This is a genomic window from Streptomyces sp. 7N604, from assembly GCF_052245475.1.
GTDB lineage: Bacteria > Actinomycetota > Actinomycetes > Streptomycetales > Streptomycetaceae > Streptomyces.
Genome location: NZ_JBQQBX010000006.1, coordinates 172,279 through 229,949 on the forward strand (window position 1 = coordinate 172,279; position 57,671 = coordinate 229,949).

General features: G+C 69.1%; 37 protein-coding genes and 7 pseudogenes (2 of these 44 only partly in view). 26 read left to right on the plus strand and 18 right to left on the minus strand.

What is annotated here, in order from left to right:
* Both ACTWP8_RS08845 and ACTWP8_RS08850 read right to left on the minus strand, forming a co-directional pair.
* Positions 1–42: pseudogene (locus ACTWP8_RS08845) on the minus strand (rhodanese-like domain-containing protein) (its annotated part extends 343 nt beyond the left edge of the window); the annotation flags it as partial.
* Positions 39–404, minus strand: a pseudogene (locus tag ACTWP8_RS08850) (cysteine dioxygenase); the annotation flags it as partial. The pseudogenes ACTWP8_RS08845 and ACTWP8_RS08850, both read right to left, overlap by 4 nt.
* 172 nt (positions 405–576) lie before the next feature.
* Here ACTWP8_RS08850 and ACTWP8_RS08855 point away from each other — a divergent pair.
* The 6 genes from ACTWP8_RS08855 (at position 577) to ACTWP8_RS08880 (ending at position 7,421) form a co-directional block, all read left to right on the plus strand.
* The gene (locus ACTWP8_RS08855) at positions 577–1,344 is read left to right on the plus strand and encodes a GntR family transcriptional regulator (protein ID WP_443321589.1); all 768 of its coding nucleotides are present in this window, start codon (positions 577–579) and stop codon (positions 1,342–1,344) included.
* Between the two features lie 63 nt (positions 1,345–1,407).
* Entirely contained in the window at positions 1,408–1,635 is a 228-nt protein-coding gene (locus ACTWP8_RS08860; protein ID WP_125741086.1) for a 4Fe-4S dicluster domain-containing protein, read from the plus strand.
* Positions 1,636–1,648: 13 nt separating this feature from the next.
* The gene (locus ACTWP8_RS08865; protein WP_443321590.1) at positions 1,649–3,010 is read left to right on the plus strand and encodes an ABC transporter substrate-binding protein; all 1,362 of its coding nucleotides are present in this window, start codon (positions 1,649–1,651) and stop codon (positions 3,008–3,010) included.
* A complete protein-coding gene (locus ACTWP8_RS08870; protein WP_443321591.1) occupies positions 3,007–3,897 on the plus strand; it encodes an ABC transporter permease in 891 nt (296 codons plus the stop codon). Before ACTWP8_RS08865 ends, ACTWP8_RS08870 begins: the two co-directional genes overlap by 4 nt.
* Positions 3,894–4,649, plus strand: a complete 756-nt coding sequence (locus tag ACTWP8_RS08875) for an ABC transporter ATP-binding protein (protein ID WP_443321592.1) — start codon at positions 3,894–3,896, stop codon at positions 4,647–4,649. The genes ACTWP8_RS08870 and ACTWP8_RS08875 overlap by 4 nt, the downstream gene beginning before the upstream one ends.
* A gap of 12 nt (positions 4,650–4,661) precedes the next feature.
* Entirely contained in the window at positions 4,662–7,421 is a 2,760-nt protein-coding gene (locus ACTWP8_RS08880; protein WP_443321593.1) for a fumarate reductase/succinate dehydrogenase flavoprotein subunit, read from the plus strand.
* 661 nt (positions 7,422–8,082) lie between these two features.
* On the opposite strand, the pseudogene ACTWP8_RS08885 reads toward ACTWP8_RS08880, so the two are convergent.
* A pseudogene (locus tag ACTWP8_RS08885) lies at positions 8,083–8,451 on the minus strand (NADAR family protein); the annotation flags it as partial.
* Between the two features lie 132 nt (positions 8,452–8,583).
* Positions 8,584–9,105, minus strand: a pseudogene (locus ACTWP8_RS08890) (sugar nucleotide-binding protein); the annotation flags it as partial.
* A gap of 374 nt (positions 9,106–9,479) precedes the next feature.
* Between ACTWP8_RS08890 and ACTWP8_RS08895 the strand changes: the two are divergent.
* The 11 genes from ACTWP8_RS08895 to ACTWP8_RS08945 all read left to right on the plus strand — a co-directional run bounded on the left by ACTWP8_RS08895 (position 9,480) and on the right by ACTWP8_RS08945 (position 20,766).
* The gene (locus ACTWP8_RS08895; RefSeq protein WP_443321594.1) at positions 9,480–10,490 is read left to right on the plus strand and encodes a polyprenyl synthetase family protein; all 1,011 of its coding nucleotides are present in this window, start codon (positions 9,480–9,482) and stop codon (positions 10,488–10,490) included.
* Between the two features lie 20 nt (positions 10,491–10,510).
* Complete coding sequence (locus ACTWP8_RS08900; protein ID WP_443321595.1) at positions 10,511–11,134, plus strand: tryptophan 2,3-dioxygenase family protein; 624 nt, start codon at positions 10,511–10,513, stop codon at positions 11,132–11,134.
* A 17-nt stretch (positions 11,135–11,151) separates the two neighbouring features.
* Complete coding sequence (locus tag ACTWP8_RS08905) at positions 11,152–12,525, plus strand: FAD-dependent oxidoreductase (RefSeq protein WP_443321596.1); 1,374 nt, start codon at positions 11,152–11,154, stop codon at positions 12,523–12,525.
* 127 nt (positions 12,526–12,652) lie between these two features.
* Positions 12,653–13,678 (plus strand): polyprenyl synthetase family protein, encoded by a 1,026-nt coding sequence (locus ACTWP8_RS08910; protein ID WP_443321597.1) that lies wholly within the window; start codon positions 12,653–12,655, stop codon positions 13,676–13,678.
* 174 nt (positions 13,679–13,852) lie between these two features.
* Complete coding sequence (locus ACTWP8_RS08915) at positions 13,853–15,061, plus strand: cytochrome P450 (RefSeq protein ID WP_443321598.1); 1,209 nt, start codon at positions 13,853–13,855, stop codon at positions 15,059–15,061.
* A gap of 25 nt (positions 15,062–15,086) precedes the next feature.
* A complete protein-coding gene (locus ACTWP8_RS08920; RefSeq protein WP_443321660.1) occupies positions 15,087–15,296 on the plus strand; it encodes a ferredoxin in 210 nt (69 codons plus the stop codon).
* The gene (locus tag ACTWP8_RS08925) at positions 15,293–16,447 is read left to right on the plus strand and encodes an NAD(P)/FAD-dependent oxidoreductase (RefSeq protein WP_443321599.1); all 1,155 of its coding nucleotides are present in this window, start codon (positions 15,293–15,295) and stop codon (positions 16,445–16,447) included. The genes ACTWP8_RS08920 and ACTWP8_RS08925 overlap by 4 nt, the downstream gene beginning before the upstream one ends.
* 26 nt (positions 16,448–16,473) lie before the next feature.
* Entirely contained in the window at positions 16,474–18,312 is a 1,839-nt protein-coding gene (locus tag ACTWP8_RS08930) for an FAD-dependent monooxygenase (protein WP_443321600.1), read from the plus strand.
* 2 nt (positions 18,313–18,314) lie between these two features.
* Positions 18,315–18,704: a limonene-1,2-epoxide hydrolase family protein gene (locus ACTWP8_RS08935; RefSeq protein ID WP_443321601.1), complete on the plus strand. Its 390-nt coding sequence runs from the start codon at positions 18,315–18,317 to the stop codon at positions 18,702–18,704.
* A gap of 10 nt (positions 18,705–18,714) precedes the next feature.
* The gene (locus ACTWP8_RS08940; protein WP_443321602.1) at positions 18,715–19,908 is read left to right on the plus strand and encodes a hypothetical protein; all 1,194 of its coding nucleotides are present in this window, start codon (positions 18,715–18,717) and stop codon (positions 19,906–19,908) included.
* A gap of 81 nt (positions 19,909–19,989) precedes the next feature.
* The gene (locus ACTWP8_RS08945; RefSeq protein WP_443321603.1) at positions 19,990–20,766 is read left to right on the plus strand and encodes a transmembrane-type terpene cyclase; all 777 of its coding nucleotides are present in this window, start codon (positions 19,990–19,992) and stop codon (positions 20,764–20,766) included.
* Here ACTWP8_RS08945 and ACTWP8_RS08950 read toward each other — a convergent pair.
* Entirely contained in the window at positions 20,746–21,318 is a 573-nt protein-coding gene (locus ACTWP8_RS08950) for a response regulator transcription factor (protein WP_443321604.1), read from the minus strand. The genes ACTWP8_RS08945 and ACTWP8_RS08950 overlap by 21 nt on opposite strands.
* A 698-nt stretch (positions 21,319–22,016) precedes the next feature.
* On the opposite strand from ACTWP8_RS08950, the gene ACTWP8_RS08955 reads away from it, so the two are divergent.
* Positions 22,017–22,409: a hypothetical protein gene (locus tag ACTWP8_RS08955; protein ID WP_443321605.1), complete on the plus strand. Its 393-nt coding sequence runs from the start codon at positions 22,017–22,019 to the stop codon at positions 22,407–22,409.
* Between the two features lie 489 nt (positions 22,410–22,898).
* On the plus strand, positions 22,899–23,885 hold the full coding sequence (locus ACTWP8_RS08960; RefSeq protein ID WP_443321606.1) for an AraC-like ligand-binding domain-containing protein: 987 nt from the start codon (positions 22,899–22,901) through the stop codon (positions 23,883–23,885).
* Positions 23,886–24,246: 361 nt separating this feature from the next.
* On the opposite strand, the gene ispG is transcribed toward ACTWP8_RS08960, so the two are convergent.
* From ispG to ispH, 3 genes are read right to left on the minus strand one after another with little or no spacing between them, the layout of a single operon-like run.
* A complete protein-coding gene (gene ispG / locus ACTWP8_RS08965; protein WP_443321607.1) occupies positions 24,247–25,398 on the minus strand; it encodes a flavodoxin-dependent (E)-4-hydroxy-3-methylbut-2-enyl-diphosphate synthase in 1,152 nt (383 codons plus the stop codon).
* Positions 25,395–27,203 carry a 1-deoxy-D-xylulose-5-phosphate synthase gene (locus ACTWP8_RS08970; protein ID WP_443321608.1) on the minus strand — a complete coding sequence of 603 codons (1,809 nt, stop codon included), beginning with the start codon at positions 27,201–27,203 and terminating at the stop codon, positions 25,395–25,397. The genes ispG and ACTWP8_RS08970 overlap by 4 nt, the downstream gene beginning before the upstream one ends.
* Before the next feature lie 12 nt (positions 27,204–27,215).
* Complete coding sequence (gene ispH / locus ACTWP8_RS08975; protein ID WP_443321609.1) at positions 27,216–28,217, minus strand: 4-hydroxy-3-methylbut-2-enyl diphosphate reductase; 1,002 nt, start codon at positions 28,215–28,217, stop codon at positions 27,216–27,218.
* A 329-nt stretch (positions 28,218–28,546) separates the two neighbouring features.
* Here ispH and ACTWP8_RS08980 point away from each other — a divergent pair, with 329 nt between their 5' ends.
* Positions 28,547–29,302, plus strand: a complete 756-nt coding sequence (locus ACTWP8_RS08980; protein ID WP_443321661.1) for an IclR family transcriptional regulator — start codon at positions 28,547–28,549, stop codon at positions 29,300–29,302.
* A 439-nt stretch (positions 29,303–29,741) separates the two neighbouring features.
* On the opposite strand, the gene ACTWP8_RS08985 is transcribed toward ACTWP8_RS08980, so the two are convergent.
* From ACTWP8_RS08985 to ACTWP8_RS09000, 4 genes and pseudogenes are all read right to left on the minus strand, one after another.
* A complete protein-coding gene (locus ACTWP8_RS08985) occupies positions 29,742–30,515 on the minus strand; it encodes a methyltransferase domain-containing protein (protein ID WP_443321610.1) in 774 nt (257 codons plus the stop codon).
* 56 nt (positions 30,516–30,571) lie between these two features.
* Positions 30,572–31,356 (minus strand): annotated as a pseudogene (gene istB / locus ACTWP8_RS08990) (IS21-like element helper ATPase IstB).
* The gene (locus ACTWP8_RS08995; protein WP_443321611.1) at positions 31,353–31,604 is read right to left on the minus strand and encodes a hypothetical protein; all 252 of its coding nucleotides are present in this window, start codon (positions 31,602–31,604) and stop codon (positions 31,353–31,355) included. The pseudogene istB and the gene ACTWP8_RS08995 overlap by 4 nt, the downstream one beginning before the upstream one ends.
* Entirely contained in the window at positions 31,567–32,205 is a 639-nt protein-coding gene (locus ACTWP8_RS09000; protein WP_443321612.1) for a Mu transposase domain-containing protein, read from the minus strand. The genes ACTWP8_RS08995 and ACTWP8_RS09000 overlap by 38 nt, the downstream gene beginning before the upstream one ends.
* A gap of 108 nt (positions 32,206–32,313) precedes the next feature.
* Between ACTWP8_RS09000 and ACTWP8_RS09005 the strand changes: the two genes are divergently transcribed.
* Entirely contained in the window at positions 32,314–33,048 is a 735-nt protein-coding gene (locus tag ACTWP8_RS09005; RefSeq protein ID WP_443321613.1) for an ASCH domain-containing protein, read from the plus strand.
* Between the two features lie 127 nt (positions 33,049–33,175).
* Here ACTWP8_RS09005 and ACTWP8_RS09010 read toward each other — a convergent pair whose 3' ends face one another.
* A complete protein-coding gene (locus tag ACTWP8_RS09010) occupies positions 33,176–34,972 on the minus strand; it encodes a tyrosine-type recombinase/integrase (protein WP_443321614.1) in 1,797 nt (598 codons plus the stop codon).
* Complete coding sequence (locus ACTWP8_RS09015; RefSeq protein WP_443321615.1) at positions 34,918–35,817, minus strand: tyrosine-type recombinase/integrase; 900 nt, start codon at positions 35,815–35,817, stop codon at positions 34,918–34,920. The genes ACTWP8_RS09010 and ACTWP8_RS09015 overlap by 55 nt, the downstream gene beginning before the upstream one ends.
* 902 nt (positions 35,818–36,719) lie before the next feature.
* Here ACTWP8_RS09015 and ACTWP8_RS09020 point away from each other — a divergent pair.
* Positions 36,720–36,965, plus strand: a pseudogene (locus ACTWP8_RS09020) (TnsA-like heteromeric transposase endonuclease subunit); the annotation flags it as partial.
* A 241-nt stretch (positions 36,966–37,206) separates the two neighbouring features.
* Entirely contained in the window at positions 37,207–37,932 is a 726-nt protein-coding gene (locus ACTWP8_RS09025; RefSeq protein ID WP_443321616.1) for a hypothetical protein, read from the plus strand.
* Positions 37,933–38,753: 821 nt separating this feature from the next.
* Here ACTWP8_RS09025 and ACTWP8_RS09030 read toward each other — a convergent pair.
* From ACTWP8_RS09030 to ACTWP8_RS09040, 3 genes and pseudogenes are all read right to left on the minus strand, one after another.
* The gene (locus tag ACTWP8_RS09030; protein ID WP_443321617.1) at positions 38,754–40,283 is read right to left on the minus strand and encodes a BTAD domain-containing putative transcriptional regulator; all 1,530 of its coding nucleotides are present in this window, start codon (positions 40,281–40,283) and stop codon (positions 38,754–38,756) included.
* Between the two features lie 919 nt (positions 40,284–41,202).
* The gene (locus tag ACTWP8_RS09035; RefSeq protein WP_443321618.1) at positions 41,203–47,838 is read right to left on the minus strand and encodes a type I polyketide synthase; all 6,636 of its coding nucleotides are present in this window, start codon (positions 47,836–47,838) and stop codon (positions 41,203–41,205) included.
* Positions 47,839–47,974: 136 nt separating this feature from the next.
* Positions 47,975–53,416, minus strand: a pseudogene (locus tag ACTWP8_RS09040) (SDR family NAD(P)-dependent oxidoreductase); the annotation flags it as partial.
* 332 nt (positions 53,417–53,748) lie between these two features.
* Between ACTWP8_RS09040 and ACTWP8_RS09045 the strand changes: the two are divergent.
* From ACTWP8_RS09045 to ACTWP8_RS09055, 3 genes are all read left to right on the plus strand, one after another.
* A complete protein-coding gene (locus ACTWP8_RS09045; RefSeq protein ID WP_443316884.1) occupies positions 53,749–54,129 on the plus strand; it encodes a YybH family protein in 381 nt (126 codons plus the stop codon).
* Between the two features lie 143 nt (positions 54,130–54,272).
* A complete protein-coding gene (locus ACTWP8_RS09050) occupies positions 54,273–55,448 on the plus strand; it encodes an acyl-CoA dehydrogenase family protein (RefSeq protein ID WP_443321619.1) in 1,176 nt (391 codons plus the stop codon).
* A 457-nt stretch (positions 55,449–55,905) separates the two neighbouring features.
* Positions 55,906–57,330, plus strand: a complete 1,425-nt coding sequence (locus ACTWP8_RS09055) for a flavin monoamine oxidase family protein (protein ID WP_443321620.1) — start codon at positions 55,906–55,908, stop codon at positions 57,328–57,330.
* 158 nt (positions 57,331–57,488) lie between these two features.
* On the opposite strand, the gene ACTWP8_RS09060 is transcribed toward ACTWP8_RS09055, so the two are convergent.
* A protein-coding gene (locus ACTWP8_RS09060) for an NAD(P)-dependent oxidoreductase (RefSeq protein WP_443321621.1) crosses the window boundary here: on the minus strand, positions 57,489–57,671 show its final stretch. It continues 690 nt past the right edge of the window; 183 of the gene's 873 nt are visible here — the last part of the coding sequence; its start codon lies beyond the right edge, outside the window — the gene reads right to left on this strand; the stop codon is at positions 57,489–57,491.

A 57,671-nucleotide genomic window follows, 5' to 3' on the forward strand; every position in this document is an offset into this window, starting at 1 on the left:
GACCCGCGCCGGGTGCTCGTCGATGGACAGCCTCCCGCTCACCGCCAGTCCTCCCGCCTCTCGATCTGCTCGAGCCTGAGCACCGCACCGGTACGGCTGAAGCCGCGCAACAGTGGCAGCGGCGGGCCATGGCGAAAGAAGACAGCGTGCTCGGTAACGGACTCGTTCCGTACTTCGTGTACGTGGTGGTGGCCGAAGGCCCTGCCCTCGCCGGTCCGCAACCGCCGTTGGCGGTCGACGCCTTCGACCAGTTCCAGGGACTTCCATCCCTCGGTGGCAAGGCGTACCGCGAACGCGTCCTCCGTAAGTTCGCCTATCGCTGTGCTGAAGGCGCCGATCGACTCACCGTGGTCGTGCCAGCCGGTGCCGCTGCCAGGCGGCCAGCTGATGATCCAGGCCTCGCTGCGGTCACCCGCCGCATCGTGGTCACCCGGTGGTCCACGTTGTGGGCGGCAGGGTGGCGGATCTCGCCACCCTGCCGCTGAAACCGCAGGTCAGAGCAGTGTAGACGGGTCGTCAGGTGGCGCAATACTTCAGCAACACCATCAGAACCGCTCTCCCGGTACGTTCCCTCCCATGCCCGCCGAACCCGTCTCCGCCGCCCTCCCGGTCGCCGCCGCGCGCCGTCGGCGGCTGCGTGCGGACCAGGCCCGGCAGCTCGCCGACCTGCTGCGCCACCAGATCCTGGCGGGCGGCTTCCCCGGCGGGGTCCTTCCCCTGGAGGACGTCATTGCCTCCGACTACCGCGCCAGCCGCAACACCGTCCGGCAGGCCCTGGACCTGCTGCGCGGCGAGCAACTCATCGACCGGCAGCCCGGCGTCGGCACCGTGGTGGTCTGCGAGAAGTACCCGCACGGGCTGGACCGCCTCCAGGGCCTGGCCGAGATCCTGCACGAGCACGGCCGGGTCACCAACGAAGTCCGCACCGTCGGGGCGGTCACCGCCCCCGGCCCGGTGGCCCACCGGCTGGGCCTGCCCGAGCACACCGACGTGCTCTGTATCGAGCGGCTGCGCCGCCTGAACGGACTGCCGCTGTCCCTGGATCTGTCCTACCTGCCCATGGACGTGGGCGGTGAACTGCTCGGCTGCGACCTGGAGAACACGGACGTGTTCCGGCTTCTGGAGTCGCTGACCGGCGGCCCGCTGGGCCATGCCGAGATCACTCTGGAGGCCGTCAACGCCGACGCGCACTCCGCCGCGGTGCTCCAGGCCCCGCGCGGAGCCGCCGTACTGATGCTGGAACGACTGACCCGTCTGCCCGACGGGCGGCCGGTGGACCTGGAGTTCATCCGGTTCCGCGGCGACCGCATCACCATGAGCGGCCTGCTGCGCCGCTCCGTCTGAGCCCCTGAGCCTCCCCTTCCTTCCGTTCCTCCTGTTCTGCCTTCCGGGCCCTTGGAGACAGCCATGCCTCTTGTTCCACAGCGCGCCGACGTGCCCGTGACCATCGACGAGTCCAAGTGCATCGACGGCTGCACGCTCTGCGTCGACATGTGTCCGCTCGACTCGCTCGCCATCCGCGAGGACAACGGCAAGGCGTACATGCACGTGGATGAGTGCTGGTACTGCGGCCCGTGCGCGGCCCGCTGTCCCACCGGCGCGGTCACCGTCAACATGCCCTACCTGCTCCGGTGAAAGGCCGAACTCCATGACCCGCAAGAGAATCCCGCTCCTCCCGCTTCTCCCGCTCGCCCTGCTGATCCCGCTGGCCACCGCCTGCGGCGGCACGGCCGGCGCCGACGGCCACGCCGAGCCGAAGACAGTCACGGTGACCGTCGGCTACCAGTCGAAGACCATCAACACCGTCACCGCCGGCACCCTGCTGCGCTCCCTCGGCTACTTCGAGGAAGAGCTCGCGGCCCGCGGGAAGAAGGACGGCACCACCTACAAGGTCGAGTGGCAGGACTACGCGACCGGCGCCCCGATCACCGCCCAGATGACCGCCGGGAAGATCGACATCGGTTCGATGGGCGACTTCCCGCTGCTGATCAACGCCGCCCGCGGCAAGCAGCTCAAGCAGCCGACCCGGCTGGTCGCGGTCACCGGCTACAACCTGCGCGGCGGCCTGAACACCGTGGTCACCGCCCCCGGATCGCCCCTGCGGTCGCTGGCCGACCTCCGCGGCAAGAGGGTGTCCACCAGCGTCGGCTCGGCCGCCGACGGCACCCTGGTCCGGGCCCTCCAGCGGGCCGGCATCGACCCGGACAAGGGCATCCAGAAGCTCAACCAGCAGCCCAGCGTGGGCGCCTCGGCCCTGGCCGGGGGCAGCGCCGACGCGCTCTCCCAGTTCGTCGCCTGGCCCGGAAAGCTGGCTTTCGAAGGCCGGGCCAAGGCTCTGTACGACGGGGCCGAACTGAACCTGCCGACCTTCCACGGGGTCACGGTCCGGGAGAAGTTCGCCAAGGAACGGGCCGGGGTCCTCGACGACTTCCTCAGGGCGCAGCGGCGGGCCACCGACTACCTCCGCAACCAGCCGGTCGCCGCCGCCGAGTCGGTGGCCAAGGAGACCGGGCTGCCGACCGAAGTGGTCTACCTCTACAACGGCGCCAACGGCATCGCCACCTTCGACCCGGAGCTCCGCCAGGAGCTGATCGCCGCACTGAAGGAGGACGTGCCGGTGCTGAAGGCGGCCGGGCTGGTGGGCGACGTCGACGTGGACGCCTTCGTCGACCCGGCGCCGCTCAAGCGCGCCGTGCGGGCCCCCGCCTACCCGAAGGCGAGCGCCGCCAAGCCCGAACTGTGGCTGAAGAGCCAGACCACCCCCCGCACCTTCGACAGCCCCAAGGAGCTACTGAAGGCCGCCAAGGCCGCCAAGGCCGCCGACGTGCGGGCCGCGTACGTGCCGGACGCCCTGACCGGCACCCTGTGGTTCGCCGACAAGGCGGTGTGGGTCGCGGACGGCGCCGAGCTGCGCGCCTTCCTCACCCCGGCCAATGCGAAGCGATACGTCGACCGTCACTCCGGGGCCCGGATCATCCGCTACGCGGACGCCGTGGATCTGGCGTCATGAGTGTGGGCCGCTGGCTGCTCCGCGCAGCCTCGCTGGCCGCGGCCCTCGGGCTGTGGCAGCTGTTGACCTCCCTGGACGTCAACCTGTGGCTGCGGTTCGAGCAGTTCCCCACGGTCGGCGAGGTGGCCTCCGCCTTCGCCGACCGGCTCGGCACCGGCCCGTACTGGCAGGACCTGGGCCACAGCCTGCGCCGGATCGTGGTGGGCTTTCTGCTGGCCGCGGTACTGGGGGTGGCGGCCGGCACGGCCATCGCCCGGTCCCAGTGGGCCGCCGACCTGCTGGGCCCGCTGGTGGAGGTGGTCCGACCGGTGCCGGCCATCGCCCTGGTTCCAGTCGCCATCCTGCTGCTGCCCACCAACGAGCAGGGCATCGTGTTCATCACCTTCACCGCCGCCTTCTTCCCGGTGGTGGTGTCGACCCGGCACGCGGTCCGGGCGCTCACCCCGGTCTGGGAAGAGGCCGTGCTCACCATGGGCGGCGGCCGGTTGCGGGTGCTGTTCTCAGTGCTGCTTCCGGGCGCCCTGCCGGGCATCTTCGGCGGCCTGTCGGTGGGCATCGGCGTCTCGTGGATCTGCGTGATCTCCGCGGAGATGATCTCCGGCGAGTACGGGGTGGGCTACCGCACCTGGCAGGACTACACGATCGTCGACTACCCGGGAGTGTTCGTCGGCATGACCACCATCGGCGCCCTGGGATGGCTCACCGCGACCGCGGTGGAACTGCTGGGCCGTCGCGCCACCTCCTGGCTGCCCCGCCCGGCCGCGCGGGGAGCTTCCGGCGCATCGCGTCCGGTGTTCCGCACGGCCGACCGCACCCCCGCGGACACCGGCGCCGCCGCGCGCACTGCGGTCCGTACCGACGTTTCCCGGAAGGAGCCGGTCCCATGAGCACCGCTGTCCTGCCCGCCGCGCCCGCGCCACCCGGCGCCGAACTCGCCCTGCACGACGTACGGCTCGGCTACCCGGACGGCGCTACCGTCCTCGGCACCGTCGCGCTGCGGATCGCGCCAGGGGAACTGCTGGCCGTCGTCGGGCCCTCCGGCTGCGGAAAGTCCACCCTGCTGCGCACTCTCGCCGGGCTGCTGCCTCCGCTGAACGGGTGGGTCACCCAGGACGGTGAGCCGATCGGCCGGCCCGACGCCGACCGGGTGCTGGTCTTCCAGCACGACGCCCTGCTGCCCTGGCGGACCGTCCGCGCCAACGTGGAACTGCCGCTGGCGATCCACCGGGTCCCCCGGGCCGAGCGGCGGCGGTCCGCAGCCGACTGGCTGGAGCGGGTCGGCCTGGCCGAGCACGCCCACAAGCTGCCGCACCAGCTGTCCGGCGGGCAGCGACAGCGGGTCCAGCTCGCCCGCGCCCTGGCAGGCCTGCCCCGCGCCGTCCTGATGGACGAACCTTTCGGCGCGCTGGACGCGCACACCCGCGCCGAGATGCAGGACCTGCTGGTGGGCATCCTGCGAGGCACCGGAGCGACCGTCGTCTTCGTCACCCACGACGTGGACGAGGCCCTCTACCTCGGCGACCGGGTCGCCCTGCTGGGCTCCGGGCAGGTGCTGGACGTACCGCACCCGCGTGAGCGCGGTGCGCAGCACGCCCCCGGAACCGCCGCACTGCGCCGCCGCATCCTCGAATCCCTCTGAAAGGCACCTCCCGTGGACACCCAGGCGGACACCCCTCTGGCCATCCCCGCCCTCTCCGACGCGACCGAACTGTCCTGCGACGTCCTCGTCATCGGCGGCGGCACCGCCGGCACCATGGCCGCGCTGACCGCCGCCGGACACGGTGCGCACGTGCTGCTGCTGGAGAAGGCGCATGTCCGGCACTCCGGTGCTCTCGCCATGGGCATGGACGGGGTCAACAACGCGGTCATCCCGGGCCGGGCCGAACCCGACGACTACGTCGCCGAGATCACCCGCGCCAACGACGGCATCGTCGACCAGTCCACCGTCCGGCAGACCGCGACCCGCGGCTTCGCGATGGTCAAGCGCCTGGAGTCGTACGGGGTGAAGTTCGAGAAGGACGAGCACGGCGAGTATGCGGTCCGCCAAGTGCACCGGTCCGGCTCGTACGTGCTGCCGATGCCGGAGGGCAAGGACGTCAAGAAGGTCCTCTACCGGCAGCTGCGGCGTCGCGAGATGCGGGAACGGATCCGCATCGAGAACCGGGTCATGCCGGTCAGAGTGCTCACCCATCCGGACGACGGCCGGGCCATCGGTGCGGCCGGGTTCAACACCCGCACCGGCGCGTTCGTCACCGTCCGGGCAGGCGCGGTGATCCTGGCCACCGGGGCCTGCGGCCGGCTCGGTCTGCCCGCCTCCGGCTACCTGTACGGGACGTACGAGAACCCGACGAACGCGGGCGACGGCTACGCCATGGCCTACCACGCGGGGGCCGCGCTCACCGGGATCGAGTGCTTCCAGATCAACCCGTTGATCAAGGACTACAACGGGCCGGCCTGCGCGTACGTCGCGAACCCGTTCGGCGGGTACCAGGTGAACCGGCACGGCGAGCGGTTCGTGGAGTCGGACTACTGGTCGGGGCAGATGATGGCCGAGTTCGCGGCCGAACTCGCCTCCGACCGAGGCCCGGTGTACCTCAAGCTCAGCCATCTGCCCGAAGAGACCATCACCGCCGTCGAATCGATCCTGCACACGACGGAGCGGCCCACCCGCGGCACTTTCCACCAGGGCCGCGGCCACGACTACCGCACCCACGACATCGAGATGCACATCTCGGAGATCGGACTGTGCGGCGGGCACTCCGCCTCCGGGGTACGGGTGGACGCGCACGCCCGCACCACCGCTCCCCGGCTGTACGCGGCCGGCGACCTGGCCTGCGTACCGCACAACTACATGATCGGCGCGTTCGTCTTCGGCGACCTGGCCGGCGAGGACGCCGCGCGGTACCGGGCCTACGAGGGAGAGCTGCCCCGGGACCAGCTGGCCGCCGCCCACGAGCTCGTCTACCGGCCGCTGCGCAACTCCGGCGGGCCGCCGCAGCCCCAGGTGGAGTACAAGCTGCGCCGGTTCGTCAACGACTACGTGGCACCGCCGAAGACGGGGGCGAAGCTGTCCCTGGCGGTGGAGGCGATCACCCGGATGTCGGAGGAGATCGCCGGGATGGGGGCGCGCACCCCGCACGAACTGATGCGGTGCACGGAGGTCACCTTCATCCGGGACTGCGCGGAGATGGCCGCCCGGGCCTCGCTGGCCCGGACCGAGTCCCGGTGGGGCCTGTACCACGAGCGGCTGGACCATCCGGAGCGGGACGACGCGGGCTGGCTGCACCACCTCGACCTGCGCAAGTCGCCCTCCGGGGCGATGGAGTTCACCACGCGACCGGTCGAGCCGTACGTGGTCCCGGTACCGGAGTTCACCCCGGCACCCGGGCCGGAGCGCCGGCTGGGCGTCACGCTGGTGCCGGTGGCCACAGCCGGGCCGCGGGACGCCGCCCCGGCCGCCCGCGCGACCGCCGGAGCGACCGCACCCGCGGCCGCGCCGGCCCCTGCCCCGGCCGAGGCTTTGGTGGTATCCGCGCCCAGTCCCGCCCTCCTCCGCCTCCTCTCCCTCGCCGAGGAGTCCCCCGACCTGGACGCGCTCCGCCCCTACCTCGCCGACGCCGACCCGGCGGTCCGGGCGGCCGCTGTGGCAGCCCTCGGCGAGACCGTGCCGACCGGAGCCGGCCCCGCGCTCGCCGAGCGCCTGCGGGACACCGCACCCCAGGTCCGGGTCGCCGCCGCAGCCGCCCTGCGTGAGCTGGTCGAAGTACTCCCGGCCGAGCCGGAGTTCGAGGCCGGCCTGCGGGAGGCGCTCGGCGTCGCCGACCCGGCCGTCCGCGCCGCCGCGCTCGACGTGCTGCGGGCCCTGCGGCTGGGCGACGCCCCGGCGTACGCCGCCGCGCTCGCCGACACCGACATCGAGGTCCGCATCAGCGCCGTCCGGGCCCTGGTCTCGGTGGACGCGGTCCCGGAACTGGCGGTGGCCGCGAACGACCCGGCCCGCGAGGTCCGGGTCGCGGTGGCCCGCGGCCTCGCGGCCGTACACTCCCCGGCCCCGGCACCGCTCGAACCGCTGCTGGACGACCCCGACCCACTGGTCCGGGGCGCCGCCCTGGCCGCGCTGGCCGCCACCGGCTGCCCGCCCAGGTACGCCGCGCTGGCCGCGGCCGCGCTCGACGACCCCGCCTGGCAGGTCCGGGCCGGCGCCGCGACCGCCCTCCAGGCGGCCCCGCCCGCCCAGGCCGTCCCCGCCCTCGCCAAGACCCTGGCCGACCCCAACGCGGATGTCCGCAAGGCCGCCGTCCTCTCCCTTCTCCCCCACCGCGCCGACCCCGAAGCCCACACCGCCCTCACCGCGGCCACCACCGACCCCGACGCCGACATCCGCGCCTACGCATCCCGCGCGGCCTCCTGACCACCGCGGCTCCGACGGCGGCGGCCGACGCGACTCCACCACGCAGGTCAGGGCACGCGGCGCCGACCCCGGGCCCCGCGGCACGGGGGCGATGTCGGATCTGATGCCCGGCTCTTGCCAGCAGCGGAAGCGAATCCGCATCGGCACTCCCCCACGCACCCTGACATCTCGACGGGGTGAAGCCGTGGGGTACGCGCCCGTCACCCCCCCCGGCTCGCCCGAGGCACCTGCGCGGAACCATCCTCACCGAGCCAGTCGCGCACCCGGCGGGCACGCCGCCGGGTCAGCCACGTACAGGCAGAACCAGGCGGCGGCCCGGCAGCTTCACACCGTCAGAACGATCGCGCATCTCGCGACCTGACAGCTCCTCGCACCAAGCTGGCCATCGCTCGCCACGCCCTCGCGCAGGTTCGAATCTTGCCGAGGGTGACCGTTTGCAACCGTCGCCTTGGTGGCGGCCATCAGCCGCCCCTTCCGCGTCGTGAGCGCGAATCGGCCCTCGTTTGCCGGTCGCCCGGTGAGAGGGCGCAGGTCAGACCTTCCACCATTTGTGTGGTGTCCCGCCGGGGGCGCTCTCTTATGGGCTGGTCAGCAGCCCGGGCGACGGCCGCGGCCCGCTCCGTGATCTGGGCGAGGTCGCGGGCGACAGCAGCGAAGATCGTCACAGCAGATTCTGACCACGCCACCGGAATGGATCGGTGGCACGATCGTCGGACGCGCCGAGCCCGATGCCCCATACCCGGTCGCGCGGGCTGGCCTCGACCAGCACCCGGTTACCCGTGCCGAGCAGGTACGCACGCAGTGCGGGGTCCTGCCCGAACTTGGCGACGTTGCCCGCGACGACCAACTCGAAGCGGGCGGCGGCCCAGCGCGCCTTGCCGAAGGCGGTCCAGTCGCTCCAGGTTCTTGGCTTCGGCGGGAGTACGAGCCGCGAGTATCGCCGGGAGCGAGCGTCGTCACCGAACAGACGGGCCTTACCCGCCATCATCCAATGCTCCGCGCTTGCGTAGGTCACGCCGTCCACGGTGAAGGGTGAAGGCCATCACTGGCTGAACGCACCCGGACCGATCGAACCATCCCGCTGCGGCTGATGCCCCCAGAACATCAGCCACTTCGGACGCGCTCCACCAGCAACAAGCGCCGAGAGCTCTTCTCGGGTGCGGGCCTGGACCGAGCCGCGGTCGGCGATCAGGACACCGAGCTCATGACGACTGACTGCATCTGATCCTGCAAGGTGACACACGCCTGCGTGATCGGGGGCGGTCAGCTCAAGAATGGCCCGGGCGAGGTCGGCGACATAAATGGGCACCGGATGTCATCGGTGAACAGCACGCCATTTCGTCGCCCGGTTTCCAGATCGTGAATGAGTGCCTCCCTCGTGCACGGAGCCACCGCCGCCGGTGATCAGCGAGGTGCGAGCGATGACGGTGGCTGGGGCGAACATGCGGATCGCCGTTTCTGCCGCAGCCTTCGCAGCCCCGTATGGGGTGATCGGATCCGGCGTGGCGGATTCGTCGTAGCGGACGTCGGCGCCGGAGAAGACGGCGTCACTGGACACATGCACCAGCCGGGATCCGTGCCGAGTGGCGGCCATCGCCAGGCGGACCTGTCGGCGGCTGCACCAGGCCGGGGCTGCGCGCGGGGCCGGACCTCCTGCTGGTCCGGCTGGTGCGGACCGCCGTATTCATCGACGACCACGACAGCGCGGTGGCTCTGCTGGACGAGATCGAGCACCTGTACGAGAGGCGCCTGGACGAACACGATGGACATCGTGTTCACGGCGGGCCGCGGCCATCCTGGGGGCCGACTCGCGCATGCGGCATCTGAGCGAGCACACGAGTCCTGCGATCCGGTGCCCAACTCCCGTACTTTCTGCCGCAGGTTCTGTGTTTGCGCACACGAGGCGAGTTCTGGGCTCCCCTGACCGTTGACACAATGCCCGTACCGGCACCGGTCCGCTGGTTCTGAGGGGCCGAAGATGCCATTCCATGTTCCCTCTCGGGCCGATGTCGGCCGTCTTTGAAGACATTCGGGTGCGGCGCTCCTAGCGTCGACGTCATGACGGACAACGTCGACTTCATAACGGACATCGATGTGCCTCAGGTCGCGGATGCCGAGGTGGCCGCTTTGGTGCGGGCCGAGGTGGAGTGCCGATGGCCGGACGGTGTTTCTGGCCTCGACGAAGTAGTGCGTTACGGATTGGTGCCCTTCGGCAAGATGATGGGCCCCTGGCTGGTGATCCGATCCAGCCTCGCGGTAGGAGGTGAGATAGCGGCTGTCCTTCCCGCCGCGGTGGCTTTGGAATGCGTGCAGGTCGGCGCGATGATGCACGACGACATCATCGACCGTGACGCACACCGGCGAACCAAACGGGCCGCACACGCGGTATTCGGGGAACCGACGGCCATCGTGGGCGGGGACGGGCTGTTCTTCCACGGCTTCGCCGCGCTGTCCGAGTGCCAGGAAGCCGGAGCTCCCGCCACACGGGTCGCGCGAGCACTGGCAGTTCTTTCCCGGGCCGGTTTACGCATCGGAAGCGCGGCCATTCAAGAAATCCGGATGAGTCGCGGAATCTGTTCCGTCGAGACGTACCTCGACATGATCAGGGAGAAAAGTGGTGCTCTGCTGTGGATGGCATGCGGTGTGGGTGCCACGCTCGGCGGAGCGGATGACTCTGCGACCAAGGCACTCAGCCAATACAGCGACCAGCTGGGCATCGCGTATCAGATTCGCGATGATCTGATGGCCTACGACGGAACTCGGGCAGGCAAGCCGAACATCTCCGACGTACGGAACGGCCGGCCCACCTTGCCCGTCCTCCTCGCGCACGATCGTGCACCTCGCGAGCAACAACGGCGGATCGAGCGTCTGCTCGCCGACACCGCCTCACCGGCCGAAGAGCGTCACGTGGCCATGTCAGAGCTCGTCCACGCCTTTGACGGCGTGCAGGCGGCACGAGATGTGTCGCACAGCCACGTGCAGATGGCCGCGGCGGCATTGGAAAGCCTCCCACCCACCGACCACAGGAACGCGCTCGCGGAACTCGCCACGCCGGGTCGCCTGGTGTAGCGCGGGACTCACCCGAGGAGGTGGTTCTCATGACCGGCACGACCTACGCGACATACCTGCACCTCGACGAACTGCTGGCGCTGCAGCATCCGCTCACGCCGGCGGAGCGACAGGACGTGCACGACAGCGAGCGGCTCTTCATCGTCGTACATCAGGCGTCCGAGACACTGCTCAGCCAAGTCCTCGTCGACCTGCGCCACATCGCGGCGAACCAGTGCGGACAGCGGTGCTTCGCCCACCGGGCGGAACGGGCGACACGGCTGATCGACGCCTTGGAGGGGCAGTTGACGCTGTTGCGCCACACCCTGGATCGGGAGGACTTTCTGCGGTTCCGAGACAAGTTCGGAACGGCGAGTGGTCTGCAGTCCGAACAGTTCCGCGAGCTGTTCGCACTGACCGAGCGCGTGACGACGAGAGGCGCCGGTCACCCCCTCCCGGTGGGACCCCGGCAGCGCGACGAGTTGAGCGCCTCCGTGCGCCGTTGGCGATACACGCATCTGGAACTCGTCGACCACATGATCGGCAGTTCGCCGGGCACGGGAGACACCTCCGGCATCCGCTATCTGGCAAGCCGGTTGAACGGAGTGTCGCAGGGCGAGGGCGCCGACAGCGCTTTCGCCGCGTGGATGCGGACGCGTTCTTGATGCATGAGAGGCGGCGCATGCGCGTACGGCCCCCGGGTTCGTCGCTGGGGCATGTGGTGGTGATGGGCGGCAGCGTGGCCGGTCTGCTCACCGCCCATGTGTTCTCGCGCCACGCGGAACGAGTGACGGTATTGGAACGCGACCACTACGAGGACAGCCCTGAGCCTCGTGCGGGTGTGCCACAGTCGCGCCACACCCATGTCCTGCTGACCAGCGGGATGGACGCGTTGAGCGAGCTCATGCCCGGGCTGCTGCCCGAACTGAGGGATGCGGGGGCGCCGTGTCTCGCCGTCCCGGCGGATCTGGGCGTGTGGCAGGCAGGGCAGTGGATATCCCGCCGCCATCCGTCCGCTCCGGTCATGACCCCGTCGCGCCCCTTCCTGGAACAGCGCATTCGCCGGCGCGTCCTGGCCGATCCCCGTATCCGGGTCCGGACGGCGACCGAAGTGACGGGCCTGCTCGGCCGGTCCGATCACATCACCGGCGTCATGGTCCGCGGCAGGGGGGCCGATCACCACGCCCGGCAGGAGCTCGTGGCCGACCTCGTGGTGGACGCCACCGGAAGGACAAGCCGTACGCCCCAATGGCTCGCCGACCTCGGCGGCTCACCTCCCGGTGAAGACGTGGTGGAGACCGGGCGGGCGTATGCCACGGCTGTCTTCCACGCCGACGGACCGGCCGAGGACCTCAGGGGTTTCTACATCGTTCCCGATGCCGGGCAGCAACTCGGCGCGATCATTCTGCCCGCCGAGGGCGACCGCTGGATGGTCACCCTGTCCGGGCCCCGGGACCACGCGCCGCCCACCGACCCGGCGGGCTTCGTCGACTTCGTCGGCCGACTCCCGCACGCCGCTCCCCACAAGTGGCTCAGCAGGGCACATCCCGTCGGCCGTCCCGTGGGATACCGGCACACCGCGAACCGGCGCCGCCGCTACGACCGTATGGCGCGCGCTCGTACGGGACTGCTCGTCGTCGGAGACGCGTTGTGCGCCCTCAACCCCGTCTACGGGCAGGGTCTGTCCGTCGCGGCCCTGAACGCGGTCGCGCTCACCCGAGCGCTTGCCGGCGAACGCCTGCCTTCGGTGCACGCCCTGCAACGAGCGGTCCTGCGATCGTCCCGTGCGGCGTGGGATGTCGCGACGGGCGCGGACAGCCCCATGCCGGGAGCCGTCGGCAGCGCGGTGCGCAACGGTCCCGTCGACCGACTCCTCACCTGGTATCTCGACCGCGTGCGCGATCACGTACCGGGCGATCCGGTCGTGTGCAGCGCCAACCGGGACGTCCTCTTCCTGCTGGCCCCGCCCCGCAGTCTGCTCACGTCCCCTCGCGTGCTCCGACGGGCTCTGCTGCGTACGGCGGTGCCGACACCACATGACCTGCCCACGCCCTGATCGCCACCGGGCCAACAGCAAAGGTTCACTCCATGCGACACGCCAGTACGCTCGTCCGCCCATGGGCGGGTCGGTCCCGGACGACTCGACGCGTCCCCGCGGATCTCGCGGGTGGGCGGTGACGTCCATGACCACGACACCGACCAGAAGGCTTTCCGCGGCCCTCGACACGGGGCGGTCGATGCTCGAGACGGCCCTTCGCGATGCCGTACAGCGTTACCTGGGCCCGGAGATGGGGCGGATCGCCGACTACCACTTCGGGTGGGCGGACGCCGACGGCAAGGCGACCATGACGTGGGGCGGCAAACTGGTCCGGCCCGCCCTGGCGCTGCTGTCTGCGCGGGCGGCGACCGGCACGGCTGCCCAGGGCATACCCGCCGCGGTTGCCGTGGAGCTGGTGCACAACTTCTCGCTGCTGCACGACGACATCATGGACGGCGACGCGACACGGCGGGGCCGGGCCACCGCCTGGACGGTTTTCGGCATGCCCGAAGCCATCCTGGCCGGCGACGCGTTGGTGACCGCTGCGACGGCTGTGCTGCTCGATGCGGAGGGTGCCGATGCCCGCTCCGCCGCCAGGTCGCTGATGACGGCCACCCAACGGATGATCAGCGGTCAGGCCGCCGATGTCGCTTTCGAACGGCGGGACGACATAGTCCTCGCCGACTGCCTGCGGATGGCGGGCGACAAGACGGGCGCGCTGCTCGGGTGTGCCTGCTCGCTCGGCGCCGAACTCGTCGGCGCCGACCAGGCGTTGGTCGCACGACTCGCGGCCTTCGGTGAGCACGTCGGGCTTGCCTTCCAACTCGTCGACGATCTTCTGGGTATCTGGGGCGATCCGGACAGCACCGGGAAGCAGACGGGAGCCGATCTGAGGGCCCGCAAGAAGACGCTGCCCGTGGTGGCGGCGCTGAACGCACGGCAGACGGACGAGCTGTCCGCCCTCTACCTGCGCCCCGAGCCGCTGAGCGAGCGCGACGTACAACGCGTCGCGGACCTCGTGGAACGCGCGGGAGGACGTGACTGGGCGCAGGACGAAGCGGCCCGCCAGGTCGCCGCGGCGGAGGAATGCCTCGCCGCCTCGGGGATCGCGGACGCCGTGCGCAGCGAGTTCCTGGAGATGGCCGGGTTCATCGTCGGCAGGCGGTTCTGATGACCGTGGCCCGATCCCCCGCTGCGGCGTCCGTCGCCGCCTGCCCGGAGTCGAATCGACCTTTGTGGACGGACCAGCGGTCGATCTCCAGGAGGCTCTCGCTACGACACGCTCCGCTCATTCCCGCCATCCCATCCCTGCACGTGTACTCCCCGGACAGAGAGGCGCCTTTCCATGCCTGAACTTCCCGTGCCCGAACCCAAAGCACTTCCCTTTGCGGCGCGTGCCGCCGGATGCCCCTTCACCCCCGCTCCCGAGCTCTACGAGATGCAGCACGACGACGAGCTGAGGCGGGTCAAGGTGCCCAGCCCGATCCTCGGTGAGTTCGAAGCCGTGGCCCTCACGCGTTACGAGGACGCCAAGAGCGTGCTCGGCGACGAACGCCTGCAGATGGGATACGTCTTCGACCCCGAAGCGCCGCGGACCATGCTGAACCAGCCCGGCAACCTGCTGAATTACAACGGCGCCGAACACACCCGCCTGCGGCGCATGCTCACCGGCGCCTTCACGGTCAAACGGGTGCGCGCGCTCCGGCCGAAGATCGAGCAGATCGTGACCGGGAGGCTGGACGCGCTGGAGGAGGCCGGGCCGGGCTCGGACCTCGTGCAGCTCTTCGGCACGCCGATCCCGACGCTGGTGATCTGTGAACTGCTGGGTGTGCCCTATGCCGATCGGGAGGACTTCCAGCGCCGGGCCAGGGTCGGTCTGGACGTCAACACGACCCGGGAGGCGCAGATCCAGAACCTGGCCGAGATGGACGACTACATGGGCGCGCTCATTGCGTCCCACCGGCAGAGCCCGGGCGACAACCTGCTGGGGAGCGTGGTGCGCGACTTCGGCGATCAGCTGACCGACGACGAACTGGTGGGCATCGGCAACATGCTGCTCGTCGCCGGGCACGAGACGACCGCCAGCATGCTCTCCGCCGGGACCGCACTGCTGCTCCAGCACCCGGACCAGCTGGCCGTGGTACGCGATGACCCGTCGGCGACGGACGGTGCCGTCGAGGAACTGCTGCGGTACTGCGCACCGGCCATCACGATGCCGCGAGAGGCCGCCGCGGACATGTACGTGCGCGGCCAGAAGATCGAGCAGGGCGAGCGCGTCGTCGTGTCGGTACTCGCCGCCAACCGCGATCTCGGTGTGGCCGAGGGGGACCTGGACTCCCTGGACGTACGCCGGCCGCCGCTGCCTCACGTCACCTTCGGCTACGGCGCCCATCAGTGCCTCGGCCAGCAACTGGCGCGGATGGAACTGCGAACAGCGCTGCCGGCCCTGTTCAACAGGTTTCCCACGCTGCAACTGGCCGTCCCGCAGGCAGAAGTCAGCTACCGGACCACCGCGCTCGTTTTCGGCGTGAACGAGCTTCCGGTCACCTGGTAATCCGGAACTGGAGATCAAGATGGCCCTGAAGGTTGAGGTCGAGGAGCCACGATGTGTCGCCGCCGGGCACTGTGCGGTGGCCGCCCCGGAGGTCTTCGACCAGCGCGACGACGACGGCGTCGTGGTCCTGCTCAACGCGGCCCCGCCGGAGCACGTGGACGAAAGCGTCCGCGAGGCGGCCCTGCTCTGCCCGGCCGCCGCCATCATCGTCCGGGAACGCGACGGTTCGTCATGAGTGACGTGCTCGTGGTCGGCGCCTCGGCGGCCGGACTGGCAACCGCGGAGTCGTTGCGCAAGCAGGGTTTCGCCGGCTCCATCCAGCTCGTCGGGGATGAGGCCCACCCGCCCTATGACCGGCCGCCGTTGTCGAAACAGGTGTTGTCGGGCGCCTGGAGTGCCGAACGGGCGGTACTGCGCCCTCCCGCGGACCTTCAGGCGCTCGGAATCGAGCTGGTGCTCGACCGGCGGGCCGTGTCGGTGGACGTGCGACGGCATGAGGTCACTGTCGTCGGCGGGAAGCGGCTCCCCTACGGCACCCTGGTGATCGCGACCGGACTGACACCGCGCCGGCTGGACCCGTTCGTGGGCTTGGCCGGGGTGCACACGCTGCGCACCGTCGAGGATGTCCGGCGGCTTCGTGAGGACCTGCTCCGGGCAGGCCACCTGATCGTGCTCGGCGCCGGCGTCCTGGGGTGTGAGATCGCCGCGACAGGCCGCGAGCTCGGTCTGGACGTGACCATGGTCGATCCGGCGCCGGTGCCGATGGGCAGCCAGGTCGGTCACGAGATCGGCCGAATGCTGGCCGAACTCCACCGGGACAACGGCGTCGAGGTGCTGACCTGCACCAAGGTCGAGGCGCCGGTCGTCACGAGCGGCCGGATAGCCGGCGTGCTCACCTCTCGGGGACCGATCGCCGCGGATGTCGTCGTGGTCGCCGTGGGGTCCACGCCCGCAACGGACTGGCTGGAAGGCAGCGGCCTGACCCTGGACGACGGTGTCGTCTGCGACTCGAGGTGCCGTGCCGCGGAGAACGTCTACGCCGCCGGCGATGTCGCGCGCTGGTGGCATGAGCGGCAGTCGCGCAGCGTTCGCCTGGAGAACCGCACCAACGCCGCGGAACAGGCCCTCGCGGTGGCCGACAACATCCTCGGGGCCGACCGGCCGTATGTTCCGGTGCCCTACTTCTGGACCGATCAGCACGGCGTGCGGATACAGGTGTTCGGCGACCTCACCGCTGCCGATCGCATCCGGGTGATCGAAGGGACGCTGGGCGCACGGAAGTTCGTCGCGGTGGCGGAGACCGGCGAGCGCGCCGTCGGCGTCGTCGGCTGGAACAGCGCGCGGGGAGTACGGAAGGCGCGTGAACTCCTCACCGCCGACCGTTAGGCGCTGTGGAAGGAATAGGAAAACGGATGCCACGAGCAGAAACGGTCTCTTCCGAAGAGAAACCGATATGGGACGTAGAAGTGCCGGTGCTTGTCGTCGGTGGCGGTGGCTGCGGGCTTGCCGCGTCGCTCTTTCTGTCCGATCTGGGCGTGCGGCACCTGCTGGTCGAGAGGCGCGAGTCGACCTCGGTGCTGCCCAGGGCGCACTATCTGAACCAACGCACCATGGAGATCTTCCGGCAGCACGGAATCGCCGACGACGTGTACCGGATCAGCACTCCGCTGGCGAACATGGGCGAGGTCGCTTGGCGTACCTCACTGGCCGGCGACGGCTTCCTGGACGCCCGGGACCTCTACCGGATGGACGCGTTCGGCGGCGGTACGACGGCCGGGCCCTACGCGGCCGACAGCCCCTGCCCGTCGACGAACCTCCCGCAACACCGTCTTGAGCCGCTGCTGCGCCGGCACGCGGAGCAACGGGCACCGGGCATGGTGCGCTTCCACCACATGATGGAGGAGTTCAGCCAGGACGAGGACGGCGTGACCGCCCTGGTGACCGATCGATCGACTGGTGCGACCAGCACCGTCCGCGCCCGGTACCTCCTGGCCGCCGACGGGGGGAGGAGCATCGGCAGCTCGCTCGGTGTGACCATGGACGGGGACGTCGGGGCGTGGAATGTGATCTCCGTGCATTTCAGCGCCGACCTGTCCAGGTGGTGGAGCGGTGATGCGGTGCTGATCACCAACTTCGTCAGTCCGGACGGCGGGCTCATCTCCAGGTACGGAATGGTGGCCATGGGCCCCAGCTGGGGTCTGGCGTCCGAGGAATGGGCGCTTCACTTTCATCTCCCCGTGGACGTCGAACTGGACGTGGGGGAGGAGGCGACCGTCGCCAGGGTGCGGGACCTGCTGAAGCTGCCGGACCTGGACGTCACCGTGCACCAAGTGAGCCGGTATGAGCCGGAGGCGGTCGTCGCGAGGACCTTCCGGGTCGGCAGGGTCTTCCTCGCCGGGGATGCCGCACATCGCCAGCCGCCTGCCACCGGTCTCGGCCTGAACACCGCGATCCAGGACGCGCACAACACCGCATGGAAGCTCGCGGCCGTGCTCGACGGCACGGCGGACGGCGCACTGCTGGACTCCTACGAGGCCGAGCGGCTCCCGGTCGCTCACCGGACCGTGGACTGGGCGATGTTCGCCTTCCGCAACCACGGGGTGCTCCACGCCGGCCTCGGCCTGGTGCCCGGGCAGCCGAAGGAGGTCACGCAGGCCGCCTTCCGCGCACTCTTCGCCGACACGCCGATGGGCCGGACCCGGCGCGCCAGGACGGCGGAGGTCTTCGCGACACAACGGATGGAGTACCAGGCACACGACATCGAGATCGGCTTCTCCTACTCCCGTGGCGCCCTCGTGCCCGACGAGTCGGAGCCCCCGGCGCGCGATCCGATGGGGACCACGTATCACCCCGTCACCAGGCCGGGGCATCGGCTGCCGCACGCGTGGCTGACGCGGGGCACCGAACGCGTCAGCACCCACGACCTCGTCGGTAACCAGGGTGGCTTCGTGCTGATCACCGGCTCGATGGCGGACAGCTGGGTGGTGGCGGGGAAGCAGGTCGCGGACACCTGCGGCGTAGCGCTCAGCGTCGTGCCCATCAGCGCTGAAGCCGGATCGGCCGGCTGCCAGGATGCCGAGGGCACCTGGACCGCGGTGCGGGGGATCGGCGACGACGGCGCCATCCTGGTGCGTCCGGACAACCATGTCGCCTGGCGCAGCGTCCGCGGGGGCCCGCACGCAGGCGAGGAGCTCACCGCGGTCTTCCGCCGCATCCTCGGCCACCACGACGTCACGACCACCGGGAGCTGACCATGCCTTCCGTCGAACACGAACGCGTCGTACGTGACTTCCTGACCCGGATGGGGCCGACCCCGGCCGACATCAGGTCCACTGTGGAGAGCTTCCTGACCGACGACTGCGTGTGGGAGAACCCCGGTTCCCCTGTGTGCCGGGGCAAACGGCAGATTCTCGAGCTCATGCCGGCCGACTTCGCCCGCCTCGAGGTCCGGTTCCGCCACGTGGCCACCGTGGGCGCGACCGTGCTGGTCGAGCGGGTCGAGAACATGCTCCGCGTGGACGGAACCCCCATCGCGCGGAATCTGAAGGTGATGGCCGCCTTCGAGCTGCGTGATGGCCGTATCAGCGCCTGGCGGGACTACTTCGACATCACCAATCTCATCTCCGACGCAGAGGAATGGTGAAGGCGGGCTTATGACGAACATGCGAACGGACACGAAGGACGTGCGCCTCGAGCTGGTGGAGAGGGTCCACTCCATCGGACCGGTTCTCGCGGACGGAGTCGCCGAGGGCGACCGGGAACGCAGACTGCCCGACTCCACGGTCCGGGCCATCGACGGATCGCAGGTGGGCATGGTCTGGACCGCGAGGGCCTACGGCGGTCTTGAGGCCGACGTGAGGACCCTGAGTGAGGTCACCAAGGCCCTCTCCCACTACTGCCCGTCCACCTCGTGGGTGGTGAACAACATCAACGGATCGAACCTGCTCGCCTCGAGGTTCCCGGGGGTCGCGCAGAAGGAGGTATTCGGGAACAACCCCGGCGCCAAGCTCGCCTCGATCTTCGTGGCAGCGGGTGACGCGGTCAGGACCGCCGGCGGTTATCTGCTCACCGGGAAGTGGCCGTACGCCTCCGGAATCCTGCACGATGACTGGGCGATCCTGAGCGCGAAGGAGACAGATACCGAAGGGGAAACCGTCCGTCTCGTGTCGGTACTCGTGCCGACCACCGACCTGACGGTCGAGGACACCTGGTTCACGGTGGGCATGCGCGCCACCGGGAGCCACACGGCCGTCGCCCAAGAGGTGCTCGTCCCCGAGCACCGGGTGATACCGGTCGAAGTGCAACTGGGCCGTCAGAACACCACCGATGTCACCCTGCCACCTCTGTTCCGCTCACCCGCCGTGGCGGCCATGGCCGTTATCTGTGCGTCAGTGGTGATCGGCATCGGTCAGGCGGCGCGCGCCTTCGTCGTCGACCAAGCGCCCGGACGGGGCATCGCGCCGACCATCTACAGGAGCCGGCCCGACTCGCGGACCTTCGTGTCGTCGCTCGGCAAGACGGCGCTGACCATCGATGCGGCCGAGATGCACGTGAACCGGTCCGCGGAGGTGATCGACGAGGCCGCCTCAGCGGCGGTCGCCCTTCCGGAAAGCGAGCTGCGCCGGATCCGTGGCGACGTCGGTCAGGCGGTCAACCTGGTAACCATCGCGCTCGACGAGCTGATGTGGGCCCACGGGGCGGCCGCCTTCGCCGAGTCGAACCCGTTGCAGCAGTACTGGCGGGACGCCAACACCGCGGCCCGGCACGCGATGCTCAACGTGCATGTCGGTCATGAACTGTACGGCGGGGCATTCTTCGGCCTCGACTCCATCGTGCCCAGTCTCTGACCGCTCGCTCATCTGCTTCCCTCGCACGTTCCCTCGCACGCAAGGAATCCCATGGGTTGGCTTCCCCCTTTCCTCATTCCGATGTCGGAGACCGCGCCGGTTACGGTGGGGGCGGCCGATGTCCCGGGACGGCTTTTCTGGTCGGTCGCCGGACCGACTGCAGTCGGCTGGATAGTGACCTACGTGCTGGCCATCCGGCAGGCCGTCCTGGACGGACGGGTGGGCATTCCCGCGTACCTGGTAGCGGTGAACTTCGCATGGGAGTTCAGCCTCACCTTCCTCCTGGAACAGACGCCGACGCAGCGGCAGATCAACTTCTTCTGGGTTCTCTTCAACGTCGTCCTGCTCTATCAGGCGTTCCGGTACGGGCGACACGACTGTCCCGGGCTGTCGCCGCGTGCCTTCAGGTGGACGGTTGTCGGCGTGCTGATATGGGCGGCGCTGATCGTGATGGTAGTCGCCAATGAGTTCCACGACCGCGACGGGATGTACACCGGAATGATCATCCAGGTGCCGCTGAGCGCCTCGTTCCTCCTGATGCTCAAGCGACGCGGGTCCAGTCTGGGACAGTCCATGCACATCGCCGTCGCGAAGTTCGTCGGATCCCTCTTCGCCGGGTTGACCGCCTTCCTCGTCTATCCGTCCCACCTGCTGTTCCTGGTGCTGGTTCCGACCTATGTCGGTCTGGACATCGCCTATCTGGTGATGCTGCACGGGACGATGCGTGCGGAGGGACGACCGTCGTGGGCGTTGCGCACACCCACGACGGTCGCCGGGCCACTGACGGGATTCAGCCCTGGGCCGACGTCCTCGCCGAGCGCGGGCGTCCGGCCGATGTCAGATGACGCCCCTGCGTAATGCATACGCAACCGCGTGGGGCCGGTTACGCAGGTTGAAGCGCCTGGTGACCTCGAAGATGACCCGCTTCACGGCCCGTTCCGAGAAACACAGTTCGCCGGCGATCTCAGCGGTGTCCAGGCCTTCCGATAAGAGCCGCAGGACATCGATCTCTCGTGGGGTCAGTCCGGAGTTGTGCAAGCCGTGCGGCGACAGGATCTCGCGCTGGATCCGCTCGATCTGTCTGAGCAGCTCGCCGAGCATCTTTGAGGGGAGCGCACCCCCGCCGGACGCGGCGGTCAGTACGGCCTCCTCGATGCGGTCGCTGGTGGCCACCGCTCGCGGCAGCAGCGCGACGACGTTGCACTCCACCGCGGTGAACGCATCGGTCCGGTCGAAATCGCAAGTAATCAGAACCACCGGCACGCCTAAGGATTCCTTCATCCTGCGCAGTGACGACGTCACCTCCACGGACAACCGCTCCGCGACGACCACGGCGACGTCGGCCGGAACGCGCTCGCCCGAAACGACCTCGATGTTCGGCGTGGAACTGAGGTGGCTGCTGATTGCCATATGCGTCAGCGGATCCGGTGCCCGGACCAGCGCTCTCACCAGGTTTACCGCAGTCCTACCAGTCACGGTTTTCTGCTGATAATTCACCTATCCCCCAAGGGTGTTCGATTCCAAGAGCGTTTGGTTGCTCCAGGTCACGATCGTTGTGGTTTATGTACAGGTGGCGGCGCGTCTGAGGCGCGGCGGGCGGCCGAGAACCGCGCGACAATCCTGGTCAAGGGTCACAAGACGCGCCCGACAGGTACTGAGTCTCACTGACGAGCCGCGGATGCCCGCAGCACAGTCGGAACCTTGCGCATGTCCGGCCTCAAGCCGCATCTCGCCAACACATTCGGACTCCCCAAGCAGCCCGAGAGCTCTGAGAATTTCTTCGGCGGCTCTGCGGAACAGGCTCTCGGTGCGCGGTTGCTGGGCGGTAGCAATTGCTGCAAGGAGTTCCCCCCTCTGAATTCGCACCGGCCACCGGGCGGTTCGGGTCTCCCGTCTTGAAGACCCTCGGGCAGTGGACCAGGACTTGGGACGCGCATCGTGGACATGTCCGGGATCCTGGAACGCCCCGCGCGCTCGGCAAGCACCGCCTATGGAATGGGTCGGCGGTGACGGACTTCGTTGTCCGTTGGTGCCATTCCAGTTCGGGCTGCCATATACCTTTTTACCGGCAGGCGAACGGACAGGGCGGGCCCACTATGGCAGATATCGTGACCGAGTTTGACCGCACAGTGGGACGCGAGTCCTGGGCCGACGTGCTCAAGCGACGGTCCGATGCCCGTTCGCTTGCCCGAATCGGCCCGCAGCACTGCCCGTTTCCTGCCCGACTGGGGGCGTCGCAGGGGGAGGTGTACACCAGCGCCCTGGTGCCCGATCCGGCGTCCAGGCACTCCCCGGAAGCCCAGTTCTTGACCATGAAGCGGTCGTACGCGTTGCTGGGAATGATCCGCCAGTTGCCTCGGAGGTTGTCCGTGTCGCAACTTTCGAGAACCACCGGATCGGTGGACCGCTCGTGGGCGGTGCGACACTCGCTTTGGCCGGTGGCCGCCCTGATGCGCACCTTCTCCGCGCTCCAGAAGTCAGCCGAGGCGGAGCCGATCTGAGTGACCGCCATCGATGTGGCGGACAGACCGACCACGGCGGCGCGCGTCGCCGTCCTTGCTCTTGGACCGGGTCATTGTCCGGGTACTCGGCGAACGGCCCGGCCAGGGAGTCGGCGAAGGCCACGTACCGATACGGCGGCATCCCGGCCGGGCCTGCCGCCCGTGCCGCTCCCGCGCCGGCGAGTGCGGTACCCGCGCCCAAGGTGATCCCGGCCGCACCGGCCGCTGTGCCGTGCAGCACAGCGCGCCGGCTGACCACCTGGCGGTTTCGGGCTAATGGTTCCATGTCTCCCATCCCTGATGGCAATGGATCTTGTAGGCAACAGGCGCCATGACGTACAAACCAGCCGGTCGGCGCCACCACCCGAGGTTAGAGCCGGTGGCAGGCGGCGCTTGTCTGCCAGCGAACCGACACTTGTCCGAGAGTGCACTGATCTGCACCGCGCTGCGGCGGCTACGTTGGCAGGGAGAAGTGGGGGGAGACTTCGGATGCGTCGCGTGCTGTCCACGGCGTCGGTGCCCGTCGGTGAACGGCTGGCCTACTGGCATGAGGTGATCGAGCAGACCTGCGTGCCGTTGGACATCGCCCCCTGCGGCGATGCGCCGTTCCGCGGGAGTCTCACCGCCGACCGGCTGGGCTGCCTGCAGATTTCCACCATCGAGGCCGACGCGAACCGGGTGCGCCGCACCAAGGGCCTGATCGCCCAGGCCGACCGGGACCACTTCAGCGTGGGTGTGCAGGGCCGCAGCCCGGGCATGGTGGCGCAGGACGGCAGGGAAGCGCTTCTCAGCCCGGGCGACCTCACCTTCTACGACACCAGTCGGCCCTACGCCCTCAGCTTCGCCGAACCGTTCCGGATGCGGGTCTTCGCCATACCGCGGCAGGCGCTGGGCCTGCGTGAGGCCGATCTGCGACGCATCACCGCGGTGCCGCTGCGGCCCGATAAGGGGCCGGCCGCGTTGGTGGCCTCGTTCCTGGCCCGGCTCGCCGCCGAGGCCACCACCTATCCACCGCACATCGGCGACCTGCTCGCCCGCAATGCCGTGGACCTGCTGGGCACGCTGGTCGCCGAGCAACTGGGCCGAGAGGCCGCCGACACCGCTGATGCGGCCACTGCCGCGCTGCGGTTGCGCATCCAGTCCTTCATCGACCGCCACCTCGGCGACCCGGACCTGTCCCCGCAGACCATCGCCGCGGCCCACCATCTGTCCGTTCGCTATGTGCACCGGCTGTTCCAAAGCGAGGGCACCACGGTCAGCCGGTGGATCCAGCGCCGTCGACTGGAGGCCAGCCGCCGGGAACTGGGCCGCCACGGCCCGGCGGTCGCGGCCGTCGCCCACCGCTTCGGCTTCACCAGCCCGTCCCACTTCAGCCGCGTGTTCCGGGGCGCCTACGGCATGTCCCCCCGCGAATGGCGCACCATGGCCAACCGCCTCGAGCCCGGCAGCCCTCCGCCCCTGACACCGGGTCGCTGATCGCGATCGGGATCGGCACTCGCGCGCTGCTGTCGGCGGAAGTTGCCGACGGAGGCTTACTCGGGCCGTCGCTGACCACGGCCTGGTCGACCTGACGTCCGCCCTGCGAGCCTACGACGCTGATCGAACGGAATTCCTGATCGGTGATCGCGCCGGGGTCAGCGCAAGACTGCAGGGCCTCTTGGTAGCTGTGGTTGCGAACCAATCCGAGCGCCAAGAAGCCCTCTTGACGCAGTTGTACGCGCTCGCGCCCGCGGAGTCCTCTCGTCTGCTCCGTCGTGTGACTGCCTCGCGCACCGGTTCGGCAACGCGGCGGACCGGCCGGACCGCACCCCTGCTATGGCTCCCACATGACGGGAAGTCAGCCGGTGACGACCGTCGGCGCGCCTTCGGCGACGGGATCCATGCCCTCGGCGATGCGCATGGCCTCCTCGATGAGGGTCTCCACGATCCGGTGCTCGGGCACGGTCTTGACGACCTCGCCCTTGACGAAGATCTGTCCCTTGCCGTTGCCGGAGGCCACGCCGAGGTCGGCCTCGCGGGCCTCGCCGGGGCCGTTGACGACGCACCCCATCACGGCGACCCGCAGCGGCACCTCCATGCCCTGCAGGCCCGCGGTGACCTCGTCGGCGAGCTTGTATACGTCCACCTGGGCCCGCCCGCACGAGGGGCAGGACACGATCTCCAGCTTGCGGGGTCGCAGGTTCAGCGACTGCAAGATCTGCGCGCCGACCTTGACCTCCTCCACCGGAGGAGCCGAGAGGGACACGCGGATGGTGTCGCCGATGCCCTGGCGCAGCAGGGCGCCGAACGCGACGGCCGACTTGATGGTGCCCTGGAACGCCGGCCCCGCCTCGGTGACGCCGAGATGCAGCGGGTAGTCGCAGCGCTCGGCAAGGATCTCGTAGGCGCGAACCATGATCACGGGGTCGTTGTGCTTGACCGAGATCTTGACGTCGTGGAAGTCGTGCTCGGCGAACAGCGAGGCTTCCCACAGCGCCGACTCGGCGAGCGCCTCCGGCGTGGCCTTGCCGTACTTCTCCATCAGTCGCTGGTCCAGCGAGCCCGCGTTCACCCCGATCCGGATCGGGGTGCCGTGGTCCTTGGCCGCGCGGGCGATCTCGGCGACCCTGTCGTCGAACTTCTTGATGTTGCCCGGGTTCACACGGACCGCGGCGCAGCCGGCCTCGATGGCAGCGAACACGTACTTCGGCTGGAAGTGGATGTCGGCGATGACCGGGATCTTGGACTTCTTGGCGACCGCGGGCAGCGCCTCGGCGTCATCGGCGCTCGGGCAGGCGACGCGGACGATGTCGCAGCCGGCCGCGGTGAGCTCGGCGATCTGCTGCAGGGTGGCGTTGACGTCGGCCGTGACGGTCGTGGTCATCGACTGCACCGAGATCGGGTGGTCACTGCCGACCCCGACCGGACCGACCTGTAGCTGGCGGGTCTTGCGGCGTTCGGAGAGCACCGCAGGCGGCAGAGCGGGCATACCGAGCGCGACCTGGGTCACCGTGGTGTCCTTTCCAAGTGGGGTGCGTGTCGTATCGCCACGGCACTGTGCAGCGTGAGCACGGTTTCGGCGATGGATTCCGCGGTGAGACCGTGTTCGGCGAGGATGGCCGACCGCTCACCGTGGTTCAGGAACTCGCGGGGCAGCCCCATGGTGTGCACCGGCGTCCAGACCTGGGCATCGGTGCATGCCTGTGCCAGCGCCGTGCCAACACCCCCCGCACGTACACCGTCCTCGAGCGAGAGCACTAGCCGGTGGCGGGACGCCAGGTGGACCAGGGTCGGGTTGACCGGCAGCAGCCAGCGTGGATCGACAACCGTCACCCCGATGTCGTTGCCGACCAGCAACTCCGCTGCACGGAGGGCAGGAGTCGCGAGAACTCCGGCCGGGACGAGGAGGACGTCGAGCGGCCGGGACCGACTGCGGTGCAGGACATCCAGGCCGTCCATGCGTTTGAGGGCGGGAATCTTCGGGCCTGCGCTCCCCTTCGGGAACCGCAGCGCGGTGGGACTGTCGCGCGTGGACAACGACTCGCGCAGCAGTTCGGCGAGTTGGGTGGTGTCGCGCGGTGATGCGACACGCATTCCCGGCACCGCGCCCAGCAGGGTGAGATCCCACATGCCGTGGTGGCTGGGGCCGTCGGGGCCGGTGATTCCCGCACGGTCCAGGACGAAGGTCACCGGCAGGCCGTGCAGGGCCACGTCCATCATGACCTGGTCGACGGCGCGGTTGAGGAACGTGGCGTACAGGCAGATCAGCGGGTGCAGGCCCCCCATGGCCAGCCCTGCGGCGCTGGTGACCGCATGCTGCTCGGCGATACCCACGTCGAAAACGCGGTCGGGAAACCGCTGGGAGAACCGGTGGATGCCGACCGGTCGCAACATCGCGGCGGTCAGTGCGACGATCTCGGGCTGCGTGGCGGCGATCTTCACCAGCTCCTCGCCGAACGCATCGGTCCAGGTAGGTGAGCCACCGACGCGCGATCGACCGGTCGCAGGGTCGATGACACCGATGCCGTGCATGCGATCGGCCTCGTCGTGCTCGGCCGGGGCGTAGCCGAACCCCTTCTCAGTGACGCAGTGGACCACAACCGGGCGGTCCAACTGCACAGCATGGCGGCATGCCCTTTCGACGGCAGCAATGTCGTGCCCGTCCACGGGGCCGACATAGGTGAAACCGATGGTCTCGAACAGGTTCTGGCCTTGGTGTCGGTCACTCCGCAGCGCGGCGAGATGCTCGGCCACACCGCCGACCGTGGGGTCGTACGAACGGCCGTTGTCGTTGAGGACGACCACCACCGCGCCCTCGCCTCGAGCGAGGTTGTTCATGGCCTCCCAGGCCATGCCGCCGGTCAGCGCGCCGTCGCCGATGACCGCGACCACGCGGCGGTGCTCCTCGCCGAGCAGCCGCTGCGCCTTGACCAGGCCATCCGCATAGGACAGCGCCGTGGAGGCGTGCGAGTTCTCCACGTGGTCGTGCGGCGACTCCTGGCGCAGCGGATAGCCGGACAGCCCTCCTGCCGCACGGAGCGTGCTGAAGGCGGCCTGCCTGCCGGTGAGGATCTTGTGGACGTAGGACTGGTGGCCGGTATCGAACACGATGCGGTCGGTCGGTGAGTCGAACACTCGGTGCAGCGCTATGGTCAGCTCGACCACGCCGAGGTTGGGGCCGAGGTGCCCGCCGGCGGAGGAGACCCGTTCGACGAGGAGCTCCCGGATTTCGCTCGCCAACGCGGGTAGCTGATCCGGGCGCAACTCCTTGAGCTGCTGTGGGCCGATGACACGGCTGAGCACAGTGGACAACACGTCCTCCCCCGTTCAGTTCGGATTGCCGTCCGTCGGCTGCTCCGTATTGCCGCCAACAGCCGGGGGGAGTTCGAAGTGCATGGTCTCGCGGGTGATCTCGTGTTCCTCGACGGAGACCGGCCCGAACTCGGCCAACGCGGTCGCGACCTCCGTGACCAGTTCGGGCGGGGCCGAAGCGCCGGCCGTGAGCCCTATGGTGCGCACTCCCTCGAGCCATTCAGGCCGGATGTCACGGGCACGGTCGATCAGTTCGGCCGGGGTGCCCTGGCGGCGCGAGAGCTCCACCAGGCGGACCGAGTTGGAGGAGTTCGCCGAGCCGACGACCAGGACGAGGTCGGCCTCCGCGACGATCGCGTTGAGCGCGTTCTGCCGGTTCGTGGTGGCGTAGCAGATGTCTTCGGACGCCGGCTCGTGCAGCAGCGGGAACCTCTCCCGCAGGGCGTCGATGACCTCGGCGGTCTCGTCGACCGCGAGAGTGGTCTGGGTGAGGTAGGAGACCTGCCGCGGATCGGCCGGTGACAGCTCTCGGACGTCATCGACCGTCGAGACCAGCACCATGGAGTCCGGCGCTTCACCGAGGGTTCCCTCGACCTCCTCGTGCCCGGCGTGACCGACGAGCACGACCGTGTCGCCCCGGGCCGCAAAGCGGCGGGCCTTTGCATGGACCTTGGCGACTAGGGGGCAGGTTCCGTCGATGACGTCGAGACCACGGCGAGCCGCCTCCTCACGCACGGCAGGGGAGACCCCGTGCGCGGAGAACACCACCGTCGCACCGTCGGGCACCTCGTCCAGTTCTTCGACGAAGATCGCGCCCCGCCGTGCGAGGTCGTCGACAACGGAGACGTTGTGCACGATCTCCTTGCGAACGTAGACCGGAGCGCCGCGCGATTCCAGAACTCGCTCGACGATCTCGATGGCACGCTCGACACCTGCACAGAAGGACCGAGGACCAGCCAGCAGGATGCGACGTGCGCCGCCGTTCTTCACATGCTCGTCCGAGCTCACGTTTGCCATGCCCGGGAGAGTAGGGAGGGAAAGGTCATCCGCTCAATGACGGTTTCCACTTTCCAGAACGGTCGATGCCGCAGGCGCGACCGGGATCATGTCCACGGGAATCGGCGCGACACACCTGACGCGGTCGCAAAGGAACACCTCGCATGGTTCCAAAAGGGCCCGATCACATGGTTCTACGGGACAGCAGCCTTCGTCGATCTTGAGCTCGCCGCCCGAGCTCAGGTAGTCATGAGCCAGTTGTGCGCTTCAGCGACGGGAGCATCGCGGTGAACGTTGGACGGAATTCTCGGGAGCTGCACCGTGGAGCAGCCGCCGGTGAAGTGGTTGAGATGAACGCGACCGGATCCGCGGGAGGCCCTCTGCGGAAAGTGCTCGCCGTGCTCGAGGCACTGGCCGGGGCATCGAGGCCGTTGACCCTGTCAGAGTTGTCACGGCTGGTCAACTTGCCGAAATCGACGCTGCACCGCCTGATGCGGGTTCTGACCGATCTTCGTCTCACCGTCCGGATGGAGTCGAAGTACTACGCGCTCGGGGATTACCTGTTCCAATTGGGAGCCACGAGCGGTCTGGCCAGGGCGCAGAGCTTCAGTTACACGATCACTCCCTTCCTGATCGAGTTGTTCCAGCTCACTCACAAGATTGTCAGCGTAGCCATGCTTTCGAGTACGAAGGTCCAACACGTCGGGACCCTCTACGGCCAGGAGCACGTCCGGCTCGCGATGGCGTTACGACACCCCTTCCCGGCGCACTGCTCGGCGGCAGGCAAGCTTTTGCTCGCGAAGAGCATGCGAAATCCGTCGGACTTCTATGGCACCACACCGGTCGCGGATACGCGGTGGACCGTCCGCAGGGCGGACACGATGCGGCGTGAGTTCGAGCGGATCCGACGAACCGGACTGTCCTATGCGAGGAGTGAGTACATACCCGGACTCGTCGAGGTGGCAGCTCCGGTCCACCTCGGAAAGGCCCACCCGGTGGCCGCGATCGTGGTGGGCGACACCGTGAACATGGACCTGCGCAGCGTGGGGCGCGTTCTGCTCGATACCGTCGGCACCATCGAAGAGAACCTGGCCGGGGCGTGCTGACGGTTCGTCGAAGCATGCAGGCGGCGACGGGCCGACGACCTGCGCGGCCGACGTTCCCGGCCGTCGGCCAGCCGCTACAGCCGACCCCGGCGCCGCCCCTGACCGATGGTCAAGGGAAAGGCACAACGACCCCGCCCTCCCCCTGCACGCCGACAGCGCCCCGTGGGCTACTTTCGCAAATTGGATAAGGGTCCCTCCAGCACGACAGCGCGGCCTTCCGAACCAATTGACCAGTTGTCAACTATCCCCAAACTGGCTAGATAGAGCGTCCGTCAGCGGCCCCACCAGGGCGACTCCAACTGGCCCCAGTTCGCGGATGATTTGTGAAGATCAGGCGTTGCGAGGTGGCTCCGGAGGCGGGGCTTGATTTAGGACCGACGGGCCCCGAGAACGGCACTGGGACTGGCGCGGCTGTCACCGCGCGAGTCCCGGCCCTTTGTCAGCGGGAGCAGATCACGGTGACGAGGGTGAAGGAGGCGAAGAATGGTCCCTCGGAGAGCGAGGTGAACCACCGACGGCCGCGTGCTTCGTCGATGTGACCGTCTTGGATGGCCTGGTGCATGTTGCGGCCGAGTCCCAGGGTGTGATCCGCGTCCTGGAAGTCGAGGAAGACCGGCGTCGTGGCCCTCACCGTCTCGACGACGAAGCCTGCCTGTTCCGCGTGACGGGCGAGGCTGCGGCCGATGGTGGCGTGACGGACCGCTTCCGACGTGGTGTAACGGGTGAACGCGCGGCTTGTGTCGAGATCCTCCGCATCGACGACCAGGGTGTCCCAGTCCGGCTCAGCCAGAGCTATCCGCGCCCCCGGCTGGGTGGCCAGGTGGAGTTGTGCCGGCACACCGGTCGGCTCGGCGACATGCATGAGAACCCGGTCGATCTTGGCCCGGTCCACCGTGCCGGGCTCGACGGGGAGGGCGTGGGCGTCTGCCTCGCGGATCTGGACTGCAGGCAGGTCGCTGGTGCGTCGGCGGGCCTCGGCCAGCATCGCCGGGTCGCGGTCCACGCCGATTACCGTGCCGCTCGCGCCGACGCGTTCCGCCAGTGTCGGAAGGTCCGTGCCCGGGCCGCATCCCACGTCGAGCGCAATCTGGCCTGGCTGGATGTCCAGCAACTCCATCAACTCCTGCTTGTAGCCGCGGCCGGCGGGGCTGGCCGCGGTTCGCAGCATGTAGGCAGCCGGGTCAGGTCGGGACGCGCCGAGAGTTGTTGACATGCGGGAAAGTGAAACAGGGTCCAGGAGTTGAAGCAGCACCGTCCGAGGACAGGCTTCTATTTGGTGCCGTTGTTCTTGGCCCTGGTGCGGGCCAGGCGGTAGGACTCCGTGCCGGTCTCGATAAGAGTGGCGTTGAAGGTGAGCCGGTCGACGATCGCCGCGCAGAGCCGCGGATCGGTGAAGGTCTTGCTCCAGCCCGTGAACGCCTCGTTGGAGGCGATCGCGATGCTGTTCTTCTCCTCCCGCTCGGTGAGAACCTGGAAGAGCATCTCGGCGCCGCGGCGGTCGAGTTCGAGGTAGCCGAGCTCGTCGATTTCGAGCAGGTCGACGCGTCCGTAGCGGGCGATGGTCTTGCCGAGTTGTTGTCGTCGGCGGCATCGACGAGCTCGTTCACCAGGCTGTCTGCGGTGGTGTAGCGGACGCGGTGGCCAGCCATGGCGGCCGCAGTGCCCAGGGCGATCAGTAGGTGGGACTTGCCCGTGCCGGAGTCCCCGATCAGACACAGCGGGTAGCCCTTGGTGATCCAGTCGCAGGTGGCGAGGTTGTGGAGGACGGCCGGATCGACGTTGGGGTTGGCGCTGTAGTCGAAGTCGCGCAGGGACTTCTCGCGGGGGAAGTGGGCGGCCCGGATGCGGCGTTCGGCCCGGCGGCGGTCGCGGTCCTCGCACTCGGCCATCAGCAGCTCGGCGAGGAAGCCCGCGTAGGAGAGCCCTTCGCGTTCGGCGCGGGCGATGGTGTCGGCGGCCTGGGCCCGCATGGTGGGCAGCCTCAGCATGCGGCAGGCGGTGTCGATCGCGGCGTCGGACGCCTGGGCGGTGAGCGCGTGATGGGCGGCAGTCATGGCGAATCCTTCCGGCGAAGCTGGAGCAGTTCGTCCCACTGCTCCAAGCGGGGCAGCGGGCGGACGTCTTCGGGCAGCGGCTTGGCCAGGCGGCGCGGGGTGAGGTGGCTGACCTGCGGCAGCTGCGGGCCGGGCGGCTCGGTCTGGTCCGGCGGCGCCGGGTCCGCGGTCACGGTAAAGGTGCCCTCGGCGCGGGCCTGGTGCAACGCCTCAGAGCGGTCCAGGGCGCCGGGCTTGCGCAGCAGCACTTCCAGGTAGTGGTCGAGGACCAAGTGCTCCAAGCCGCGGCCGGCGAGCCTGGCAGAGCCTGGCATGGCGGGCGATCTCGCGGCGGTTGTCGAACACGACGAGCGTGTCGCCGGTCAGGTGGACGGTGACCTTGCGGTCGATGAAGCGGACCGGGACGGAGTACGAGCACATCTTGACGGTGATCCTGCTGTAGCGGTCGACCCGCGGCTGGAAGGTCATCGCCGTCTCGAACGGATCCGGCGGCAAAGGGAGCAGGTGTGGCGCCTCCCGGGCGAAGTCCTGCCCGATCGTGCGGATCCGTGAGCCGATGCGACTCTCCAGCTCACGCTCCTCGAACACGGTGATCTGCTGGTTGAGATCCCCCAGCGTCACCGCTCGCGGGACCGGGGTGAGGTAGTTGCGCCGGAAATAGCCGACCGGGCCCTCCACTCCGCCCTTCTCGTGGGCGCCGCGCAGTCCCGGCTCGCAATAGAACGGACTGAACCCGTAGAACTCGCGCAGGGCGGTCCACTTCGGATTCTCCTCCCGCAGCCGACTGCGGAAGATGACCTTGCGAACGTCCGGGGTGAGGTTGTCGTAGCGGACCTGCCCCGCCGACACCCCTCTAATTTGCGGGTCTCGATGTCAAGCCACCGACCTCGCTGAGGGCGAGGCTCATTAGAACAATTGTGTCGAGGAGCCCGGCTGGGCCGATCTAGGGTCGGCGCCATGGTCTCCATGAAGCTCTTCGACTCCGAACGCCGCGTCATCGAGGCTGCGGAACGGCTCGCTGCTGCCCTCGGCAGCGACCCGAACCACACCGTAGCCGCAGCGGCGATGGACACGGCCGGCAGGATCCATGAGGCGGTCAACGTCTACCACTTCACCGGCGGACCGTGCGCCGAACTCGTCGTCCTCGGTGCCGCCGCAGCAGCGGGAGCCGGCCCGCTCGTCATAATCGCCGCCGCGGGAGATCAGGGTCGCGGCCTGATCCCGCCGTGCGGCCGCTGCCGCCAATCCCTTCTCGACCTCCATCCCGACGTCTTCGTTGCCGTACCGACCGACGACGGGCCGACACTGCGCCCAATTCGGAAGCTTCTGCCGGACACCTACTTCTTCCCCGATGCGGATGCGCGTCGAATTGTTCGGTTCAACAAGCGCTACTACGAGGCCATCGCCACCGCGCGGAAGACCTCCACCGTCCGCTACGACGATCCGATCGCGCCGGGTCCCGCAATCTTCCTCTTCGAGGACGACGAAGCCCACCGCACGTTGAACGGCACCGTCACCGGCGTCCAACGCCACCGGCTCGATCGCCTCACGGCCGCACAAGCTCGGCTCGATGGCTTCACGAGCATCGACCAGCTCAAGAAGGGCCTCCAGGGCCACTATCCCGGCCTGCCCTCCGATGCCGAAGTCGACTTTGTGACGTTTACGGTCGAAGCGCCTGACGCCGTGGAGTGATGCAGCGTGGATAGCTCCATGCCCGATGGGATCGCAGTGCGGACGCCTTGCGATCCCATCGGGCGCCCTTTTGTGATATCGGCGTCACATCTACAGCTGGCCGGAACGTTCATGTTGAATGGGCCCGTCAGGACGCTTCTCCATCGAGTCGGCTGAGGAGTCCGTTGAAGATCTGCTCGCGTGTGACTTGTCCCTTCGCTGCCGCGTCGTCTCGTTGGCGTTCGAGGGTGGGCCGGAACTCGATCGTGGTGACGAAGAACGTGCAAGATTCACAGATCGACTCGAAGTGGCAGTCCATCTCTATGGGGCGGGCGCAGTAGCCGTTGCCAAGCATCCGGCGATGCATCTCCCGGCGAAGCTTGGCCATCTCCGAGCCCTCGGCATCGGCAGGCAGCTGGCGCGGGGCATCGTAGAGTGCCTCGACCTTCTCCGAGACGGCGAAGTACTCGTCGGCAACGGTCCGGTCAGCGATCCGCGCGTAAACACGTGTCATGGACAACGATTTGTGTCCGAGAAGTGCGGCGATGGCCTCCAGGGACATGCCCCGGTTGATCGCTTGAGTGGCCAGAGTATGGCGCAGCTGGTGCGGGGTGACCCTGCCCAGTCCGGCCCGCTCGGCGGCCTTGCGGACTGCGGCCTCGATGCGGGAGGCGTTGACCGGGCGGCCGTGGTCGGTGAACAGCAGGTTCGAGCGCAGGCCCTCGGGGCGGTGCAGCAGCCAGTCGTCCAGCAGCCTCTTGAGCTGCGGATGCAGGGGAACGTAGCGGTCGGTGTGCATCTTGCCGACCGGGACACGGAGCCAGTAGGCGGAGCCGATCTGCACGACCGCGTCGATGGTGAGGCCGAGCATCTCGCTGCGTCGCATCCCAGTGCGGGCGAGAATTTCGATGGCCAGGCGGGCGAACGGGTCGAGGTCCCGTCTGGCGGCGGACAGCAGTTTGGCGGCCGCGGCGTCGTCGAGGAAGCGTGGCAGTGGTTCGTCCGCTATCGGGAAGTCGCTGTCGAACACCAGCTGGCGGGGTGACCGGTCGGCGGTGTCCCATTCGTCGAGGCGGCGGAGAAAGCCGCGGAGTTTGCTCAGGCGGTCGCGGACGGTGTGCCGGTGCAGCGGGCCTCCGCGGGCAGCCGGCCGCTCCAGCAGCCACTGTCGGTAGCGTTCGACGTGTCGCCGCTTGAGCTCGGCGACGCAGCTGACGGCCGCGTCTTCGGCGGCGACCCGCAGGGCGAACTCTCGCAGGGTCAGCTCGGCGTTCTTCACGGTGCCCGGCCGCAGCGTCCCGGCGATCTGCTGCAGATAGTGCTGCATCGTCTCCGCCATCCTGGCCGGTACGCGGGCCCATTCACGGGCTCGCATGTCGGCCCGGTCCGGGGTGCGTCGGCGCGGGAGCTGGTCGGTCAACTCGCAGTGGAACAGGGTGGCTTCGAGGTTGAACAGGGCGGTCGACAGAGCCTTGACGCCGCGGTTGGGGATGCTGCGTGCCGCGTCCAGCAGGAGGCGGCGTCCCTCGTCCCAGTCGCGTTGCTGCAGTTCGTGGGGCTGGTTGCCGAACAGCGCCACGAAGTGACCCAGCAGGTTGAACTGGGTCATGGCCACTGTGTCGCGAAAGCCGAGTGTGCGGGCGGTCTCCATGAACCGCAGGTGCAGTTCCGGCTCCGTGCGGGCGAGTACGATCCCCAGTCGCGGGCGCCGTGCGACCAGGTAGTCCGCGCCCGGCTGCATCCGTCCCGTGACCGCAAGCCAGCTGATGAACCGGTGGGTCTCGTGGTTGAAGGCGAGCTGCCGTTCCAGTGGCAGGCGACAGAAGTCGGTCAGGTCAGGCACTGCGGCAAGCAGTGCCCGCGCGCCCCAGCGGACCTTGTGGTCGGTGTTCATTCCCTGCGCGGCCCGGTGGGCGAGGTAGAACTCGACCAGGTCCGGGCGCACGATCGGCAGGGCCGCGGCGCGGGCGGTAGTCCGGCTCGTCTTCGGACGCCGTCGAGGATCTCGTCGAGGCCGTCGGCGGAGAGCGGCCGACCCCGGGTCGGCCCGCGCAACACCACGAACAGCTGGTCGTGCTCGACCGGCGGACGCTCACGGTCCAGGTAGTCGCCGACCGCGCTGAAGAACTGCGCGGAGACGGATATCAGGCGCTGGTGGCCGCCCTTGCCCTCGCTGATGAAGACCCGACGCTCGCCCGGTGAGAGGTCACCCAGGCGCAGGCCGAGGACCTCGCAGCGGCGCAGCCCGCCCAACAGCATCGCCAGGATCATCGCCCTGTCCCGTGCAGTGTTCAGGGCGCCGAGGACCGTCTCGACCTCGCTCGGCCAGAGGACGCGTGGGAGGGTGCGAGGCGTGCGCAGCAGAGGTGCCCCGCGGGTGCCGCTGCGGCGGCGGTTTGCCAGTCCCGTCGGCACCGGGTTGCGGTCGACAGCGAGGTCGTCGCGGGTCATCAGGTAGCCGAACAGCCCGGAGATGCTGGCGAGCCGACGCTTGATGGTCCGGGCTGAGAGTCCGGTTTCGCCGTCTTCGAGCCGGACGACCTTCGGGCCTTGACGCGGCTTCTTCTGCGCGGTGATGAACGCGAAGATGTCCGCGGTGACGACGTCGGCCGGCTCCTTGGGCACCACCGAGAAGAAGACCTTCAAGTCGAAGGCGGTGGCCAGCAGGGTGTTCGGCCTGCAGCGGGCCGCCACGAACTCCAGGTAGTCGTCGACCAGGACGTGCCCGAGCGATGCAGCAGGGTTGCCCGCAGCATCGACACGTCGCACCAACTGCGGCTGCCAGGCCATCTGAGCTCCTCGACGGGAGCGACCATCCTGACGGGCAACACGAGATCGAGGAAGAGTTATCACCCACATAACCGCCAAGCACGGACAGCGCGTGCACGTGCCCTTCGAAGAACGCCTGCTGCCCGCAAGAGCGGGAGATCCGGTGCACCGCCCGGCCCGAGTAGGCCAGGCGGAAGGCAAACAGATAGCACTTCACCCGCTGCCCGGCGAGGTCGACCCATACCTCTCCGAAGTCCACCTCGGCGTCCGCCCCGGGAGCGTTGTGCCGGATCAGGTAGCCCTCGACCGGCACCCCGCCCTCCTCGGCGATCGCCCGGCGGCGGGCGGTGACGAAGTCCCGCACCGTGGTGTACGGAAGCGTGACCCCGAACTCCTCCTCCAGCCGCGTACCGACCCGCTTCGCGGTGCCCAGCGGCGATGCTCTGCGCCAGGTCGGATGCGAGAGGACACCGGTGACCGTGTGTGATCTCCAGCGGCGTATCGGCTCCACGTCCCACCGGTCTGGTTGCGCAGGCGGGTGGTGGTCTTGTTGTGGTAGCCGAGAGCGTCCGCGACGACGGGGGCAGGCATCTCCAAGACGCGAGCTCACCAGAATCAGACCCCGTTTCTGCGTCTCAAGGAAGGTGCCTCGTTCGGGTGGTTATCTCACTGAACCTGCCCCGCTGGCGCTTTCGTGGTCCCTAACGCCGTACATCTGCGACGTGGCGGGAGTGCGCGATGGGCTCGGCAGCGCTGAGGGTGGATCGTTCGGGCAGACCAGGAGCTGGCTACGGGGTGGAGTTCGCTGTTCCGTCCGAGGGGCGGATGGCGGGTTCTCTCGCTGATCACTGGGGCGTCTGGTTCGAGGACGCTGCCCCGCCAGGTCGTTCCACTCCGCCAAGGCGTCTCGGAGTTACCCGGGTCTGTACTGGTCGGCGACCGTGAACCGGCACGTGGGCTACGAGTCATGGCTGGAGCGGGATCACCTCAGGCTTCTGGGCTTCGACCGGCGGATCGGCGGGGTCTCGTCACAGCCGTTCCGGATGAGCTGGCTGCAGGGAGGAGTCGTGCGGCGGCACACACCGGACTTCTTCGCCCATGGTGTCGACGGCACCGGGATCGTGATCGACGTGCGGGCCGATGACCGGATCGAGGAGAGGGACGCCGCTGCCTTCGCGGCAACCGCGACGGTCTGCTCCGAAGTGAGCTGGGAGTTCCGGCGGGTTGGGTTCCAGATCCAGTGTTCATGGCGAACGTGCGGTGGTTGGCGGGCTACCGCCAACCACGGATCCACCGGGCCGAGGTGGGCCGTCGTCTGGTGGAGGTGTTCGCCGCTCCGACCGGCCTGCTGCACGGTGCCGCCCAGGCGGGGCCTCAGATCGGGGTACTGCCGGTGCTCTTCCACCTGTTGTGGTCCGGGGCCTCTGGCCGGGACGCTGGTCCACCTGGCCGACGAAACGCAACCGGGCCAGCGCGGTCAGCCTCCCAGATCTGCTGCTGCGGGCAGATGTCGAGTCCGGCCCCGCACCCTCGCTCCCGCGCCTGCCACCCGGGACGGCCCCCGGCGCCCGGCCGTCGGACCAGTACGACCCGGCGACGCGCTCACTGACCGAGCGGGAGGAGGCCAAGGCCGCCGAGTTGATCGGCTCACGACACCCCGGAGTCAGCTCCGGCACGATCCGGCGCAAGCGCCTGCGCTACCAGGCTCAGGGGGTGGCGGGCCTCGTCGATGGTCGGGCCGACCGAGCACGTCCGCCCACAGGCCACACGGACTCAAGAGTGGTCGACGTCCTGCAGCGCGTCCTTGCCGCCGAGGATACGGTGCAAGGCCCCAGCCGCACGGTGGAGTTCTTCCGCTGGCAGGTCGAACAGATCCTGGAGAGCGAGTTCGGACCCAACGTGGTTCCGCTCCCGTCGCGCGCCACCTTCTACCGGCTGTTCCGCAAGCTGTCCGCAGGGCAGCACACAACGGGTTCGGCCCACACCCGCCGGTCACTGGCCGGCCGTCCGGAGGGGCCGTTCGGGCAGGTCACTCCAGTGTGTCCAGGCGAGTTGATGCAGATCGACTCCACTCCGCTGGATGTGCTCGTGCGCTGGACAACGGCACGCCGGGGCGGGTGGACCTCACAGCCGTGATCGATGTCGCGACGCGGACTGTGACCGCGGCAGCGCTGCGGCCGGCGACGAAGTCGGTCGACGCTTCGCTGCTGCTGGCCCGCACGTCACCCCGGAGCCGATGCGGCCGGGCTGGGCGGATGCTCTGCGGATGTCCCGGTCCGTACTGCCTTTCGTCCACCTGCACGATCGAGCGAATGATCGGGACGGTGGGGACACAGTTCCTGCAGTACGTTTCGGGCTACCTCGGCTCCTCGGTGGAGCGCCGGGGCCGGGACGCCGCCGCACAGCCGTTGTGGTCACTGCCTGAGCTGCAGGATCTGCTCGATGAATGGATCGTGGCCTGTTGGCAGAACCGTCCGCACGACGGCCTGCGCGATCCTGTCTCGCCTGGAAGGACGTTCAAGGTCCGCACCGACCCCTACGACGTGACACTTCGAGGTCGCCGGTGTCGGGCAGCTCCGCAGGCTGCTCCCCTTGCCCCTGGGAGAGCATGAGCAATGCCTCGAACAGCACCGCTCCCAGTCGGCATCACCCGCCATCCGACCGGCCCCTGGATCACTCAGCAAGCACGCAACTCCCTCACGGATCTCGGCAACCATGCCGAGACGATCAGATTCCTCATCCGGGACCGCGGGCGCCTCCTTCACCGACAGCTTCGACGCCGTCTTCCAGGCGATCGGTGTACACGTCATTCCGACACTGCCCCAGGTGCCCCGGATGCACGCCATCGCAGAAGGTGAGCGCGGCGGCCGCCGCGAAGTCGAACAGCCGGTGACCGCGGCGTCCGGGGAGGCGAGGACAGAGGAAGCGGGTCATGCCGACGCCGGCGCCGTTCAGCACTACGAAACGCAGGGCAGCCCGGTGTCTCGCCCGGTCCAGGAGGCCGCACCCAGTCCGCGTACCACCTCCCGCTCCACGGTGGGGATGGACTCGAGGTCCACGGAGTCAGCGCGGATGCCCCGTGCCTCCCACGCTCCCGTGCCGTCGGCACGGTAGTCGATCAGCGATTCGGTGGCGTCGCGCGTGCTGCCACAGACCAGGATCTGGCCGACGGGGGCACGCGACAGCAAGGATGTGCACCCCTCGAGCAGCGCGCCGGTGATGGCGGCTGGGGCGCCGTCCGAGTCGGTCGTTCGATAGTGCACCGATGCCTCGCCGGCGGCGACCGCCGCACGGAAGGACAGCACCGGGCCGACGGCGGAGGACTGCCCAAACGGCCCATGCGGAGCGTCGAGGCCCTCACGTATCGCCAGCGCGGCGAGCACCGCGCGCTCGGCGTCGTCCATGCGCTCCCCGCCCGAGTCGAACACCGCCATGGCGATCGACCCTATGCCCGCCGTGACAGTGCCGCCGAAGTGCTGAATGGTCTCCTCGATCCAGCACGAGGCGCGCTCGAGCGTCTCGTCGATGTCTTCGGCATCGATGGCGCCCCCGGCGTGGATGTCACCGGCCTCCGCCGCGAGCTGTGCGCGGACCAGGAGCACGTTGACCTTTCTGCGCCGGACCGGTCTGGCCTGCCGCGCGGGCACGGTGGCCGGCTCCTCACCCGCCCGGACGGGCCGTCCGCTCTCGTTCACGGCCTCCGGCCGGCGCGGAGCCACCACAGCGCCGGAGACCGTCGGGCCGCCCTCCGCGATCCGTCGCGCGGACTCGGCACGGCCGGTGAGGGTCACGACCCGGCGGGGCCCACCACGGACGGCCGCCCCCTGAGGCAGATTCAGCGACGGGTCCTGGGTCAGGATCGCCTGCTGGAGCATCTGCAGATCGCGGCCGGGCTCCAGGCCCAGATCGCCCACCAGCATGCGCCGTACCCGGCTGTACACGTTCAGAGCGTCGGCCTGCCTGCCGCTGCGGTACAGAGCGGTCATCAGCTGCCCGCACGAGCGCTCCCGCAGCGCCGTTTTCTCGACCATGGCCTCCAGTTCACCGAGCACCGCGCTGTGCCGGCCGCATGCCAGTTCCGCCTCGAAGTAGTCCTCCATCACGTCCAGCCGGGCGTTCTGCACAGCGGACAGCTCGGGCCAGGCGATGCCTGCCTCGGCCAGGTCCGCGAGTACCGGCCCGCGCCAGAGCGCCAGGGCGTCCCGCAGAAGCAGCGCCGCCTCTTGCGGTGCTCCTTCCGCGAGTTTCGCCCGCCCCGTCTCGACCATGCGCTGGAAGCGGTACAGATCGACGTCGTCGGGGTCGACGGTCAGTCTGTAGCCGGGGGGCTGTGTCACCAGGGTGGCCCCCGTGCCGCCCTGCTTCGATGGCAGGGCTCGCCGCAGGCCCCATATGGCGTTCTGCAAGATCTTGCGCGCCGATATGGGGGCGTCGTCCATGGGCCACAGGGCGTTGAGGAGCTGGCTGGTCGCGACAACGCGGTTCATCCGCAGAAGCAGATATCCGAGTGTCGCCCGCTGCTTGGTCCCGCCGAGTGCCACGGGGCGGCCGTTGTCCAATGATTCCAGTGGTCCGAGTATCCAGAATTGCACAGTTACCTCCAACTACTTGTAACTCTTCGGAGGTCTGGTTCCCCCGCACGCCTCCCGGCCCGGGCGCACCTGCAGCATTCGCCGAGGATGGGCACCGATGGGCACGGCGAGACGGACGAATATTGATGGGTTTGCTCGTCGCTAAGGCGACTCAGGTGTTCCAGAGGGAGAACGTGCCTTGACCGTAAGCGGTTCAACTTCGCTGAAGGAAGTACTTACTTTTTGGCGAGTGCTTACCGTCAGGTAAGTGCTCGCCCGCCCTGGCCCACGCCCAGCGACCTGCAAAAACGAGTCTCCCAGGCGCATCCGGAACATACGTCACTCACTTTGTTACCCGCAGGCGGCCAAAGGTTCGTAGCGGAAGCCTGGACGAAAGCCACGGACGTGGCCGTGCCCGAATCTCCCTCCGCCGGTTCCGGGAATTCTTAGACGACACGCCGATGTGACTGAAATTAATTCACGGCAATGGCCGAATGCAACCTGCCGAGGACGCTCAATTCCACAGCACGCCGCATCGAACACAGAGCCGGAATCCATGATTCGGGCACCCACGGAACGTGATTCGGGCATCCATGGGACGTGATTCGGGCATCACATGGAAGCCCGCGCCTCACCTGCGACTTCAATCACACACGGTGCCGACCGAGTCTCGGCGACAGTTCGCCGGCCGCCGTTTGGAGAACGACGTCGTCGCCGTACATGCCTGGGGCCGGGGCCCACGCCCCGGCCCCAGCCGCCGCACCGGTCAACGCCCTGCTTCGGGCAGCTCACGTTGACCGATCGATGGGATGTCCACGCCTCCGCGCGCAGCCCGTCACTCTCCGGAGAGGACCGATGAGTGCCCGAGACCCTCTGCGCGGCCTCGCCCGGCCCCGGGGGCGGGCGGGAAGTGTCCTGCCTGGACGAAGAACTCGACGTACTTCACGAAGAGTTCCCTGGTCAGCGGTGGGCATTCGATCCCGCTGCCGGCGAGTGCCGCCTCGGTTCCGCTCGTGTCCATGGCGGGGTAGAAGGCGTCCGTGTCGGACGTCATCATCTCGAACGCGTGGAGCAACGGCGCCATCGCGTTGTCGCGGTCCGATTTCACCGCATCGTTCCATGTGTCACGGTCCAGCGGCGTCAGCGGATAGCCGAGCGAGCGCAGGTATTCCACGCACCGCTCCAGGCTCAGGGAGTCGCGGTTGAACAGGTGGAAGGTGCCGCCGGCGGCCTCGGGACTGCGGGACAGGCCGAGGATCGCGGCGCTCACGTAGTCCACCGGCAGCAGGTGGAAGCGCCCGCCGACTCCGGCGGGTACGGCCCCGGCCTGCAGCATGCCCTTGAGGCTGAGCCAGACGAAGTCCCGCGTCTGGCAGGCCCCGTTGCGCTGGTCACCGGAGATCACGTCGACCCGGTGGACGGACACCGGAAGACCCCGTTCGCGCGCCAGGCCGACGAGTTGCTCCGCGACCCACTTGCTCTGCAGGTAACCGCTCGGAAGTGCCTCGGCGGGGCCCGTGGGGTCGGTGGCCCGCAGCGGCACACCCGGGGTCACCGGCCCGCTGAACACGCCGACGGTCGAGACGTAGTGAACGGGAACGGTGCGGTGGCGCGCCGCGAGCCGGAGGATCTCCTCGGTGCCGGACACGTTGGCCGCCTTCAGGGCCGTGTACGGACGCAGCCAGTGGACGGTGGCCCCCACGTGGTAGACGACGTCGGCCTTCCTGGCCAGCGCGTCGAAGTCCTCGGGGGTCAGGCCCAGACGCGGCCGGGAGAGGTCACCGACAATGACCGAGAGCCGGCCCGGGTCCACCTGGTCCTGGATGCGGTACCACTCCAGGTTCGCCCGGAGTCGTGCGGTCGCCTCCGCCCTGTCGGCCCCACGGACCAGGCAGTGCACGGTCGCCCGGGTGGTGCGCATCAGGTCGCGCAGGAGGAACGCGCCGAGGAACCCGCTCGCGCCGGTGAGCAGGATCTCCTCGGGGTCGTCGGCCGTACGGAAGATCTCCGCCGCCGGCCGGATGTCATCCGCGAGGCGGACCTCCGCCCGGAAGTCGACGGCGTGCTCGGTCGGGGCGGAGGAAGGGGAGCCCGCCGCTGCCTCAACTCCCGTCAGTTCGGCATGCACGTACGCGGCGAGGGCGGCCGGGGTGGGGTGGTCGAAGACGGCGGTGGCGGGCAGCCGGACGCCGGTCGCGGCATCCAGCCGGTTGCGGAGCTCCACCGCCGTCAGGGAGTCGAAGCCCAGCTGGGGGAAGGGACGGTCGGCGCTGATGCCGCGCGGGTCGGCGTGGCCGAGTACCCCGGCGGCCTCGGCCAGGAGCAGCTCGACCACTGCCTCCCGCTGCTTCTCCTCGGGCAGTACGGCCAGCCGCTGGGCCAGTGGTTCGGTGTCCTGGCCGGAGTTCCTGGCCGCGCGACGCGACGGAGTGCGTACGAGGCCGCTCAGGAGCGGCGGAATCCGCGGCTGTTCCCGGAGCGCGGCGAGGTCCATGGGGGTGGCGGTCAGCGCCGCCTGGTCCGTCCCCAGGGCAAGGTCCATCAGGGGTGGGCCCTGCTCCGGCTCGATGGGCAGGAAACCGCTGCGCGCGATGCGCTTGCGGTCGGTGGCGTCCAGGTGCGCGTTCATTCCGCCGTCCTGTGCCCACAGGCCCCAGGCGATCGAGGTCGCGGGCAGGCCGTGGGCGGCGCGGTGCTGGGCGAGCGCGTCCAGGAAGGCGTTGGCCGCCGCGTAGTTGGACTGGCCCGGGCCGCCGACCACGCCCGCGATGGAGGAGAACAGCACGAACGCTGACAGGTCCAGCTCACGGGTCAGCTCGTGCAGATGCCAGGCCGCATCGGCCTTCGGACGCAGCACCGCGTCCAGCCGCTCAGGGGTCTGGGCCGAGATGACGCCATCGTCCAGGACGCCGGCGGCGTGCACGACGCGGGTCAGCGGGTGCTCGGCCGGGATGTCCGCCAGAAGGGCGGCGAGCGCGTCGTGGTCGGCGACGTCGCACGCGGCGATCGTGACGTCCGCGCCGTACTTCTCGAGTTCCTCCCGCAGCCCGGCGGCACCCGCCGCCTGTTCGCCCCTCCTGCTGGTGAGCAGCAGACGGCGCACGCCGTGCCGCGTGACGAGGTGACGGGCGAACAGCGCGCCCAGGGCCCCGGTGCCTCCGGTGATGAGCACCGTGCCCCGGGTGTCCGGCCCCGGCTCGGGTGCCGCGCCGGCGCTGCCGGAGTCGGCGGAGTCGGCGGAGTCGGCGGAGTCGGCGGGTAGGGACCGCAGCCGGGGCACCAGCATCTTCCCGTCTCTCACCGCCACCTGGGGTTCTCCGGAGGCAAGGACCCTGGACAGCAGCGCACCGGAGACCCTCTCCCCGGCCACCGCGTCGCCGAGCACGATTCTGCCCGGGGCCTCGGACTGCGCCGAGCGCAGCAGGCCCCACACCGCGGCCGCCGCCAGATCCGTCACATCCTCCCCCGCCGGCGCCACCGCGCCACGGGTGACCAGCAGCAACGGGGTCCCGGCCAGCCGGTCGTCTGCCAGCCACTCCTGCACCAGTGCCAGGGCGCGGCGGCTGCCGGCGCGCAGCGAACCCGGGAGACCACCGTGAGTCTCGCCCGGCCAGGGAACGACCACGGCGTCGGGGCCCTTGCCGGATCCCACGGCTTCGGCCACTGCGGCAACATCGTCGAACCCGTCCGCATCGATGATGTCGCCGTCGAAGACGCCACGGGTCTCGCTGCCGAGGGCGCGCAGCACGGCCCAGCGCACCGGCTCCACAGGCCCCGGCTCGGGGAGCGCCGTCCAGCCGACCTGGAACAGCGAACCGGAGTGCCGGGCACGGGCGTTGGCGAGCTGACGGGCGGTGACCGGGCGGGTCGCCACTGAGTCGATCACGAGCACGGGCTCTCCGGCGGCGTCCGCCAGGAGCACCTCGGGCGCACCGTCGCCGCCAGGGGTCAGCCGGACTCGTACGGCCACAGCCCCCGTCGCGTGCAGGCGGACTCCTGTCCAAACATGGGCGAGCGAGGCCGCGACGCCGTTCTCTGGAGCCCCGTCGCCGGAAGACATGGTGTGAAGCGCCGCGTCGAGCAGCGCGGGGTGCAGACCGTATCCCGCCGCGTCGGCATGGACAGCCTCGGGCAGGCCGACCTCGGCGAACAGCGTCTGGCCGCGCCGCCACGCCGCGGTCACTCCTCGGAACGCGGGACCGTACGTCAGGCCGGCCCCGGCGAGTCGGTGGTAGACCTCCTCGACGTCCACCGATTCGGCGTCGGCGGGCGGCCATTGGCCGAGGCCAGGGATCCCACGAGCGTCCTGGCCCTGGACGTTCAGGTGGCCGTGTGCGTGCGGCGTCCACGGCCCCTGGGCGGTGTCGGGACGTGCGTGGACGGTGAAGGAACGCCGCCCGGAGTGGTCGGGCGCCTCCACTCGCACCTGGATGTGGACCGCGCCGTGCTTGGGCAGGACGAGAGGAGTGGTGAGAACGAGCTCTTCCAGTACGGTGCAGCCGAGTTCGTCTCCGGCCCGGATCGCCAGCTCCACCAGCGCGGAGGCCGGGACCACCGGCAGGTCCAGGACTGTGTGGTCGGCCAGCCACGGATGCGTACTCAGCGCCAGCCGACCGGTGAAGAGCACCTGTTCGGTGCCGGCGGCGCTGACCGCGGCGCCGAGCAGCGGATGGTCCGCAGGGCTCAGCCCGAGGTCGCCGGCGTCGGCGCTGCCCGTCGCGCCTGCCGCGGCCTCCAGCCAGTAGCGTTGGTGTTGGAAGGCGTAGGTGGGCAGGTCGGTACGGTGTGCTCCGCTGCCCGCGAAGAAGCCGGCCCAGTCCACCGGCACTCCCCGCACATGCAACCGCCCCAGCGCCGTGACCGCACCCTCAACCTCATCCCGGCCACGCGAGAGCACCGGAACCGCCGCCACACCCCCCGGATCCCGCACCGCACCAGCGACCAGAGCCGACAACACCCCCTCCGGACCCAACTCCAGGACCGTATCCACCCCCTGGTCCTCCAACGTGCGCACCGCATCGAAGAACCGCACCGGCCGCCGCACCTGACCAACCCAGTACTCCGCTGACCCCAACTCCTCCCCCGAAGCCAACCGGCCACTGACCGTCGACACCACCGGAATCCGCGCCGCCCGGTAGGAAACCCCCTCCGCCACCCGACGGAACTCCTCCAGCATCGGATCCATATGCGCGGAGTGGAAAGCATGCGAGACCGCCAGCCGCTTGGCCACCACACCCCCAGCCGCCAACCGCGACACCACCTCCCCCACCACACCCTCATCCCCCGAGAGCACCACCGCCGACGGACCATTGACCGCCGCCACCGACACCCCATCCCCCAACCCCGCCAACAGCGGAACAACCTCCCCCTCCGGCGCCCCCACCGCCACCATCACCCCACCACCGGGCAACCCCGCCATCAAACCCGCCCGCGCAGCCACCAAACGCACCGCATCCGACAGCGACACCACCCCCGCCACATACGCCGCCACCAACTCACCCAACGAATGCCCCGCCACAAAATCCGGCCGCACCCCCCAGGACTCCACCAACCGGAACAGCGCCACCTCCACCGCGAACAACCCCGGCTGCGCAAACCCCGTACCCTCCAACACCCCCGCATCCACCGAACCCGCAGCCGCAAACACCACCGACTTCAACGACCTGCCCAACAACGGCTCGAACTCCGCACACACCTCATCAAACGCACCCGCAAACACCGGGAACGACGCATACAACTCCCGCCCCATCCCCACACGCTGCGCACCCTGACCGGTAAACACCACACCCAACAAACCCCGGCCCCGCACCCCCCGCACCACACCCGGACCCACCCCACCCGAGGCCACCGAACGCAACCCCGCCACCAACTCCCCCCGATCACGCCCCACCACCACCGCACGCTCCTCCAACGCAGCACGCTCCGTCGCCAGCGAAAACCCCACATCCGCCACCGACGGCCCATCCACCCCCTCCACACCCGGGACCAACCGCCCCGCCTGACCCGCCAAACCCTCCACCGACCGAGCCGACACCACCCACGGCACCACCGAAAGACCCGCCCCCACCACCTCCACAGACGACTCCCCCACCACCGGAGCCCCCTCCACAATCACGTGAGCATTCGTACCGCTCACACCGAAAGCAGAGACCGCGGCTCGGCGCGGTGCTCCCGTTTCAGGCCAGGGGCGTGCTTCCGTAAGCAGTTCCACCGCGCCCGAGGACCAGTCGACTATTGGGGTCGGCTCGTTCACATGCAACGTCCGCGGCAACACCCCGTGCCGCATCGCCTCGATCATCTTGATCACGCCACCGACACCCGCCGCGGCGACGGTGTGCCCGATGTTTGACTTCAGCGAACCGAGATACAACGGCCGGTCCACCGGCCGGTCCTGGCCATACGTCGCCAGCAACGCCTGCGCCTCGATCGGATCGCCCAACGACGTACCCGTCCCATGCGCCTCCACCACATCAACCTCAGCCGCCGACAACCCCGCATCCACCAACGCCTGCCGGATCACCCGCTCCTGCGACGGACCATTCGGCGCCGTCAACCCATTCGACGCACCATCCTGATTCACCGCAGAACCCCGCAACACCGCCAACACCCGATGCCCACGACGCCGCGCATCCGACAACCGCTCCACCAACAACAACCCCACACCCTCCGACCACGACGTACCATCCGCCGCAGCCGCAAACGACTTACACCGACCATCCACCGCCAACCCACGCTGCCGGGAGAAGTCGATGAATCCGCCAGGCGTCGCCGTCACCGTGACTCCGCCCGCAAGCGCCATTGACGCCTCGCCCTGCCGCACCGACCGGGCAGCCAGATGAAGGGCGACCAGCGACGAGGAGCAAGCGGTGTCGACCGACAGCGCCGGACCCTCGAATCCGAAGGTGTAGGCAATCCGTCCCGAGGCGATGCTGCTGAGCTTGCTGGTCATGAGGTAGCCCTCGAACTCCTCGGGGCCGTGCAGCCCGTGATAGCTCTGCTCCACGACACCGACGAACACGCCTGTGCCGCTGCCCCTGAGGGAGACCGGGTCGATACCGGCCTGTTCGAAGGTTTCCCAGGCGGTCTCCAGCAGCAGCCGCTGCTGCGGGTCCATCGACAGCGCCTCACGCGGGGAGATACCGAAGAATTCCGCGTCGAACAGGGCTGCGCCATCGAGGAAGCCACCGTGACGGGTGTAGGAGGTGCCGGGCCGGTCCGGATCGGGGTCGTACAGCTTCTCCAGATCCCAGCCGCGGTCGGTGGGGAACTCCGAAATTCCGTCACGCTCGTCCATGACCAGCCGCCACAGCTCGTCAGGCGACGTCACTCCTCCGGGGAAACGGCAGGCCATACCGACAATCGCGACGGGCTCCCGGTCGGCCGCCTCCAGCTCCGCAAGCTTCCCGCGGGTCTTGTGCAGATCTGCGGTGACCCGCTTGAGGTATTCGACCAGCTTCTCTTCGTTGGACATGGGAAATCAGTCTCTCCATACGAGGGCGCAACAGGCGCACGGTTGAAAAACGCAGACGAAAAGCGGAAGCCCGCACGCGAAAGGCGGAAGACCGACGGGCGAAAATCTCGGTCGGCAGGTAGGAGGGCGAAAAAGGTCAGGCCGGGCCGAGCTCGTTGTCGATGAAGCTGAAGATCTCATCCGCCGTCGCCGACTCCAGCGTGCTCGCCACGTCGTGCTCATCGGCGGTGTCCGCCACAGCGTCCACGGGGGGGCTCAGCCTCGACACGATGGCCCGCAGGCGGACCGCGACTCTGCCGCGCGCCTCCTCGTCCGCCGGGGCGGCGGCAAGGAGCGCTTCGAGCCTGTCGATCTCCTCGAGTACGGGCCGGAGCTCGTCCGGGCCGGGAGAGGCCATCCGGTCGTCCAGGTACGTGGCGAGAGCGGCCGGGGTGGGGTGATCGAAGATCACGGTCGTGGGCAGCTGCATTCCGGTCGCGGCCGTGAGCCGGTTGCGCAGGTCGACGGCTGTCAGCGAGTTGAAGCCCAGTTCCTGGAAGGCACGATCGGCCTCGATGGTCCGCGGCTCGGCGTGGCCGAGAACGGCTGCCACGTCATCGCGGACAACGGTGAGCAGGGCCTGTTCACGCTCGGCGGGAGTGAGCCGGGCGAGGCGTCCCGCGAGCGACGAGTCGTCCCCTCCCGCCTCGGACCGGGCGGTACGGCGCCGGACCGCAGGGCTGCCCAGGCTCCGCAGCAGCGCCGGAACCCGGTCGTTTTGGCGTACGGCGGCTTCGCGTACGGCGGTCTGGTCCAGGGGAGTGGCCACCAGTGCCGCTCGCTGCTGGGCGAGTGCCGCGTCGAGCAGCGCCAGCCCCTCCTCGGCGGTGACTGGCAGAAAGCCGCCCTGGGCGAAGCGGTTGCGGTCGGTGGCGTCCAGGTCCGCGTTGATCCCGCCGTCCTGTGCCCACAGGCCCCAGGCGATCGAGGTCGCGGGCAGGCCGTGGGCGGCGCGGTGCTGGGCGAGCGCGTCCAGGAAGGCGTTGGCCGCGGCGTAGTTGGCCTGCCCCGGGCCGCCGAAGACGCCAACCACGGAAGAGAACAGCACGAACGCCGACAGGTCCAGCTCACGGGTCAGCTCGTGCAGATGCCAGGCCGCATCGGCCTTCGGACGCAGCACCGCGTCCAGCCGCTCGGAGGTCAGCGAAGTGATCAGGCCGTTGTCCAGGACGCCCGCCGCGTGCACGACGCCGGTCAGCGGGTGCTCGGCCGGGATGCCCGCCAGAAGGGCGGCGAGCGCGTCGCGGTCGGCCACGTCGCACGCGGCTGTGGTGACCCGCGCACCAAGTGCGGTGAGTTCGGCCTCCAGCTCGGCGACGCCGTCGGCCTCGGGGCCGCGCCGGCTCACGAGCAGCAGCTCGCGCACGCCGTGCCCGGTCACCAGGTGCCGCGCGACCAGGCCGCCCAGAGTGCCGGTGCCACCGGTGACGAGCACCGTGCCCTGCGGATCGAAGGACGCGCCGGGAGGGCTCTGTGCCACGGTACGCGGCGCACGGTCCAGCTGGGGGACGAAGATCTCTCCTCCCCGGACCGCCGCCTGGGGCTCACCCCCGGCCGCGATCGAGGGCAGCACCGCGGCGGAGGCCGGCGTGCCGTCGGTGTCGATCAGCGTGATCCGGCCGGGGGCCTCCGACTGCGCCGAGCGCAGCAGGCCCCACACAGCGGCCGCTCCCAGATCGGCCACCTCCTCGCCCGCGGCCGCGGCCACGCCGCCGCGGGTCACGACGGCCAGTCGGGTGCGGGCGAGCGCATCGTCGGCGAGCCATTGCCTCACCAGCGTCAGGACCTGCCACGCCGCGCCGCGCACAGCGCCCGGCACGTCGCCGTACGCGGCCGAGGTCCACGGAACCAGTACTACATCCGCCGGAGTTGGGGACTCGGCGACCTTGACCACCGCGGTCAGGTCTTCGAGCCGTTCCACCGCGGGCAGGGCGCCCTCCGGGAAGCCGGACCGCTCGCTGTCCAGCACCACCGTGGGCACGGCTCCAGTGGGTTGCGGCGTGCCCAGGGGAGCCCATGCGACGTGGAAGAGCGAGTCGTGCGCGGCTCCGTGTGCGGGGGTGAACCAATCGTCGGGGACAGCCCGGAACACGAGCCTGTCGACGGTGGCGACCGCCTTGCCTTCCGCGTCGGATAGGCGGATCGCGACGGTGTTGTCGCCCGTCTCGCGTACCCGGACGCGGACCGCGGTGGCACCCACCGCGTGGAGGCGTACTCCGTGCCAGTCGGCCGGGACCGCGGTGGTCCCCTCGCCGACGGTCGTGGAGCAGTGCAGGAGGGCCGCGTCCAGAAGCGCGGGGTGCAGGCCATACCGTGCAGCGTCTTCCCGGAGAGCCTCGGGCAGGACCACCTCGGCCGAGTCTCCGGATCCGTCCGTCTCCACCTCCAGCCCGGCGTGCCCGCTGCCGGCGCCGAGAAGCCCCCGTGCGTGGAGCGTCCAGGGCATGTCTTCGGTGGCCGGCCGGACGTGGATGGTGAACTCCCTTCTCGACGACGGATCGGGCGCGCCCACGCCTACCTGGATCTGTACGCCGCCGTGCTCGGGCAGAACCACGGGCCGGTCCAGGGAGAGTTCGTCCAGCGCGGTGCAGCCGAACGCGTCACCGGCTCGGATCGCCAGCTCCACCAGCGCGGAGGCCGGTAGAACGGCCTGGCCCAGCACGGTGTGGTCGGCCAGCCATGGGTGGTCCTGAGCCGATACATGGCTGGTGAAGAGCACCTGTTCGGTGCCGGCGGCGCTGACCGCGGCGCCGAGCAGCGGATGGTCCGAGGTGCCCGTACCGGTGCGCAGGGTTTCGGCGGCGGGCCTGGTTTCCAGCCAGTAGCGTTGGTGTTGGAAGGCGTAGGTGGGCAGGTCGGTACGGTGTGCTCCGCTGCCCGCGAAGAAGCCGGCCCAGTCCACCGGCACTCCCCGCACGTGCAACCGCCCCAGCGCCGTGACCGCACTCTCGACCTCATCCCGCTCCCGCGAGAGCACCGGAACCGCCGCCACACCCCCCGGATCCCGCACTCCACCGGCGACCAGGGCCGACAACACCCCCTCCGGACCCAACTCCAGGACCGTATCCACCCCCTGGTCCTCCAACGTGCGCACCGCATCGAAGAACCGCACCGGCCGCCGCACCTGACCAACCCAGTACTCCGCCGACCCCAACTCCTCCCCCGAAGCCAACCGGCCACTGACCGTCGACACCACCGGAATCCGCGCCGCCCGGTAGGAAACCCCCTCCGCCACCGCACGGAACTCCTCCAGCATCGGATCCATATGCGCCGAGTGAAAAGCATGCGAGACCGCCAGCCGCTTGGCCACCACACCCCCAGCCGCCAACCGCGACACCACCTCCCCCACCACACCCTCATCCCCCGAGAGCACCACCGCCGACGGACCATTGACCGCCGCCACCGACACCCCATCCCCCAACCCCGCCAACAGCGGAACAACCTCCCCCTCCGGCGCCCCCACCGCCACCATCACCCCACCACCGGGCAACCCCGCCATCAAACCCGCCCGCGCAGCCACCAAACGCACCGCATCCGACAGCGACACCACCCCCGCCACATACGCCGCCACCAACTCACCCAACGAATGCCCCGCCACAAAATCCGGCCGCACCCCCCAGGACTCCACCAACCGGAACAGCGCCACCTCCACCGCGAACAACCCCGGCTGCGCAAACCCCGTACCCTCCAACACCCCCGCATCCACCGAACCCGCAGCCGCAAACACCACCGACTTCAACGACCTGCCCAACAACGGCTCGAACTCCGCACACACCTCATCAAACGCACCCGCAAACACCGGGAACGACGCATACAACTCCCGCCCCATCCCCACACGCTGCGCACCCTGACCGGTAAACACCACACCCAACAAACCCCGGCCCCGCACCCCCCGCACCACACCCGGACCCACCCCACCCGAGGCCACCGAACGCAACCCCGCCACCAACTCCCCCCGATCACGCCCCACCACCACCGCACGCTCCTCCAACGCAGCACGCTCCGTCGCCAGCGAAAACCCCACATCCGCCACCGACGGCCCATCCACCCCCTCCACACCCGGGACCAACCGCCCCGCCTGACCCGCCAAACCCTCCACCGACCGAGCCGACACCACCCACGGCACCACCGAAAGACCCGCCCCCACCACCTCCACAGACGACTCCCCCACCACCGGAGCCCCCTCCACAATCACGTGAGCATTCGTACCGCTCACACCGAAAGCAGAGACCGCGGCTCGGCGCGGTGCTCCCGTTTCAGGCCAGGGGCGTGCTTCCGTAAGCAGTTCCACCGCGCCCGAGGACCAGTCGACTATTGGGGTCGGCTCGTTCACATGCAACGTCCGCGGCAACACCCCGTGCCGCATCGCCTCGATCATCTTGATCACGCCACCGACACCCGCCGCGGCGACGGTGTGCCCGATGTTGGACTTCAGCGAGCCCAGCCACAATGGCCGGTCCACCGGCCGGTCCTGGCCATACGTCGCCAGCAACGCCTGCGCCTCGATCGGATCGCCCAACGACGTACCCGTCCCATGCGCCTCCACCACATCAACCTCAGCCGCCGACAACCCCGCATCCACCAACGCCTGCCGGATCACCCGCTCCTGCGACGGACCATTCGGCGCCGTCAACCCATTCGACGCACCATCCTGATTCACCGCCGAACCCCGCAACACCGCCAACACCCGATGCCCACGACGCCGCGCATCCGACAACCGCTCCACCAACAACAACCCCACACCCTCCGACCACGACGTACCATCCGCCCCAGCCGCAAACGACTTACACCGACCATCCACCGCCAACCCACGCAACCGCGAGAATTCGATGAAGGCGACCGGGGTGGACATCACCGTCACCCCGCCGGCCAGCGCCAGGTCGCACTCACCCCGGCGGAGCGCGTTGGCGGCCAGGTGCAGCGCCACCAGCGACGACGAACAGGCCGTGTCGATGGCGACGGCAGGCCCCTCCAGGCCGTACGTGTACGCCAACCGCCCCGAGGCGATGCTGCCCGCGCTGCCGCTGAACAGGTAGCCCTCGTGTCCATCGGCGGGAAGGTTCGGCCGTGAGCCGTAGTCGTTGTACATGACGCCCGTGAACACGCCGGTTCGGCTGCCCCTCAACGACGACGGGTCCAGGCCGGCACGCTCGAACGCCTCCCAGGCGGCCTCCAGCAGCAGCCGCTGCTGCGGGTCCATGGACAGCGCCTCGCGCGGGGAGATACCGAAGAGCCCGGAGTCGAACAGGTCGGCGTCGTGCAGGAACCCGCCTTCGCGGGCGTACGACGTTCCTGTCCTGTCGGGATCCGGGTCGTACAACGTCTCCAGATCCCAACCGCGGTTCGCGGGAAACGCCGAGACCGCGTCCACGCCGTCCGAGACCAGCTGCCACAGATCCTCCGGCGAGCGCACCCCGCCCGGAAAACGGCAGGCCATTCCGACGACGGCGACCGGCTCGTGCTGCTTCTCCTCTGCCTCGCGCAGGCGCTTGCGGGCATCGCGGGCATCGGCAATGGCCCGCTTGAGGTAATCACGGAGTTGTTCTTCGTCGGCCACGTGAACTCAGCTCTCCCGGTCGGTGGACAGTTGGGGTGCGGTGCTCAATTTCTGCCGGCTGTTTCCGGCATCGAATTCCTGCGATCCGCCCCCCGGCGATCCTAAGGACGGCCGCCCAACCGAGCCCCAACCGCCAGTCACAGCGCGGTAACCGCTCCGCCGCGCCGATTCATGAACGGCCCGTTACTCGGCGGTGAGCCGCTGCAGGAAGAGGCCGGATATGTTCAGCGCACAACGGATCAGGAACACCACATGCATGGCCGATGTCGGCCCCTGAAGAAATCCGCACTGAAGAAAACGGGAGCAGTATCAACATGACGCAGCTCACCAGCGAAGTGGACGAGCACACCGCCCTTTATGTCAAGGCTTTCAACGCCGGTGACGCCGACGCGGTCAACGCGATGTACACCCCGGACGCCGTCGCCGTCTGGGAGCCGGGGGTGCCCCTCACCGGTCAGGCCCGGATCGATTCCGTCCGGGATTTCCTGGCCCGCGGGCCGAAGATGACGGCCAAGCCGCGGCAGTCCTTCGTGACCGGTGACACAGCGCTGCTGATCGTGGACTGGAGCATCGACACCACGAGCGAGAACGGCGAGCCGGAGCACCTGGAGGGTGTTGGCGTGGACGTTCTGCGGCTCGGTCCGGACGGTAATTGGCGCTACGCCATCGACGACCCGTACGGCGAGAAGCAGTAGCGGACTTGGGGAGCTTGGAGACCGTGCGCTCCTGCCGGCCCGCCCGACCGGGGGCGTCGGCGGGAGCGCACGACCCGCCGGGGCCTTGCCCCCGGCAGCTTGAACCGGTGATCGGGTGACGGAAACAGCGAAGGAAGGACTTCATGAGCGCGTCTGAGAGTTCCTACACCGATGTCCTGGAGGCAGTCCGGGGCATCTCTCCCGTACTGCAGGGCAACGCCTCCCTGGCCGAGGAGCGGCGGTGGATAGCAGAGGAGAACATCGAACTACTGGAAAAGGCCGGTGTCTTCCGTATCGCCGTCCCGCAGCGGTTCGGAGGCCTCGACCTCCCGGTGGCGCAGCAGGCGAAGATCCTGACCGAGATCGCTCGTAGCTGTGGATCGACGAGCTGGACCTCCATGGTGTGGATTTCCACGGCCTGGATTGCGAGCCTTTACCCGGACAAGGCGCAGGAGGAAGTCTTCTCGGAAGGCTCTGTGCGGATCTCGGGTGGGTTCACGCCATCCGGAACCCTGGTGCCCACCGAGGGCGGCTACATCCTCAACGGCACCTGGCGCTTCAACACCGGTGTGCGAGGTGCACAGTGGAACGTCTGCGCGGCGATTCTGGAGCGGCCGGACGGAACACACGAGGAACTGTTCCCGATGGTGCCGATCGAGGACGTCGAGGTGGGCGACGACTGGGACGTCTTCGGCGCCGCCGGCACCGGCAGTGCGACCTCCACGGTCAAGGACGTCTTCGTGCCCGCCCACCGGGTTGTCGACACCTCGGTGTACGACGCTTCGACGCGGGACCGGTGGAACGCCGACCTTCCCGGCCGCAACTACAACTTGACCAGCTACATCCTGGCGACGTGCGCCCCCGTCTACATCGGGCTGGCGGCGAGCGCGCTGGAGCTGTTCGTGAAGCGCCTGCCCGGCAAGGGCATCACCTACACGAGCTGGGCCGAGCAGCGTGAGCACCCTTACACGCAGGTGCAGTTGGCCGTCGCGGCCAACAAGATCGCGTCCTGCGAAGCGCTGGAGCAGACCTGGCTGGCGACCATTCAGGACCGGGAGGACAACGGCGAGAAGCTGACGCTTGAGGAGAAGGCAACGATCCGCGGCCAGGTCGGCTATGTCGTACAGACCACGAAAGAGGCGGTGGAGACGCTGTACAACATCAGTTCCGCCTCGACGATCATGCGCAACACCCCCTTTCAGCGGGTCTTCCGGGACATCGCGGCCCTGTCCCTGCATGGCCTGCTGACACCCGTCAGCTCCCTGGAGGCGCAGGGGCGTGTGATGGTCGGTCTGGAGCCGGGGACGGACTACATCTGACCGAACGACTCGCTTCGCCGGAGCCGGGGTCCCCCCGGCTCCTCTTCTTTTCCACGGCAAGCATGGCCGGAAAGCCGGACCTCAGTGAGCACTCGAGGACCGCGCGGTGACCGGATCGAGGAAAGGTGCCGCTGCCGGACCGCTATGGTCTTTGCCGAAGCCAAGGAGCGGCAAGGCACTTTCGGGCCGAAGCTCTTTGCGGAGGAGCGGAATTCAGATCCATAGCGCGCCGAGTGTTCAGTGGAACTTTGCAGAGCGCGTCATGTCCGCACATGCCGCGCAAGGGCCCTTCCCGTCGGCGTCGGCCGATGCAGGCGCACTCCTGACCTTCGGAATTCGCTTCCGTACCGGCTGGACGCCGTATGCCCGAAGCTGCATATGGCTCCGGTCCCATCGAACAGCACGCTGGGCAGACAGCGGGCTGGTACGCACTCAGTAAGGGAACCAGGACGCACCCATGTCTCGTCATGCCAAGAATTCTTCGTCATCCGGCCGCCTCTTCACCAGGCGTCGCCTCATCAAATCCGCGGGTGCCGCTGCCGCCGCAGCGTCGGTCGGCGCGGTCGCGCTCAGCAGGGCACAGGCCGCCCAAGAGGCGGTACCGGCGGACGCCATCATCATCGGAGCTGGTTACGCGGGTGCCACGGTGGCACGCGAGTTGGCCGAACGTGGACTGAAGCCGGTGGTACTCGAGGCACGTGACCGTGTCGGCGGGCGGGTCTGGACCAACACCTGGGCCGGAGAGGAGATTGAGATCGGCGGGAGCTGGCTCGGCCCGCAACAGGAACTCGCGCACGCCGAACTCAGCCGCTACAACATCGGAACGTTCCAGGACGTCGCTGCCGAGCGGGTGGTGATGCCCGGCAACAACGGCCTCGTGACAGTGAGCCCCGCGGACGCCGCGGCCACCGTGGACCCTCTGTGGGAGTCCTTCTACGAGGGGTCCGCGCAGTACTTCGAGCGCCCGCACGAGCCGCTGTACCGATCGGACCTGCTCGCCGACGTCGATCCGCTTTCGCTCCAGGACCGCTTGGACCAGTTGTCACTCTCGCCCACGGAGCTGGAGATCCTGAACGGCGAGACGTCCATCTACTCGGGCGGGCCCAGCACGATCGGCTCGCTGACAGGGATGGCGCAGTGGATCCAGCTTGCCGGAGGTACCTACCAGGATTACCTCACCACCATGAGCCTGCGGCCCGAGGGCGGGATGATCGCGATCCTGAACGCCATGCTGGACGAGGCACAGGCCAACGTCCGGCTCAACACGGCCGTAACCGGCATCACCGAGCAGAACGGGAAGGTCACCGTCACATGCAGCGGCGGTGGACAGTTCACCGCGCCGGTGGTGGTGGTTGCCGTACCCGTCAATACCTGGAAATCCATCACCTTCAATCCCGGTCTTCCCACAGCCCATGCCCGGGCCTCCTCGGAAGGCATCGGGGTACCGCACGCCACGAAGGTCTGGCTGCAGATCAAGGGCAATGTGCCCGCCACCCAGGGCATGGCCCGTGAGGGGACACCGCTGCCCATGCTCATACCCCAGCAGCAGACCGCGGAGGGGAGGCTCATGATCGGGTTCGCCGGCCCGTCCCTCAACGTCAACGACGCCTCAGCCGTGCAGGACGCCGTGCGCACCTACCTGCCGAACGCGACCCTCGTCCGCTATCGCGCCATGGAGTGGGCCAAGCAGCAGTACACCAAGGGTGGGTGGGGCCTACGCAGGCCCAACCAATTGCTGAGTCTGTTCCCCGCCATCGAGGAACCCCACGGACGTATCGTCTTCGCCGGCGCCGACATCGCTCGAGGGTGGCACGGCGCCTTCATCGAAGGAGCCATCGAGTCCGGTCTGCGCGCGGCCGGTCAGGCGGCAGAACTCGCCTGACCGGGCCGCCTTGAGCATGCCCCGGACCTGAGCCGGACTGCTCGTCGCGCCGCACGGCCGGCCCGCCGGGTCGGCCCGGCGGGCCCTGCGACTCCCTTGACGGGCGCGGTGCACGCCCACCGCACGGCAGGGCCCGGCAGCCCGCTGGCTGACCGCCGTCAGTCAGCGGGCTTCTTCAGGACCTCGATCAGGCTGGAGAAGCTGTTGTCGGCGAAGCCCGCACTCACACCCTTGTGGAAGATCTGAGAGACCAGGGCGGGCAGAGCGGTGTTGACGCCGGCGTCCTTGTGCGTGTGGAGGACGTGGTCGACGCTGGCCACGCCCATGGAGAGCCTGTCCAC

What these genes read in the sequence shown, in the direction of transcription:
- ACTWP8_RS08855 (WP_443321589.1), top strand. Translation starts at nt 577, where the DNA reads ATGCCCGCCGAACCCGTCTCCGCCGCCCTCCCGGTCGCCGCCGCGCGC.
- ACTWP8_RS08860 (WP_125741086.1), top strand. Translation starts at nt 1,408, where the DNA reads ATGCCTCTTGTTCCACAGCGCGCCGACGTGCCCGTGACCATCGACGAG.
- ACTWP8_RS08865 (WP_443321590.1), top strand. Translation starts at nt 1,649, where the DNA reads ATGACCCGCAAGAGAATCCCGCTCCTCCCGCTTCTCCCGCTCGCCCTG.
- ACTWP8_RS08870 (WP_443321591.1), top strand. Translation starts at nt 3,007, where the DNA reads ATGAGTGTGGGCCGCTGGCTGCTCCGCGCAGCCTCGCTGGCCGCGGCC.
- ACTWP8_RS08875 (WP_443321592.1), top strand. Translation starts at nt 3,894, where the DNA reads ATGAGCACCGCTGTCCTGCCCGCCGCGCCCGCGCCACCCGGCGCCGAA.
- ACTWP8_RS08895 (WP_443321594.1), top strand. Translation starts at nt 9,480, where the DNA reads ATGACGGACAACGTCGACTTCATAACGGACATCGATGTGCCTCAGGTC.
- ACTWP8_RS08905 (WP_443321596.1), top strand. Translation starts at nt 11,152, where the DNA reads ATGCGCGTACGGCCCCCGGGTTCGTCGCTGGGGCATGTGGTGGTGATG.
- ACTWP8_RS08910 (WP_443321597.1), top strand. Translation starts at nt 12,653, where the DNA reads ATGACCACGACACCGACCAGAAGGCTTTCCGCGGCCCTCGACACGGGG.
- ACTWP8_RS08915 (WP_443321598.1), top strand. Translation starts at nt 13,853, where the DNA reads ATGCCTGAACTTCCCGTGCCCGAACCCAAAGCACTTCCCTTTGCGGCG.
- ACTWP8_RS08925 (WP_443321599.1), top strand. Translation starts at nt 15,293, where the DNA reads ATGAGTGACGTGCTCGTGGTCGGCGCCTCGGCGGCCGGACTGGCAACC.
- ACTWP8_RS08930 (WP_443321600.1), top strand. Translation starts at nt 16,474, where the DNA reads ATGCCACGAGCAGAAACGGTCTCTTCCGAAGAGAAACCGATATGGGAC.
- ACTWP8_RS08935 (WP_443321601.1), top strand. Translation starts at nt 18,315, where the DNA reads ATGCCTTCCGTCGAACACGAACGCGTCGTACGTGACTTCCTGACCCGG.
- ACTWP8_RS08940 (WP_443321602.1), top strand. Translation starts at nt 18,715, where the DNA reads ATGACGAACATGCGAACGGACACGAAGGACGTGCGCCTCGAGCTGGTG.
- ACTWP8_RS08945 (WP_443321603.1), top strand. Translation starts at nt 19,990, where the DNA reads ATGTCGGAGACCGCGCCGGTTACGGTGGGGGCGGCCGATGTCCCGGGA.
- ACTWP8_RS08950 (WP_443321604.1), bottom strand. Translation starts at nt 21,318, where the DNA reads ATGGCAATCAGCAGCCACCTCAGTTCCACGCCGAACATCGAGGTCGTT.
- ACTWP8_RS08960 (WP_443321606.1), top strand. Translation starts at nt 22,899, where the DNA reads ATGCGTCGCGTGCTGTCCACGGCGTCGGTGCCCGTCGGTGAACGGCTG.
- ispH (WP_443321609.1), bottom strand. Translation starts at nt 28,217, where the DNA reads ATGGCAAACGTGAGCTCGGACGAGCATGTGAAGAACGGCGGCGCACGT.
- ACTWP8_RS08980 (WP_443321661.1), top strand. Translation starts at nt 28,547, where the DNA reads ATGAACGCGACCGGATCCGCGGGAGGCCCTCTGCGGAAAGTGCTCGCC.
- ACTWP8_RS08985 (WP_443321610.1), bottom strand. Translation starts at nt 30,515, where the DNA reads ATGTCAACAACTCTCGGCGCGTCCCGACCTGACCCGGCTGCCTACATG.
- ACTWP8_RS09005 (WP_443321613.1), top strand. Translation starts at nt 32,314, where the DNA reads ATGGTCTCCATGAAGCTCTTCGACTCCGAACGCCGCGTCATCGAGGCT.
- ACTWP8_RS09015 (WP_443321615.1), bottom strand. Translation starts at nt 35,817, where the DNA reads ATGGCCTGGCAGCCGCAGTTGGTGCGACGTGTCGATGCTGCGGGCAAC.
- ACTWP8_RS09030 (WP_443321617.1), bottom strand. Translation starts at nt 40,283, where the DNA reads ATGAACCGCGTTGTCGCGACCAGCCAGCTCCTCAACGCCCTGTGGCCC.
- ACTWP8_RS09035 (WP_443321618.1), bottom strand. Translation starts at nt 47,838, where the DNA reads ATGTCCAACGAAGAGAAGCTGGTCGAATACCTCAAGCGGGTCACCGCA.
- ACTWP8_RS09045 (WP_443316884.1), top strand. Translation starts at nt 53,749, where the DNA reads ATGACGCAGCTCACCAGCGAAGTGGACGAGCACACCGCCCTTTATGTC.
- ACTWP8_RS09050 (WP_443321619.1), top strand. Translation starts at nt 54,273, where the DNA reads ATGAGCGCGTCTGAGAGTTCCTACACCGATGTCCTGGAGGCAGTCCGG.
- ACTWP8_RS09055 (WP_443321620.1), top strand. Translation starts at nt 55,906, where the DNA reads ATGTCTCGTCATGCCAAGAATTCTTCGTCATCCGGCCGCCTCTTCACC.